Origin of the sequence: Nocardia sp. NPDC057455 (assembly GCF_042802775.1) — a bacterium.
In the GTDB taxonomy this organism is placed as follows: domain Bacteria; phylum Actinomycetota; class Actinomycetes; order Mycobacteriales; family Mycobacteriaceae; genus Nocardia.
This window is the reverse complement of sequence record NZ_JBHVDM010000032.1, coordinates 1-56,504: the sequence shown is the minus strand read 5'-3', so window position 1 is coordinate 56,504 and position 56,504 is coordinate 1. Positions and strand designations below refer to the sequence as shown.

The window sequence follows — 56,504 nt, the reverse complement described above, 5'->3', positions numbered from 1 at the left end:
CTCTTCCCGCAACTGCATCAGCCGCATGCGCTGACGAGCACGCTGGCGGTCACCTCGATCGCGGTCGCCGCGTTCGCCTTCAGCCTCGCCGCGTTCCGCTACCGGCGCTGGCGGGTGCTGCGCGAATTCGGCCTGGTCGTACTGGTGATCGGTGTGGTGGCGACGGTGTGGATGCTGGTGGCCGACAACCTGCCGGGGAACTACGCCCTGGGCATAGCGCAGCGGATTCAGGTGGGTGCGATGTCGCTGTGGTTGATCGCCTTGGCGGCCGCCGTCATCGTGGAGAGCCGGGAGCCGACCGAGCCGAGCCGATTACCGAGTCGCCCGGACGGGTACTGACGACTGCGAGTCAAGGGGTGCGGATGACGCTTCGGCTTGCACGGCGACACCTTGCTCGTACGAGTTTTCCAGGACCGCGAGAATGCCCTTGGCGCAGTTGATCGGCAGCACGACCGGGGTGGCGGGCTCCGCAGAGCCGGCCGCCTGGCAACCGGCGGCACGGAAGGGGATGCGCCGATTACGGCGACCGCATCGCCGTTCGCTGGCACCGTTTCGGATGTGGACCGGCAGGTGCCCGCACTCGGCTGTCCGGAACATGGCCGTGCTCGGCGCCGTGCGATGCTGTCGCCCATGAGTGATCGCGTGAACATCTCCTCGGGTTCGGAGTTCGAAGACATCGTCGGCTACTCGCGAGCGGTCCGGCTCGGTGATGTCGTCGCGGTCAGCGGAACCACCGCTTCGGCCCCCGGCGGCACGGCCGTCGGCGGCGACGACATCGGCGAGCAGACCAGGGAAACCCTGCGGCGCATCGGCTCCGCGCTGGAAGAGGCGGGCGCGAGCCTGGCCGACGTGGTGCGCACCCGCATCTTCGTCACCGACATCAGCCGCTGGCCCGAGGTCGCCGAGGCGCACGCGGAGGTGTTCGGCGAGATCCGTCCGGCGACGGCCATGTACGAGATCAAGGGTCTGATCACCCCGGCCCTGCTGGTCGAGATCGAAGCCGACGCGGTCGTTACCGGGTAGGGCGTCGAGGGCGCGATTCCTTCGCACTCAGGTCCTCGGTCTCCGGTGGCCTCGGATCACCCTGTTCCCCGATCGAACCGGCCCGTCGTTCGCGGCGAGCCGGGTTCTCGCTCGCTAGGGTCGAGACCGTGACCACCGCCTCGCAGACCCTCGTGCAACTCGACACCGTCGCCGAGGCGACCACCCGCCTGCTCGACACCATCCGCGGCCTCGACGAGGACGCCGTCACCGAACCCTCCTCACTGCCCGGCTGGACCCGCGGCCACGTCATGGCCCACCTCGCCCGCAACGCCGACAGCCTGGTCAACCTGCTGCTGTGGGCCCACACCGGAGTCGAAATCCCGCAGTACGCCAACGCTTTGCTGCGCGACAGCGACATCGAAGCGGGCGCGCCCCGCTCACTCCCCGACCACCTCGCCGACAACGAGGCCGCCGCCACCCGGTTCCTCGCCCTCGCCCGCTCACTCACCGACGACGCGTGGCAAGCCCAGGTCCGCACCCGCCAAGGCCGCCCCATCCCCGCCACCGAAGTCCTCTGGATGCGCCTGCAAGAGGTCGAAATCCACCACGTCGACCTGAACGCCGACTACCACCCCTCCGACTGGCCCGCATCCTTCGTCGCCCGCATCCTCCCCCAAGCCACCGCCGACCTGACCCGCCTCACCACCGACACCCCCCTCGCCCCCTTCACCCTGCACGCCACAGACTCCGACTTCACCGCCACCATCGGCCCCTCCCCCGCCACCCACACCATCTCCGGCCCCGCATCCTCCCTCGCTGCCTGGCTCCTCGGCCGCAGCCCCGGCTCCGACCTCACCGGCGACCTGCCGAACCTCCCCGCCTGGAAATGACGCACCGTCGATCCATCGGTTCGATTCACGAGGAACCCGCGAGTGGCACACCGCTGCGGCATCGGCCGAGAAGGCCCCACCGTGGTGTGCCACTCGTGAGGCAAGGGTCGAGTTAAGCCTGGCCTGCCGGATGGTCTGGCTCGCTCTGCTCCCACGCGGCGACCGGCAGCGACAAGTAGACCCCGAAATCGTCCAGTCCTGTCGCCTGCTCGATATCTGCGTGCAGCCGCTCGACCCGCTCCTGCCGATTGTCGGCCCGGCTGGCGAACCACTTCGACCGCACCTCGATCACCACATCCAGCCCACTGCGATCGAACGGACCCAACTCCCGGAATCGAAGCTCGACATCTCCCGGCTGCAGATCCAAGTCGTACGGTTCCTCCGGGCATTCGACTGCCACCGACACCAGATGCGGAAGTCGTTGCGCGAGTTCCCGAAGGATCGCTTCGGGGACACGCGATGCATAGGTCACCTCGATCAATGGCACGCCGAGAGTGTATCGATTTCCCCCTGCACGCAGGGCTCGGCGACGTCACCCCGCCACAGAGCCGACAGCCACTGATCTGTCCGAATCCGACGTCGAGCTTCCGGTGGAGCCGACGCCAACCATCACCTGCGACACTCACACAAGCCAACGCGTGTATCGCTGCGCCATCGACGCCGTGCGGCGTGACGGGTATGGATGCGCTGTTCGAGTGGCATTGTCGTCGATTGTGTCGCCAGAGATGCGAGAAGGCCCCTCCACATATCGCGGAGGGGCCTTCTACCTGTGTGCGCCCGAAGGGATTCGAACCCCTAACCTTCTGATCCGTAGTCAGATGCTCTATCCGTTGAGCTACGGGCGCAGGTGTTATTCAGTTGTACCCGGTTTCCCGGGTGTGGCGGAGGCGAGAGGATTTGAACCTCCGGTCCCCGTGAAGGGACAACTCATTAGCAGTGAGTCCCATTCGGCCGCTCTGGCACGCCTCCTGGAGCCTTCTCTTCGAGGGCACCGGTCCTTTCGAACCGCCGAGCCCAAAGGTTACAGTAGCTACCGTCCAGATCACAAAACAGCTGGTCAGCGCAGGTTACTGTCGAACCAGTCGAAAATTCTGGTCTGAGAATCGACCGCGTCACCGTCGTCCGCCTCGGAGGTGTCGGCACGGTGGTGCAGGCCGGGGTAGGTGACGACCAGGCTGGCGACCGCCGCGCGGGCGGTCGCGTCGCGTAGCTCGTCGACCTGAGCGGGCGGGGTGGACGGATCGTCGACGCCGAACAGACCCAGCCACGGCGCCTGCAGGTGCGGAGCCGCGGTCACCAAGGCGTCGGCCTGGGCGGTGAGCGGCTGGGTGATGCCGTGCGCCGCGACGCTCACCGCGGCACCGATCGGACGATTGGTCGCGACCAGGAACGCGGCGGTGCCCGCGGAGTCGAAGCCGAGCACACCGATGGTGTCGGGGAACACCCCGCGCCGGGTGAGCCAGTCGAAGCAGGCGTCGAAGTCCTCGAACAGCTCGTCGCCGAACACCCCGGTGCCGGGCTCCGCGGCCCCCCGATGGAAGAGTTTCGGTGCGATCACCGTCCAGCCCTCGCCTGCCAGCGCGTTCATCAGGTCGCGTAAAGCGCCGGTGAACTCGCGTGACTCGTGCAGCAGGACGATCCCGCCGCGGGCGTTACCTTCCGGCTCCACCACCGTGATGGGCACCTGCCCACCGCTGGTCGGCCGCTCGTCTTCCTGGTCGCTCGCCCGCAGCGGGGCCATATCGTCGTAGGTGCCCGACATGAAACCAGCGTAGGGCGAGTTGCTGATCTTCGGTAGAAATTGCATGTGAGGGCCGCTGGCCCAGAGATTCTCCGGTACGCCGATCGGGCTTTCCACGGCGCGGATTAGGGTTGGAGTGTGACAGCGCAGATCCGGCCGGACCTCGAATTGATCCCGGCGTACACCCCCGGCCGCAGCAATCCCGGCGCGGTCAAGCTGGCCAGCAACGAGACGACCGTCGGTCCACTGCCCGCCGCCGCCAAAGCCATCGCCGAGGCGGCCGAGCTGGCCAACCGCTATCCGGACAACCAGGTCACCGAGCTGCGCACGGTGCTGGCCGAGTTCCTCGGGGTCGGCTTCGAGAACGTCGCGGTCGGCTGTGGCAGTGTGGCGCTGTGCCAGGAACTGGTGCAGATCACCTGCTCGTCCGCGTCCGACGAGGTGCTGTTCGCGTGGCGTTCCTTCGAGGCGTACCCGATCGTGACCAAGGTAGGCAATGCCACCGCCGTGCAGGTGCCGCTCACGACCGGTCAGGTGCACGATCTGGACGCGCTGGCCGCCGCCGTCACCGAGCGGACCAAGCTGGTCTTCGTCTGCAATCCGAACAACCCGACGGGCACCGCCGTCGGCAGAACCGAGCTGGTCCGGTTCCTGGACGCGGTGCCGACGCACGTGCTGGTGGTGCTGGACGAGGCGTACTACGAATACGTGCGGCTGACCGACCATCCCGACGGTGTCGAGATCGGCCGGACCAGGCCCAATGTGGTTGTGCTGCGTACCTTCTCCAAGGCGTACGGTCTGGCCGGGCTGCGGGTGGGTTACGCGGTGGGCGACCCGGCCGTGATCACGGCCCTGCTGAAGGTGCACATCCCGTTCAGCGTGAACCGACTCGCGCAGGCGGCGGCGATCGCGTCACTGGAGGCGCGCCACGAATTGCTGGACCGCACCGACCTTCTGGTCGCCGAACGCGCACGGGTGCGCGACGCCTTGGTGGCGGCGGGGTACCCGGTGCCACCGAGCGAGGCGAACTTCGTCTGGCTGCCGCTGGGCGCGCGCAGCGCCGAGTTCGGCGAGGCCAGCGCGGCGGCCGGGGTGCTGGTGCGGCCGTACGGGGCGGACGGGGTGCGCGTCACGATCGGCGACCCGCACGAGAACGACCTTTTCCTGAGCTTCGCCCGTGAGCCGGAGGTGCTCGCGCGGTTCCTGGGTTAGCGGACGCCGATCGCGGGCGCGATCGTCGGCCAGGAGAGGGCGAGCTCGTCCTCCCAATACGGCCAGGAGTGCGTGCCGGTGGCCCGGAAGTGCGCGGTGATCGGGATGCCGAGCGACCGCAGCCGGTCGGTGAGCCGCCGGGTGCAGGCGTTGGTCGCTGCCTCCAGCGGGCCGCCGAACGTGATGGCGCTGGGCAGGTCGACGTTCGGTGTGCCGGGCACGTCGTGCACGCCGGGCAGGCCGCTGCCGACCGACAGATAGATCGTCTTACCGCGCAACGCGTCCGCGTGCAGGGTGACGTCGTGCGCCAGCCAGGCCGGGTCGTCCTGCTTACCGAACATGTTGTCCGGCTCGCCCATGTAGGTGGCCACCACGGCGCGCGCCTGCGCCTGGCCGATGTCGGTGCCCATCGAGAAGCAGCCGCTGTGCGCCGCGATCGCCGTGTAGAGCGTCGGCCGGCGGAACGCGAGCATCATCGCGGCCTCCGCGCCCATCGAGACGCCCATGACCGCGTTGGTGCCGTTGCCGTCGAACTCCGCGTCGATCAGCGGGGGCAGCTCCTTGGCGAGGAACGTCTCCCACTTGTTGGTGCCGAGCACCGGGTCGGCCTGCTGCCAGTCGGTGTAGAAGCTGGCCGGACCGCCGACGGTGAGCACGACGTTGACGTCCTTGTCCGCGTAGAAGCGGTCGGCGTGCCCGAGTTCGGTCCAGTTGTTGCTGTCGGGGCTCGCGCTGCGCCCGTCGAGCATGTACACGGTGGGACGCGGGTGCGACTGGTCACGTGGAAGCAGGACCTGCACCTCGACCACACGGCTCATCGCGGGCGAGGCGACGTAGACCCGCAGCCAGCGATCGTTGATCGGTTCGATGCGATCGATCCGCGGCGTCGAGGGTTGTCTACTGGTCGGCTCGGCCGGACCGGGCCCGTCCGCGGACCCGGTGTTGACCGGCGGCGTATTACCGGGTGCCGCCGTGGCTTGGGGAGCACCGAACGACACCGCACCGGAGACGAGTGCGGCGCTGATCAGGGCGCTGGAGAGCCAACGCCGCACCCCGCGGCGACAGAGCATGCGAACCATCCTGCCAGAGACGACGAGGGCGAGCCGAAGGCCGTCACCATGCCGAGGAACACCCCCGCGCTTCCCTGCGGCCGGAACCTCCCGAATGTGAGGCTCCGAAGAGAAATCCGGCACCGCCATAGTCCGCGTGCCGAATGTGTATGCCGACACCTCGAACCCCCGATCACATGGTGACCCGGCGGAAGCGTTCTCAGCCGAAGAAAAGACGACGTCGATCGCCGGCCCCGATGACACCGCGCACGCGCGAACCGCTCATTCTCTGAAAAGCGGACCCCGGCAACGATACTCGGCATGCCGATTCGCGTCCGCGCCTTCGGCCGATCCAGCAAATCCAGCAAATCACGGCACACCATCAGCACACCCGCCGTACGCTGAGCGCCGAGCCTTTTCGGGTTATCGAACTAGGACGGGCATGATCGCGCATCCGCACCGCTCGCGCCGAGGTCACCGCACCACGCTTCGGCACGGCATACGGACCGGCCGCCCGGTTCGCAGTCGCGACAGTCCCTGGGGAGCGCACGTGTTGTTCGGGCAGAGGCTATTTCGTGGCATCCGCCCCGCGCGCTTTCGCGGGCCGACCGCGGCTCCCGCGGTACCGGCTGCGCGCACGCGCGCATTCTTCGCTCGACTCGCCTGTTTACTCGCAGCACCTATGCCCGACCGGAGAAAACCGTGAATCCAGTGTCACCTGTCTTCTCGATCGAGAACGAATCGAACTCGAAAACTTTCCGCACCGATCTGGAACGCCGGCTGCGGGAGTGTGACGAGTTCTTCCGGCTGCCCGAATTGGCGCATCTGAACGCCCAGCGCAGGCGCGGCGCGCTGGAGCAGCTGGAACAGACCGGCTCCTATCTCCAGACCGTCGAGGAGATACTGATCGGAGCCAAACTCGCCTGGCGCAATCACGCCCGCTGCGTGGGCCGGAAACACTGGCGCTCGCTGAAGCTGCTCGACGCGCGGCGGGTTCGCTCGGCACGCGATCTGGCCGAGGTCTGCTGGCAGCACCTGCACATGGCCACCAACAACGGCGCCATCCAATCGATGATCACCGTCGGGCCGCCACGGCAAGCGGACGGGCGGGAGTTCCGCATCGTCAGCCCACAGATCATCCGCTACGCGGGTTATCGCAACGGGGACGGCACGGTCACCGGCGACGCTGCCAACGTCGAACTCACCGAATTCGCCATGAAGCTCGGGTGGCGCGGCGCCCGAACGCCTTTCGACATTCTCCCGCTGCTGATCAGCACGCCGGACGAGCCGATTCGCTGGTTCGACATCCCACCCGAACTCGCCCGCGAGGTGGAACTCGTGCATCCCGAGTTCGAGTGGTTCGCCGGCCTGGGCCTGCGCTGGCACGCGCTGCCCGCGGTGTCCGACATGAATCTCGAGATCGGCGGCATGACGTATCCGTTCGCGCCGTTCAACGGCTGGTACCTGGGCGCGGAGATCGGCGCGCGCAATCTCAGTGACGCCAACCGCTACAACATGCTTCCGCTGATCGCGGAGATGATGTGCCTGGACACGAGAGCCGAGCGCAACCTCTGGCGCGATCAGGCCCTGGTCGAACTCAACCGCGCGGTGCTGCACAGCTTCCGAAAGGCGGGCGTGTACATCGTCGACCATCACACCGTCGCCAAACAGTTCTGCGATCACGTCGAGCGCGAGGAAGCCGCGGGCCGCGCCTGCCCCACCGACTGGTCCTGGATCAACCCGCCGATCTCCTCCGGGCTGACGCCGACCTTCCACCGCTACTACGACCCACCCGACTTGGACATCCGGCCGAACTTTGTCCGCAGAGACTTCGGCGCCGACACGGCGCTGTGACCGCCCCGTCGGCGACGAAGACTCGAGCGGAGTCAACAGGTGCGCGCAAGGGTCATGTGCGCTGCCAGTGCCAGCCTTCTTTGTCGTTGTAGGTGCACACCCAGCCTTGACCGCTGGTGCCCGGGCCGTCGTACGACGTCCAGTTCGCATGCGCTTTATCACACGGGATGTGAGTGGGATATGCGTTGGCGCCCGGTGCCGCGAGTGCCAACGATCCGGTGGCAACCGCCGCGGCGGCAATAACGAACGAAATCTTTTTACGAAGAATGGTCATGATTTCTTCCCCCGAGAACAGACGAGTTATATCAATGCGCATCAAGCACTTGCCGTAGCGACTAACAGGCACGATAGCTTGCGATCATCCCCCTTTCCCCGATCACCATCGTAGGCGTGGATGATCGAGAATGCCAGCCGCACTTACGTTTTCCATTGTCGCGATGACAGGACCGCGGTCACCCGCCGGGACCGTAGCCGACCGACTGACCGCCACTGCTGCGCGCTGGATCCAGCGGCTGCGATCCGGCTCCCACCATCTGCCCCTGCGACGAACCCGCCCACATGACAGCACCCCCTCGGAATCGACCGAATCGCCTGCGGCCGGCATGCGGTCGAGAGATGCCGATATCGGGCATCAACGGCAGAACCCGCTCACAGGCACCGAGTGTTCGAGCCTGCCAGCGGTTCTCAGGCAGCGGAGACGGAGGGATTTGAACCCCCGGTCGCTCTCGCGACGCTCGCTTTCAAGGCGAGTGCATTCGGCCGCTCTGCCACGTCTCCAGGGACTCGATCGTAGCGGACGCCTCAGCCGGAGTGCTTGCCGATTTCCTCGTCGACGCGTCCGAAAACATCGCCGATCACCTCGAGCTGGGCCGGGGCGAGCAGGTCGATGAAGTGGCGGCGGACTGCTTCGACGTGGCCGGGCGCCGCGGCCTGCAGGCGGCGCAGGCCCTCGTCGGTGAGTTCGGCGAGCACGCCGCGGCCGTCCTCCAGGCAGGTGTTGCGACGGACCATCCGCTGCGCCTCCAGCCGCCGGATCTGATGAGTGAGCTTGCTGCGCGAGGACAGCACCCCGTCGGCCAGCTCGCTCATTCGCAGCGAGCGGTCGGGCGCCTCGGAGAGCAGGACCAGAATCCGGTATTCGGCGACGGTCAGATCGCTGTCACGCTGCAGCTGGCGATTCAGCGCCGTCATCAGGCGCTGGTGGCCGTCCATGTAGGCGCGCCAGGCGCGCTGCTGCGCCGGGGTGAGCCAGCGTGGCTCGGCCACGACGCTACTGCTCGATTCGGGATGCACGGTGGCCATTCTATGCGCGGCGAACTGCGGAAACGGGCAACTATCGCAGGTCAGCGCACCGTGGACAGCAGGGCGCGGTTCACCGCGGCCGGGCTTGTGCACCCGGAGAGGCCGAGCGCGGAGTCGAAATCGGCGAGCAGCGTCCGCAGGGCGTGTCGGGCCCCTGCCGCGCCGGCGAGACCGAGGCCGTAGGCCCACGGCCTCCCGTAGAGCACCGCCTTCGCGCCCAAGGCCAGAGCGATGAGCACGTCGGAACCGGTGCGCGGACCGGAGTCGAACAGCACGTCGGCGCGGTCGCCGATGGTGGCGACCACCGCGGGCAGCGCGTCCAGCGCCGCCACCGAGCCGTCCACTTGGCGGCCGCCGTGATTGCTCACCACTACCGCGTCGGCGCCGGCGTCCACCACCTGGCGCGCGTCGTCGGGATGGAGGATGCCCTTCACCGCGATCGGGAGGTCGGTCCACTCGCGCAGACGTGCGAGATCGGCGGGCCGCAGCGTGTGGTTGCCGAACAGGCCGACCCAGGTGAGGATGGCCGTCCGCATCGCCTCCTCGCTGTCCTCCGGCGCGGCGGGCAGCTTGGCCCGGAACACCGGATCGGACAGGTAGTTGGCGATGCCCTTGCCGTGCAGGAACGGCAGGTGCGCCTGCTCCAGGTCGCGCGGCCGCCAGCCCAGCGTCGGGGTGTCCACGGTGACCACGATCGCCGAGGCCCCGGCTCGTTCGGCGCGCCGGACGAACGAGCAGGCCAGTTCGTCGTCGGCGGGCCAGTACAGCTGATACCACCACGCGCCGGCCGCGGCGCCGACGTCCTCGATGGTCGAGGAGGCCGCGGTGGACAGCACCGTGCCGATGCCGAGTTCCTTGGTCACCTCGGCCACGATCACCTCGCCGCCCTCATGCAGCAGTTCGAGGACGCCGATCGGCGCGGTGAGCACGGGGGCGGCCAGCTTGGTGCCGAGCACTTCGACGGACAGATCGCGCACGCCGGGCCCGGTGGAGCCGCGCAGCATTCGCGGCAGGATGCGGTAACGGTCGAAGGCGGACCGGTTGGCCGCGGCGGTGCGCTCCGCGGACGCGCTGCCCGCGACGTAGGCGAAGGCTGCCGGATCCAGCCGCTCCCGCGCGAGCGTCTCCAGACCCGCGGCCGTCATGGGCAATTCGGGTGTCGAGCCACCCAGGCCACCCAGGTAGATCTCGTTCTGGAAATCGATGAAGCCGCCACTCACCACCGGAACGGTAGTCCGTGACGCCGGTCACCGCAGGCCGGTTGCCGGATTGCGTTTCCGCAGCGCGTTCCCCTCCAGGACCGTCGGCGCAGGGGGTAGCGCGCGGCAGCCGGTCCGAGCGGAGCACTATGGCACGGTGCGCGCAATAGTTCTGAAAGGCTCCGGCGGCCCCGAGGTCATGTCCTTGTCGGAGGTACCGGATCCGGAGCCCGGACACGGTGAAGTGCTGATCGAGGTGGACGCGGCGGGCGTCAACCGGGCCGATCTATTGCAGCGTCAGGGCTATTACCCGCCTCCGCCGGGAGCCAGCCCGCTGCTGGGCCTCGAATGCTCCGGTGTGATCGCCGAGATCGGCGACGGAGTGCGGGAGTGGGCGGTCGGCGATCGGGTCTGCGCGCTGCTGTCCGGCGGCGGCTATGCCGAACGGGTCGCGGTGCCCGCCACCCAGGTTCTTCCGGTCCCTGATGCCCTGGACCTGGGCGCGGCGGCCGGGCTGCCCGAAGTGGCGGCGACCGTCTGGTCGAACCTGGTGATGACCGCGCGGCTGCGAGCAGGTCAGCTGGTGTTGGTGCACGGCGGCGGCAGCGGGATCGGCACGCACGCCATCCAGGTCGCCAAAGCCCTCGGTGCGCGCGTCGCGGTGACCGCAGGCTCGGCGGACAAGCTGGCGCGCTGCGCGGAGCTCGGGGCGGACGTGCTGATCAACTACAAGGAAGACGATTTCGTCGCCGTCGTGCGCGCCGAGCGCTCGGGCGCGCGCGGTGCGGGCGCGGACGTCATCCTCGACAACATGGGTGCGGCCTACCTGGGACGCAACGTCGACGCGCTGGCCGAGCACGGCCATCTCGTGGTGATCGGCATGCAGGGTGGCGTGTCCGCCGAGCTGAATCTGGGTGTCCTGTTGCGCAAGTGGGGCACCCTGCACGCCACCAACGTGCGTGCGCGGCCCGCGACCGGTGTCGGCAGCAAGGCCGAGATCGTTGCCGAGGTGCGCCGTCAGCTGTGGCCGCTGATCGCCGACGGTACGGTGGCGCCGGTCATCGCCGCCGAACTGCCGATCGAGGAGGCCGCCGAAGCGCACCGGCTGCTGGACTCCGGTGAGGTGTTCGGCAAGGTGGTGCTGCGGGTGCGGGAGCTGTGAGTGCCGCTCACTCCAGCGCCAGCAGGGCCCTGCCGAGCTGGTCGATCTCGAACTTGGTGGTGTAGGGCGCCAGGCCGATGGTCACCGCGCCGCCTTCGTCGTTGACGCCGAGGGCGTCCAGCAGTCTGCTGCCGCCGTGCACGCCGCTCACCGTGCCGATCCGGTTGTCGGCCAGCTTCGCCGCGACCTTCTCCGCCTGCATGCCGGCGAGCGTGAAGCTGACCGTGGGGATGCGGGTGGACGCGCGGCCGATCACGGTGAGCCCGGGGATCGCGTCGAGCACGCTCATCAAATGCTCGAACAGCTGGTCGTGGTAGTCCTGCAACGAGGTGACCGACATCTCCAGGCGCTCGCGGCGGGTGCCGCGCGCCCGCTCGTCCAGCGCGGCCAGGAAGTCGATCGAGGTGGTGAGGCCCGCCAGCAGCGCGTACTGGTGTCCGCCGACCTCGAGTCGCTCGGCGCCCTTCGCGTAGGGATTCAACGACATCGACGGAATGCGATCCAGGAACGCGGGGTCGCGGAAGACCAGCGCGCCGATCTGCGGACCGCCCCATGCCGGTGCGCTCAGCGCCACGACGTCGGCGTTCAGTTCGTCGATGTCGATCAGCGCATAGGGCGCGGCGCCGAACGCGTCGGCCACCAGCAGGCCGCCCACCTCGTGCACCCGGTCCGCGGCCACCCGCACCGCGGGCGCCGAGCCGACGATCGGCGAGGCGGCGGTGAGCGCGACCAGCCGCGCGGTGGGCCCGATGAGTTCCTCGAACTGCCAGGACGGCATCTCGCAGGTCTCGATCTCCACTTCGGCCCAGCGCACGTGCGCGCCGTAGCGATTGGCGATGCGCAGCCACGGCGCGACGTTGGCCTCGTCGTCCAGCCGGGAGAGCACGATGCCGGTGCCGAGGCCGAGGCGGGAACTCAGCGATTCGGCGAGCCAGGCCAGCAGGACCGCGCGGTCGGGGCCGAGTACGACGCCCGCCGGGTCACCGCCGACCAGGTCCGCTACGGCCTCGCGGGCCGCGTCCAGAATCGCCGCGCTGCGCACCGCGGCGCCGTTGCGGCCGATATGTGAGAAGGAGGAGGTTCGAAAACCCGTTGACACGGCGCGGGATACCGCGTCCGGAACCAGCATGCCCGCTTGCGGGTCGAGGTGGATCCAGCCGTCGCCCAGGGACGGTATCAGGCCCCGAACCCTCGCGACGTCGTAAGTCATGCTGGCCACTCTAAGGGCAGCGGGCGAGCCTGTGTAACCGCGTTCCCCTCCGCATTGTGGCAGGAGCACAGCAACCTGGGACTCAGCATGGCGACCGACTTTCGACAAATCCGAACCACACGACCCGAACAGAATAGAACGCCGACTTCCCACGGCGGCGTGGACCGGCGGCGCGCGCCGAACCATGCCGCGAGCACGCCCCGGGGAGCACCGGCTTAGCGCGATCGGACCGAACACGACATGATAGGGACCATGACGCACTCGGACGAGGCACCGGACCACATCGTCGTTGTCGGACCCGACGGCAGGCCCTTGGCCATCCCGGCGGCAGCCGGATCGGAGGCGCCGTTCACCGCTCAGGTCGTGACCGACGACAGTAATAAGGACAAGTCGGACGACCGGGACGACTCCGGCGAATCGCTCGCCGACATGGTCGAGCAGCCCGCGAAGGTCATGCGGATCGGCACCATGATCAAGCAGTTGCTCGAGGAGGTGCGCGCGGCTCCGCTGGACGAGGCCAGCCGCAATCGACTCAAGCAGATCCACAAGTCGTCGGTGCGGGAGCTCGAGCAGGGGCTCGCCCCCGAACTGCGGGAAGAACTCGAGCGGCTCACCCTGCCGTTCACCGAGGACGCCGTGCCGTCCGACGCCGAGCTGCGGATCGCGCAGGCACAGCTGGTCGGCTGGCTGGAGGGCCTGTTCCACGGCATCCAAACCGCGCTGTTCGCCCAGCAGATGGCCGCCCGCGCTCAGCTCGAACAGATGCGGCAAGGCGCGTTGCCGCCCGGCATCCACGCCGTCGACCCGCGCGGCGGCCAGGCGAGTCACGTCACCGGCGGTTCCGGCCAGTACCTGTGAGCGTGTGCCACTCGGAGGCGCGAAGCCGCAAGGGTAGTCTCGTGCACCGTGCCCGCCGCTGCCGCTCGCTCCGACTCGGTCTCCGACCCGAGTGCGGTGCGTCCTGAAGAGAGCTCAGTTGGTTCCGATGACCAAGCGCGTTCAGATGACAGCTCACCGACCCCCTCGTCCGAGCGCACGGCGCCGTCCGGCGACGACTCGCAGGAGCGTCCGGTGAGCGCGGCCACGCCGGAGACGCAGACCCTGCACGCGGGAGCCACCGAGGCGAAGATCGTGCCGGACTCCCAGACGTTCCGGCGCGCGTTCCAGGACTTCACGGGCGGTTTCGCCCAGCGCGAGCTGTGGCTGTCGCTGGGCTGGCAGGACATCAAGCAGCGCTACCGCCGCTCGGTGCTCGGTCCGTTCTGGATCACCATCGCCACCGGCTTGCAGGCCGTGGCGATGGGTGTGCTGTACGCGGCGCTGCTCGGCCAGCCGCTGCGCGAGTATCTGCCCTACGTGACGGTCGGTCTGATCATCTGGAACGTGATCAGCGCGAGCATCCTGGAGGGCTCGGAGGTCTTCATCGCCAACGAGGGCCTGATCAAACAGCTGCCTTCCGCGCTGAGCGTGCACGTCTACCGGATGGTGTGGCGGCAGCTGCTGTTCTTCGCCCACAACATGGTCATCTACCTGGTGATGCTCGCCGCGTTCGGCGTCTGGCGCCACCTCGGCGTGGCCAGCCTGATGGCGATCCCCGCGATCGTGCTGATCTTCCTGAATTCCATGTGGGTGTCGATCGTGTTCGGCATCTTCAGTACGCGATATCGCGATATCGCGCCGATTCTCGGCAGCACCACGTTGATGTTGTTCGTGCTGACCCCGGTCATGTGGACGACCAAGACCCTGGAATCGCAGATCGGCAACGGCGACCGCGCGAAATTGGCCGAAATCGTGCCGACGTTCCACTATCTCGAAATCGTCCGGGCGCCGCTGCTCGGCGAGCCGCAGGAACTGCGCCACTGGGTGATCGTCGGCGCGATCACCCTGGTCGGCTGGATCGTGGCGATCTTCGCCATGAAGCAGTACCGTTCGCGCGTACCGTACTGGGTATAGGAGCGCCCCCGATGAGTCGTGTGAGTATCGAGACCCAGGAGGCGTGGGTCGAATTTCCGATCTTCGACGCCAAATCGCGGTCGTTGAAAAAGGCGTTCCTCGGCAAAGCGGGCGGCGCGATCGGGCGCAATCAGTCCGACGTCGTCGTGGTCGAGGCCCTGCGGGAGATCAATCTCTCGCTGAAGGAAGGCGACCGGGTCGGCTTGGTCGGGCACAACGGCGCGGGTAAATCGACGCTGCTGCGCCTGCTCTCCGGTATCTACGAGCCCTCGCGCGGCAGTGCTCGCATCCGCGGGCGGGTGGCGCCGGTGTTCGACCTCGGCGTCGGCATGGATCCGGAGATCTCCGGCTACGAGAACATCATCATCCGCGGCCTGTTCCTCGGGCAGACGCGCAAGCAGATGCTGTCGAAAATCGATGAGATCGCCGATTTCACCGAACTCGGCGAATACCTGGCCATGCCGCTGCGCACGTATTCCACCGGTATGCGGGTGCGCCTGGCGATGGGCGTGGTCACCTCGATCGATCCGGAGATCCTGCTGCTCGACGAGGGTATCGGCGCCGTCGACGCGGAATTCATGAAAAAGGCCCGGCTGCGGTTGCAGTCCTTGGTGGCGCGTTCCGGCATCCTGGTTTTCGCCAGCCATTCCAACGAATTCCTCGCGCAGCTGTGCGATACGGCGCTGTGGATCGACCACGGCCAGATCCGCTTACGTGGCGGCATCGAAGAAGTGGTGCGAGCCTATGAGGGGCCCGAGGCGGGGAATCACGTAGCGACGGTTCTGCGCGAGATGGAAGCCGAACGGGCCGTGACGAACGACCGAGAATTGGAGCGGAACAAGGCATGAGCGGTCAGGCCCGGAGGCGGCAGCGAAGCGTGACCACGCAGGGCCCCGCTCATGCCGACAACCGACACAGCATGAGCGGTCAGGCCCGGAGGCGGCAGCGAAGCGTGACCACGCAGGGCCCCGCTCCTGCCGGAAAGGCCGCGGCATGAGTGAGCCGACCGGGCAGGACACCCCGATCGACGAAGGGGCGCAGGCCCGGATCGGCTCCGTGCCGGAGGAGGTTGTCGATCTCGGCGACCCGGCCGCCCCGCTCGCCGCGAAATCCGCTGCGACGGGCTCGGATTCGCCGCAGCGCGTGGTGGCGGTCGTGGTCACGCACAAGCGCCGCGAACTGCTCGCCGAGTCGCTGAAAGTCGTCACCTCCCAGTCCCGGCCGGTGGATCACCTGATCGTGATCGACAACGGCAACGAGGCGGAGGTCGCCGACCTGGTGCGTGACCAGCCGGTGGAAGCCACCTATCTGGGTTCGGCGCACAATCTCGGCGGCGCGGGCGGGTTCGCGCTCGGGATGCTGCACGCGCTGAGCATCGGGGCGGACTGGGTGTGGCTCGCCGACGACGACGGCAGGCCAGAAGGCCCCGACGTGCTGTCCACCCTGCTGGACTGCGCGAATCGGCACGGCCTGGTCGAGGTATCGCCCGTGGTCTGCGACATCGATGAACCCGACCATCTCGCTTTCCCGCTGCGCCGCGGCGTGGTCTGGCGCAGGCTGCGCTCGGAACTCGGCGACGAGGATTTCCTGCCCGGCATCGCCTCGCTGTTCAACGGCGCGCTGATCTCCGCACAGGCGGTCGATGTGATCGGCGTGCCGGACCTGCGCCTGTTCGTGCGCGGTGACGAGGTCGAGGTGCATCGCAGGCTGGTGCGCTCCGGGCTGCCGTTCGGCACCTGCCTGCAGACGGCGTACCTGCATCCCAACGGCGCGGCCGAGTTCAAGCCGATCCTCGGCGGCCGGATGCACACGCAGTACCCGGACGATCCGGTGAAGCGCTACTTCACCTATCGCAACCGCGGCTACCTGATGTCCCAGCCGGGCATGCGGAAACTGCTTCCCCAGGAATGGATTCGCTTCTCCTGGTTCTTCCTGGTCACCCGGCGCGACCCCGCCGGCCTGCGCGAATGGTTCCACCTTCGCTCCCTCGGCCGCCACGAGCAGTTCGGCAAACCCGACTGATCGGCCGCGGGTCGTACGCGCGGTCATGCGACCGGCGTGCCGATCCACGGAGGCGGAAATTCGGTTGTGCGGGGCGAGGGCCGGGTGCGAGAGTAGGTCGACTGCGAGAGCGGAAGGAGGTGTGGACCGTGACGAGGAACGTGCGGATTGTCGTGTCCGAGCGAGCCGACCTCAGTCGCGCCGCCACACGAGACTCCACCTCACTCTCCGCTCGCTGAACCCTGGTCGGGTTCGGCGCCCGACGAAGGATTCCTTCCACCATGGTCGACCACGACCTTCTCGTCCCTTACGGCTGGACCGAAGCCGTTTCCACCCGGTACGCCTCGCTGATCGAAGAAGGCTGTGTGCCCGCGCGAGTGATCCGCATGGATCGCAGTGAGTGCGATGTGGCCACGCCGGACGGGCTCGCCCGCGCCCGCTGCCCGCGCTCGGATTCCGAAGTCAGCGGACTGTGCACCGGTGATTGGGTGACCGTCGACGCCACGTCGGCCGTGCGGCGATTGCTGCCGCGCCGATCGGCGATCGTGCGGTCGTCGGTATCCGGCCGGTCGCAGGGCCAAGTGCTCGCCGCCAATGTCGACACCGTCCTGATCTGCACCGCCGCCGACGGCGATGTGGACCTCGGTCGCATCGAACGCTTGCTCGCGCTGGCCTGGGAGAGCAACGCCCAGCCCATCGTGCTGCTCACCAAGGCAGACGCGGCCGACGACCTCCCGCTCGACGAGGTCCGCGCCGTCGCGCCGGGCGCTGCCGTGCTCGAGGTGAGCGCGAGCACCGGCCTCGGCCTCGATGTGCTCACCGCGATGCTGGACGGCACCGTCGCGCTGCTCGGCCCCTCCGGTGCTGGGAAGTCGACCCTCGCCAACGCGCTGCTCGGCGCGGAGATCTTCGCCACCAACGCGGTCCGCGACGCGGACAAGAAGGGCAGGCACACCACGGTGCACCGGGAACTGCGCCCGCTGCCCGGCGGCGGCACCCTAATCGATACGCCAGGGCTGCGCGGCGTCGGGCTGTGGGACGCCACCGATGGCATCCAGAAAACCTTCAGTGACCTCGAATCCTTCGCCGCCCAGTGCCGTTTCGGCGATTGCGCCCACCGCGGCGAACCGGGGTGCGCGGTGCGGGAGGCGATCGACAACGGCGAACTGACCCAGCGCAGGCTCGACAGCTACAACAAGTTGGCGCGAGAGAACGAGTGGATGCAGGCGCGCACCGACAAACGGCTGCAAGCCGAGCGCGAGCGAGCCTGGCGGGACATCACCAAGCAGCATCGCAAGATGTTCCGGGAGAAGAACTCGCGACGCTGACCGAGCGGGGGCACGGTAGGGTGCCCCTCGCATCGTTCGCTATCTGGGAGGGATAGATGAGTCAACCCGGCGGGTACCCGCCACACGGCCAGCAGCCCGGTTCATGGCCTGGGCAGCCGGCGTTCGGTCAGCAGCCACCCGTCGGTCAGCAGCCGCCGCAGGCGCCCGCGCAGTACGCGCCGCCTCCGGGGCAGCATCCGAGTCAACCGCATCTCGCCCAGCCGCAGGCGGGTCAGCCGTCGTACGGGCAGCCTCAATTCGGCCAGCCCGCACCGCAATACGGGCAGCCGTACGGCCAGCCGCAGCAGTTCGGGCAGCAACCGTACGGGCAGCCGCAGCAGTTCGCTCCGCAGCAGGGCTACGGCCAACCCGCCGATCCGCCGGGCATCACGATCGATGCCTCGTACTCGGTCTGGACGTTCCTGCTCGCGCTGACCAAGCCGAAGATCCTGGTCAACGGCCAGCGGGTGCCCAACACCCGCTGGGGCGCGAACCACATCCCGGTGGGGCCGGGCCAGTACCACGTCCGGGTCGCCACCCCGTGGTTGTTCGACATGGGTCCGGCGAACGTCACCGTGCCGATCGCCGAGGGACAAGCCACGCGGTTCTACTACAAGCCTCCGGTTGTGATCTTCCTCAACGGCGCGATCGGACCGGTTCCGCAGAAGGCGCCGGGCATGCTGTTCCTGTACATCGTCTGGGCACTGGTCGGATTGATGTTCCTGCTGAATATCCTGCTCATCGCCACGATCTGATCCGCGGGTAGAGGGCACCGGCACGCTGGTGCCCTCTCTTCGCACACCCTATGCAACTGGTTGCATATCGGCGGGGTCTACGCTTAGTCTGCAAGCGCGTACAGCCGTGGGCCGGTGCCAGCGGCGGAAACGAAGGAGCAGGTCAGATGACGAATTCGGGATCAAAGCCGCTGGCGGGCCGGACGATGATCATGTCCGGCGGCAGCCGCGGCATCGGGCTGGAGATCGCCAAGCGGGCCGCGGCGGACGGCGCCAACGTCACCCTGATCGCGAAGACCGACCAGCCGCATCCGAAACTGCCCGGCACGATCCACACCGCCGCCGCGGAACTCGAGGCGGCGGGCGGGCAGGTACTGCCGTTCGTGGGCGACGTCCGCATCGACGAGTCCGTGGCCGAGGCGGTGCGCCGGACGGTCGAGCGCTTCGGCGGCATCGACATCGTGGTGAACAACGCCTCGGCGATCGACCTGTCCCCCACAGACGCGCTGCCGATGAAGAAGTACGACCTGATGCAGGACATCAACTGCCGGGGCAGCTTCCTGCTGTCCAAGCTGAGCATCCCGCATCTGCGCGAATCGGCGAAGGCCGGGCGCAACCCGCACATCCTCACCCTGTCTCCGCCGCTGAACCTGGACCCCAAATGGGCGGGCGCGTCGCTGGGCTACACCATTGCCAAGTACGGCATGTCGCTCACCACGCTGGGGCTGGCCGAGGAACTCAAGGGCGACGGCATCGGCGTCAACTCGCTGTGGCCGCGCACCACGATCGCGACCGCCGCGGTGAAGAACCTGCTCGGCGGCGAGGAGATGGTCTCCACCTCGCGCACCCCGGACATCTACGCCGACGCCGCCTACCTGGTGCTCACCTCGCCCGGCAAAGAGACCAGCGGCAACTTCTTCATCGATGACGAAATTCTGGCCGCCCACGGCATCACCGATCTGGACAAGTACCGCGTCACCCCCGGCGACGGCGAACTGACCACCGACCTGTTTCTCTGACTCGTCGGCTGCCGTAGCGAGAACGCTTACGCGGCAACCGGTTCAGTGGAGGCTGCCGGGCACCCCCGAGGCCGATCGCGGCTTCGGGGGCACCCGGGCTCGACCTACGTGCGGGACGAGACGGGCCCTTCGATCCCGTACAGCCGCTCCCAGTTCTCGCGGCTGGTCAGTTCCGGCATGGCGGCGCGGTACTGCGCCTGCAAGGCGGGCAGTTCCCGGCGCAGCCGACGCAGCACACGCACCATCCGGCGCAGCAGCCCGAGCGCGCGGGCCTTGTCGCGCCTGCGCACCCGGACGCCGGACTGCGAGGCATCGGTGACCACCACGTGGTCGAACAGCGAGACATGCCACCAGTAGGCGTCTTCCCTGGTGACGCCGATGATGCCGTGCTGGGTACGGCCGAGCCACTGATTGATCGCGCGCTTGATCAGCACCAGCAGCACGCGACTGGGTTCGCCACTCGCACGGCGCAATTGGATGTCGGCCGAGCGGACCGGCGGCGTCGCGGCCGGGTGCTTGATCGTCTCGGCGTATTCGGCACGGCTCGTGCGCGCGGCGGCCAGCGCTTCGATACCGCCGTCGCGCAACACCTTCGGGCCCTTCAAGAAGTCTTCGATGCCCTGCAAGGTGGTGTGCACCAGGCCGTATTGCATCGCGACCAACTGCTCGGACATCTCCCGGAACAGCTTGCGGCTGATCTCCTTACCGTCCAGCTCCGTATGCATCGAGCCGACGATCAGCGAGTTGCGGGTGCTGAAGTAACGCGCCCAATCGTCGTAGTCCTTCCAGTAGAAGTCCGCGTGCCAGACCGCGGCATTGGGCAACGTGACGGTGACGAAACCGTGCTCGCGCGCCCGGACGCCGTATTCCACGTCGTCCCACTGGAAGAAGATCGGGATCGGCAGCCCGATCTTCGCGACCACCTCGGCCGGGATCAGGCAGGTCCACCAGGCGTTGTAGCCCGCGTCGACGCGGCGCTCCTGGTTCTTCTTCAACATGCTGGTGTTGCGCAGCGCCTTCGACACCTTCTGGCCGTGCCGCAGCCGGTTCAGGTGCACCTCCTCCGCGCCGACGTTGAGATAGTCGGGGTTGAGCAGGAACAGCATCTGCGCGCCGACCAAGGTGGGCTCGACCGTCAGGTTGGCGAACGCGTTCAGCCGCAGCACCGTCTCCGGTTCACACAGGATGTCGTCGTCCATCAGGATGACGTCGGCGTGCTCGTTGACCGCGGACACCTCGTAGAGCCCGCGGGTGAAGCCGCCCGCGCCGCCGAGGTTCGGCTGGCGCAGGTAGCGCAGCTTCTCACCGAGCACCGGCGCGACCTCGTGGTAGCGCGGCCGGTTCTCGACCAGATCGGTGCCCTGGTCGACGACGTACACCGCGTCGATCGCGTCGATCACGGTGGGATCGGAGGCCAGCGCCGCGACCGTCTCCGCGCAGTCCTCGGCACGGTTGAAGGTGCAGATCGCGATGGCGACCGGGCGCACACGCTCCGGCGCGACGGCGGTCCAGCTCAGCTCGGCGATGCCGAGCGCGCCGCCGATGGCGTCGAACTCCAGCCACAGCGCACCGCCGTCGACGTACTGGTCGAGCGGGGCGGTCAGCGTGACCGAACCGCTCGCGTCGACCCGGGCGGTGTCGATGATCCTGCGGTGACCCGCGATGTCGGAGGCCACCAGTCGGATCTTCGCTTTGGCGACCACGTCGAGCACCACGGTGGCCCGCACTTCGGTGACCGTGGTCCAGCGCTGCCAGTAGCTGGCGGCGAACCGGCCGAAGTAGGTGTTCGTGTGCGCGGTCGCGCCCTTGTCCAATCGCAGGGTCTGGCGTTCCCGGTGCGCGCCGCCCTTCACGACGGCATACAGCTCGTCGCTCACCTTCGCCGACGGACCGGTGAAGATGCCGCGCTGGAGCACGAGCCGGTCCGGCGCCCGATGGTCGGCGCGCAGCGCGGCAGGCGCCTCAGCGGCCGTCGAGCGATCGTTTGTTTCGGTAACGGCCTCGATAGCCGACTGATCCATGAAATCCTCGAAATTTCTCATTGTGCCGGACGGGACAGACACGCCCCTCGATGCCTTCACGGCGGGGGTGAGGATATCAACCGCCCTGTGCGCTTGCCCGCCGTACAGCCATGCCGACGTGTACTCGAACCATTGCTAAACGTTCGCCGATTCGTTGTCGGTAGCGCCGCTCGTACCCGCCCGCGCCCCGGTGAAGACCCATTTGTCGTAAGCCCAGAACCGGAACACCACGGCCACGATCTGCCCGATCAACGTACCGGAGATGTTGTCCGACAGCGGACTGGACAGGTCGAGCACGTAGCGGGAGAAGCCGAGACAGCCCAGTTGCAGGCCGATCGCGACCACGTTGAACACGGCGTACAGGAGGTACTCGCGTCCGGGGTTGTCGGTTTGCTTGTGCGCGAAAGTCCACCATTTGTTGCCGAAATAGGTCACCACCGTCGCCACCGCGATCGCGATGATCTTGGCCGGAAGCGGGTAGTGATACAGCACGCCCTCGCCGCCCCAGAAGACCAGGAGGTTGTACGTGCCCGCGTCCACCAGGAAGCCGATCGCGCCGACCACCAGGAAAGCCCCGCCTCTGCGCAGCGCGGTGAGCACCTTGCGAACGACCGTTCCGGTCTCCGGCGTCACTGGCTGGCCCGCGGGTGCGGTGGACTCACTGGATGGCACGGCCCGACGGTACCGCAGGCTCGGCGAACCGCCCGCGACGGGAAAAACAGCTCCCGCGCACGGTGAGGTCGGCCACGCACAAGCTGTGAGTTCCCTGTACCCTCCCCGTGTTCCCACATTCACCACCGATCGCGAGGATTGACCCGGGTGGACTCCACCGAGCTTCGTATTGCCGCCGTGGTTCCGTGTCACAACGAAGAGGCTTCGGTCGCCAAGGTCGTGGCCGATCTGCAGGCCGCCGTGCCGGGGATCGTCGTCTACGTCTACGACAATCTGAGCACGGACTCCACCGCCGAACGCGCCCGCGAGGCCGGAGCGATCGTGCGGCACGAGCACACCAAGGGCAAGGGCAATGTGGTGCGCCGCGCCTTCGCCGACATCGAGGCCGATGTGTACCTGATGGTCGACGGCGACGACACCTACGAGGCGTCGGCCGCGCCGATGATGATCAAGACGCTGCTGGAAGGCCCCTACGACCACGTGCTCGGCGTGCGCAAGCAGGACGAGGGCGCCTCGGCCTACCGCACGGGCCACGAGACCGGCAACAAGGTGCTCAACGGCGTGGTCGGGAAGGTGTTCGGCGAGAACGTCGAGGACATGCTCTCCGGCTTCCGGGTGTTCTCCCGCCGTTTCGTGAAGAGCTTCCCCGCGGTGTCCCGGGAGTTCGAGATCGAGACCGAGCTCACCGTGCATTCCCTGCACCTGCGAGTGCCGCAGACCGCCGTGCCGGTCGGCTTCCGCGATCGTCCGGCGGGTAGCGAGAGCAAGCTGCGCACCTATCACGACGGGTTCAAGATCCTCGCCCTGATCATCGGGCTGGCCCGGCACGAGCGGCCGGTCGCGTTCTACGGCCTGTTCGGCACGCTGGCCTGGCTGGTCTCGATCATCCTCACCATTCCGATCATCGTCGAGTTCTACAACACCCACACGGTGCCGCGGTTCCCGACACTGTTCCTCGGCTTCACCCTGCTGCTGCTCGGCAGCCTCGCCTGGACCGCAGGCGTCATCCTCGACGGCATCCGGCGCTCCCGCCACGAGGCCGCGCGCCTGGTCTACCTGCGTTACACCGCGGTGGGCGCGGACGACCCGCGGATCACCGGCGACGGCGCCGCCACCCGTGCCGGCGGAGCAGGGCGTTGACGACCTCCACGGATCCGACCGCCTCGCCGGACAAGAATCTGGACGAGCCGACCGACACCGCGCCGCTACCCGCGACCGACACCGCGCCGCTCCCGGCGGTGAGCGCCGACGCGGCGACCGCGCCCGGCACGGATCGGTCCGCACAGGGTTTCGCGGGCCGCGTGGTGACCCGGCTCGGCGGGGCGACCATCGCCTTCACCCTGCTGGCGACGATCTTCGGTGCGCTGTTCACCGTCCTCACCCCGCCGTTCTGGGGGCATGACGAGATCACCCAGTTCGGCCGCGCCTACCAGGTCGCGCACGGCGGCTTCCTGCCCCAGAAGATCCACGACGATCGCGGCATCGCCTACGGCGGCGACATCCCGTCCAGCATCACCGTGCTGATGGGCTACGCGCTGCAGGACTACACCACCAACCCGGAGGAGCCGGATCCGATGGTGGGCGATCCGGCCCGCTACGACCGGTTGACGGGCGCCGCGGTGTCGGACGCCACCGAACCGGTCTGGTTCACCAACACCGCCGCTTACTCGCCGGTCCCCTACATTCCCGCCGCCATCGGCATCCGCCTCGGCGAACTCTTCGGGCTCGACGTGGGCGGCCTGCTCCTGCTCACCCGCCTGGCCGGACTGGTGGCCTACCTCACGGTGGTCGGATTCGGCCTGTACGCCTTGCGCGCGCACCGGGTGCAGTGGCTGGCGTTCACCGTCGCCGTGCTGCCGATCGCGGTGTTCCAGGCGGGTACGGTCACCGCCGACACCATGACCAACGCGCTGGCCATCCTGGTCTCCGCGCTCCTGGTGAAAGCCTTGTTCCTCGGCGAGCGACTGGGCCGGGTGGAGATCGGCGCGCTGCTGGCCGCGACGATCTTGCTGCCGGTGAGCAAGCCCACCTATGTGCTGCTCGCGCTGCTGGTCGCCCTGGTGCCCGCCGACCGCTTCGGGTTCAGCGGCCTGCGTCGCTGGATCCCGTGGGTCTTCGCCGCGCTCGGCGCGCTCGCCTTCGCGGTGTGGATGAAGATCGCGGCGCCGACCGGCGACGGCATGGGCCTGATGCGGCCGCCGCACCAGTGGCACTCGGTGCGTCCCGGCGATCAGCTCAGCGCCATCCTGCGCGATCCACCGGAGTTCGTGCACGTGTTCGGCGAGAGCATCGCGCTGCGCGACCAGCGCTGGTTCAGCCAGTTCTTCGGCGAACTCGGCTTCGCCTACGTCGACGTGCCCGCCCTCTCGATGCTGGCCTGTCTGCTGGCCTTCGCGGTGAGCCTCGGCGTCGCCGAACGGATGACCGCCCCGGCCTTCCGGCGCACCCTGATCGTCGCGCTCACCATGGCCGCCAGCGTCGCGATGATCTACGTGACGCTCTACATGTCGTTCACGCCGGTCGGCTACTACATCGTCGACGGCGTGCAAGGCCGCTATTTCGTGCCGCTGGCGATCGTGACGCTCGCGGTACTGCTGCGCTGGATGCCGCTGCGGCTCACCGATTCGGCGGGGAAGACTCCGACGGTGGGCCCGGCCGTCACCGTGCTGGTGGCTTCCAGTGTGGCGCTGATCGCCGCGGCGGCGAAGTACTACACCATCGTCTGGGGCTGAGCGGTAACGGAATTCGATCACGGCGCCCCGGGGCTGGTCCCTTGGGCGCCGTTGCCGTTTCAGTCACCCGTCGAGCTGAGCGTCCGCTCCCCCGCTGCGGCGTAGGCCTGCTCGGTGGCGACCTTGTATGGGCGCCACCAGGATTCGTTGTCCCGGTACCACCGGATGGTCGCCGCCAGGCCGGCGCGGAAGTCCGCGTAACGGGGCGTCCAACCGAGTTCGGAACGCAGCAACGTCGCGTCGATCGCGTAGCGCTGGTCGTGGCCGGGCCGGTCGGTGACGTGGTCGAAATCGCCGGGGTCACGGCCGAACTCCGCGAGGATCATCCGCACCACGGACTTGTTGTCGAGTTGGCCGTCGGCGCCGATCAGGTAGGTCTGCCCGATCCGGCCGCGGCGCAGGATCTCCCACACGGCGCGATTGTGGTCGTCGACGTGAATCCAGTCGCGCACCTGGTGCCCCGCCCCATAGAGCCGGGGGCGCACCCCATCGATCAAGTTGGTGATCTGACGCGGGATGAATTTCTCCACGTGCTGGTAGGGCCCGTAGTTGTTGCTGCAATTGGAGATGGTGGCGCGCACGCCGAACGAGCGGGTCCACGCGCGCACCAGCAGATCACTGGAGGCCTTGGTGGCCGAGTACGGGCTGGACGGGTTGTACGGCGTGGTCTCGGTGAAGGCCGGGTCGTCCGGGGCCAGGTCGCCGTAGACCTCGTCGGTCGACACGTGGTGGTAGCGCACGTCGTGCCTGCGCACGGCCTGCAGCAGGGCATAGGTGCCCACGATGTTGGTCTGCACGAACGGCCACGGCTCGGCGAGGGAGTTGTCGTTGTGCGACTCCGCGGCGAAGTGCACCACCGCGTCGACGCCGCTGACCAGTTCGTCGACCAGGTCGAGGTCGGCGATGTCACCGTGTACGAAGTCGATGCGGTCGGCCACCGGGTCGAGCGAGGCCCGGTTCCCGGCGTAGGTCAAGGCGTCGAGGACGACGACGGTCGCATCCGGATGGTCGGACACGGTCTGGTGGACGAAGTTCGCGCCGATGAACCCGGCGCCGCCGGTGACGAGCAATCGCACCCCATGACTGTACGTGGGACCGCGCGGCACCGGCGACGGACTCGAAATCCGGTGCGGCCGAGGGGCACTCCATGTTTTCAATCTGTGACGTTCGCCACATTGACTTCCCAGCGACTGGAACTTTCAGATTGTTTTATCCCGAAAAAGCCCGGTCAGCGCCCACATTTCCGAGACCCCACCAACCCGCAAGTCTCGACGGTGAACAAAATTTGAATAAACAGTCACAACGGGTTCACCACGCGTTAGCTGGTCTAGATTTTGCTCATCTAGTCCCCTCCGAACGTTTCAATCGAAGGTTCCAAACAAAATGCTGATGAGGAAATTCGCCGCGACGTCGGCACTGCTGATCGCCGCTCTCGGCATCACCGCCGGCACCGTGAACGCGGCTCCGGCCCCCGAGGCCGATGGCGCGGTGAACTTCACCGCCCACGCGACCGACACCCAGTCCATCATCACGACCGACGCCGGCTCCATGGTCGTCGAAGATGGCACATTCAAGGTCAAGGCCGCCAACGGTGATGTGCTCACCGGCATGCCGCTGACCTTCCGGGTGGACGACTTCGAGTTCCCGATCGCTGCCGAGATCGCGGACCGTACCGCCACCCTGACCCCGCAGTTCGACATGGCGCACGCGACCTACAAGCCGGTCGCCCTCCCGTTCGAGGACAAGGCGCCGTGGAAGACCGAGTACGACCGTGAGACGGCCGCCTTCAACCGCATGAAGGACACCATCTCGACCGGCGCCACCATCGGCACCCTGGTCGGTGGCCTCAGCGGCGCCGCAGTCGGCTGCGTGCTCGGCGGCATCGCCGGCGCCACCGTCGCCACGGCGGCCATCGTCGGCCTGTTCGGCGCGTTCATCCCGGCCGCCGCCATCGGCTGCCTCGGCGGCATCATCGCCGTCGGCGCCCTCGGCACCCTCGCGGGCCAGCTGCTGGTCACCGCTCCGGTCGCGATCGGTGCTGCGATCCAGTACTTCACCACCATCAACCAGCCGTTCAACGCGCCGAAGTAATTCGCGTCCGAACGTACAACTGAAAACGAAGCCGAGCCCCGCCCGCGCGATGCGTGGACGGGGCTCGGCTTTTGCAGACACAAGCCAGAAGATGAACAGATGCTGAACAAAAAGAAAAATCGACAGGCAGACCGAACCATCAAGGACCGATAACTTCGATTTCACACCGAAGGCAGTCGGCACGGTTCAGCGCCCGGACAGGACGCGAGCCCCGTCCCGCCTGAACTGCGGGGCGAGGCTCGCCTCGAAAGGCCGGGCGGTCAAGCCGTCCGTGCCTGTTGGTCGTCCTCGATGCGGGCCCGCACGAACCGCGAGACCCGCGCAAGCGCCGCCCTGCTCTCCGGCAGACCCGGCGCGATGCTCATGAAGGCGTGCACCTGGCCGCGCCACAATTCCAGCGCGTTCGGCACGCCCGCCGCGGTGAGCCGCTGTGCCATCAATTCGGAGTCGAAGCGCAGCACCTCGTCCTCGGCGGCGATCAGCAGCACGGGTGGGAGCGCGGACAGCACCGCGTTGACCGGCGACAGACCCGGATCGAGCGACCCGTCGATCTCGGCGCCGATGCGCACCACCGCTTCCAGCGCCGACAGCGGGATATACGGATCCCGCGTGACGTTCACATAGTCGCGCTTCGCCCCGTAGTCCAGGTCGAGCAGTGGGCTCAGGCCGACCAACCCGGCCGGCGCGGGCAGGCCCGACTCCAGGGCCAGCAGTGCGGTCGCGAACGTGAGGTAGCCACCCGCCGAGTCGCCCGCGAAGATGATCCGCGCCGGATCCGCGCCGTGGCGCAGCAGCCAGCGGTAGGCGCCCAGGCAGTCGCGCACCGAGTCGGTGATCCGCGTGCCGGGCAGTTGGCGGTACTCGACGTTGATCACGGGCAGGCCGGTGCGGCGGGCCAGGCTCGCCGCGATCGGGCGGTGGCTACGGGTATTGCAGATCGCGAAGCCGCCGCCGTGCATGTAGAGCACCGCGCCGTGGCGCAGCGCGCGCGACGCACCGGCCGGGCGGATGATCTCCAGGCGGATACCGTGCAGCGACACCTGCTCCCGATCGATACCCTGTGGCCGAGGACGCAACCGCGCGAGCCCGTTCACGGTGGCTGCGCCGAAGGGAATGGTCGTCCTGGTGACCGGGAAGGTTCGCAGCACCGGCCGGACCACGCCCATACAGGTGGCCAGCAGCAGCCGCGATTGCGCGCTGGGGCCCTCCGGATTCATCACCACGCCCGGCTCGCCGTCTCTGGTCGCCATCGCGCACCTACCTCACAACTGGTGCGCCGATTCACGACCGGACCGAGGTCGCCCAGGCGAGCTGTCGGCGCTGACATCTCACGCAGTGTCTTTCCAGAACACCATGCGCATCGTGACCTACGCAACAGAATCGCTCGATCGGCACCGCGGCGAAACGGTCGTGACCGAATCGAGGACTACTCGGAACCTCACCGAATCCCGGCGTCGTGAAACTGGCAGACTCCATGCATGCGCGGAATCATCTTGGCGGGCGGCACCGGCTCCCGGTTGCACCCGATCACGCGCGGGGTGAGCAAGCAGCTGGTCCCGGTCTACGACAAACCCATGGTCTACTACCCCCTTTCCACGCTGATGCTCGCGGGGATCAGGGACATCCTGGTGATCACGACACCCGAGGACGCCGCGGCGTTCCGGCGGCTGCTCGGCGACGGCACACAGTTCGGCCTGTCGCTCAGCTACGTGGTCCAGCCCGAGCCGGACGGCCTGGCCAGGGCCTTCGTCCTCGGCGCCGACCACATCGGTACCGACTGCGCCGCACTGGTGCTCGGCGACAACATCTTTCACGGCCCCGGCCTCGGCACCGGTCTCAATCGCTTCCACCGGATCGACGGCGGCGCGGTGTTCGCCTACTGGGTCTCCGACCCCACCGCCTACGGCGTGGTGGAGTTCACCGAGGGACGCGCGGTGTCGATCGAGGAAAAGCCCAAGACTCCGCGGTCGAACTATGCCATTCCGGGGCTGTACTTCTACGACAACGACGTGGTGGAGATCGCCCGGTCGCTGCGTCCCTCCGCTCGCGGCGAATACGAGATCACCGACATCAATCGCGCCTACCTGGAACAGGATCGCCTCAGCGTGGACGTACTCGCCCGCGGCACCGCATGGCTGGACACCGGCACCTTCGATTCCCTGCTGGACGCGGCCAATTACGTGCGCACCATCGAAGAGCGGCAGGGCCTCAAGATCGGCGTCCCCGAAGAGGTGGCCTGGCGGATGGGCTTCATCGATGACGAACAGCTGTGCAGGCTGGCCGAACCGATGGTCCGCTCCGGTTACGGCCGCTACCTGCTGGATCTGCTCGAACGCGGACGGGACTGGTGAGCGTGGAGTTCCGGGAGCTCACGGTGCCGGGCGCATGGGTGGTCACACCGCGCCAGCACGGCGACGGTCGCGGCATGTTCCTCGAGGGCTTCAAGGCCTCGGAGTTCGAGAAGGCGACCGGACGGCCGTTCGACCTGCGGCAGGTGAACTGCTCGGTGTCGGCGGCCGGGGTGCTGCGCGGCATCCACTACACCGAGGACCCGCCGGGCCAGGCCAAGTACGTGACCTGTGTGCGGGGCGCGTTCCTCGACGTGGTCGTCGACCTGCGCCCAGGCTCGCCGACCTACGGGCGCTGGGACAGCGTGCTGCTCGACGACGTCGACCGGCGCTCGGTGTTCCTGTCCGAAGGGCTCGGCCACGCGATCCTTTCGCTGGAGGACGGATCGACCGTCACCTACCTGTGCTCACTGGAGTACCAGCCCGAGTTCGATCACGACCTCGATGCGTTCGATCCGACGCTCGGCATCGAATGGCCGCGCGTGGGGCGGGACGGTAGCGAACTCACCTTCGTCCGTTCCGCGAAAGACACTGCCGCCCCGCCCTTCTCCTCCTGATCCGTACAAGCGCGTCCCGATATACCCCGTGCACGTGCCGAGCAAAGCGGGCCGTGCAAAGGCGAGAACAGCCGTATAACGCCGAGCGCCGCCACCCCGGGCGGGGTGACGGCGCGATGCGGCCGGTACGGCGGTCAGGCCACGAGTTCCAGTTCCTTCGACTCGTCCACCGCCCGCTCCTGGCCGCGGAACCGCGGCACGAAGGTCAGCAGGGCGACGAGCGCGCCGACGATGGACACCCCCGCGGCGAACTCCAGACCCGGACGGTAGGTGTCGAGCATCCCGGCGGCCGAGATGTCGGCATGCGCGCCGGAGGCGATGATCGCCGTGGTCACCGCGAGCACGATTGCCGCGCCGACCTGCATGGAGGTTTGCAGCACGCCGGCCGCCAGACCCTGCTCCTCGTCATCGATGCCGTTGGTGGCCTGGATGTTGATGGCCGGGAAGCCGACCCACCCGATGCCGATGAGCAGCACTGCGGGCAGCAGCATCGTCAGGTAGGAGGGGGCGGTGTCCAGCCGCAGGAACAGCAGGTAACCGACGGCCATCACGACCATGGTCACCGCGATCACCGGCCCGGTGCCGAAACGATCCACGAGCTTGTCGGAGAAGAAGGCCGACAGCACGACCAGCAGACCGACCGGCAGCAGCGCCATGGACAGCTTCAGCGGGGACCAGTCGAGGGTGTCCTGCATGTACAAGGTCACGATGAACTGCCAGCTGAAGTAGGAACCCGCCACCGCGACGATCGCGAGACTGGCGCGGACCAGCGAGGACTTGCGCAGAATCCCGAGGCGGACCAGCGGGTAGCGCACCCGCTTCTCCACCGCGACGAACCCGGCGAACAGTGCGACGACCGCGACGAACGAGCCGATGGTGCGCGCCGAAGCCCAGCCGGCTTCCGGCGCGGCCACCACGGTGTAGACCAGCAGCAGCATGGCGGCGGTGGACAGCAGCGCCCCCAGCAGGTCGTGTCCGCCTTCCTCGGCGGGCTTGTCCTTGGGCACCAGCAGGTACGCCGAGACCAGCGCGGCGAGCGCGATCGGCACCGGGAGCAAGAAGGTCCAGCGCCATCCGACGCCGGTCATCAAGCCGCCGAAGAGCAGACCCATCGAGTAGCCGCCCGCGCCGAACACCGTGTAGATGGACAACGCCTTGTTCCGGGCGGGGCCCTCGGCGAAGTTGGTGGTGATGATGGACAAGCCGGTCGGCGCGGTGAACGCGGCGGCCAGGCCCTTGACGAACCGGGTGAGGATCAGCAGCGGACCGGAGCTCACCAGACCGCCGGCCAGCGACGCGACCGCGAAGACCGCGAGCGCGATCAGGAAGATCTTGCGGCGTCCGAGCAGGTCCGCGGTGCGGCCGCCGAGCAGCAGCAGCCCGCCGTAGCCGAGCACATAGCCGCTGACCAGCCATTGCAAGGTCGAGGTGGACAGATCGAGCTCCGCACCGATGGACGGCAGGGCGACACCGATCATCGAAACGTCGAGGCCGTCGAGGAACAACACGATGCACAGCGTGATCAGCATGCCCCAGAGCCGGGCTGACCATCTGGCCGGATCAGCCGCCTGAGCGGCCGAGAGCGTCGCTGGTGAAGTCATGCGGGGAACATTACATGCGCGTGCATTAAATGCCAACACATTTAATGCCATTGCATACACTTGCCGCTCCCACTAAGATGGGGCCATGTCGAAGCCGACCACCGTGAGCACAGTCCGGCGCGCCCTCGCGCCGGCCGGTCTGGTTGGAGAGTGGCGCGAACTGCTCGACCGGCACGCGGCGGTGAGTTGCGCACTCGAGAAGGCGCTGCAGAACGGGCATCAGATCGGGCTCAGCGAATTCGAGACGCTGGACCGGCTGGTGGATGCGAACTGCGGCGACTACCGCATGAGCGACCTGGCCAACGACATCTACCTCAGTCAGAGCGCGCTGTCGCGGGCCGTGGCCCGGCTGGAGCGCGACGGCCTCGTCCAGCGCACCATGTGCGCGCAAGACCGCCGCGCCGTGTTCGTCTGCCTCACCGAGAAGGGACGCGAGGTCTACCAGCAGGCCCTGCCCACCCATCGGGCGGTCTTGAACGACACCTGGGACTTGCCGGGACCGCCGAAGTGCTGATCAGCGCCGGATAGAGCTGGGGTCAGAGCGATTTCCGGGCGTCTTCGATGCGTGCGCGCGCGTCGACCGCCGCAGCCTCGATGCTCGCGAATGCCGCTCGGAACCGCGTGATCTCGTGATCCTTGTCCACGTAGACCGGTCCGGTGAACGCCTCCAGGTAGACCACCGGCGGTTCGGGCGGCTCGCCGGAGCGCACCTCGGGGAACTCCAGCAGCACGAACCGGCCCGACGTCATGCCGTCGTGATAGCCGCAATCCGTGGGCACCAGCCGGATCCGGACGTTCGGCAACTCGGCCATGCGCAGCAGGTGGTCGAGCTGCCCGGCAGCCACCTCCGGGTCGCCGATGCGCCGTCGCAGGACCGTCTCGTCGAGCACCGCGTCCAGCCGCAGCGGCGCGTCGGTGCGGGTGACCAGTGCCTGCCTGGCCTGGCGTAACCGCAACCTGCGGTCGATCTCGTCGGCGGACAACTCCGGGTGCGCCGCAGTGAACAGCGCGCGGGTGTAGCCCTCGGTCTGCAGCAGTCCGGGGACGAGTTCGTTCTCGTAGGTACACAGCCGGGCGGCCGCCTCTTCCAGCCCGATGTAGACGTCGAAGCCCTCCGGGATCACGTCACCGTAGGCGGTCCACCAGCCCTTGGCCTTCGTGTCACGCGCCAGCGCGCGCAGCGGTTCGAGCAGGTCGGGCGATGCGCCGTAGACCTTGCACATCGCCTCGACATCGAGACCGCGCAGCGAGGTCTGGCCGGTCTCGATCCGCCAGATCTTCGCCTCCGACCACTCCAGCTGCTGCGCGGCCACCCGCGTGGTCATCCCGGCGCGGGTGCGCAGGTCGCGCAAGTGCCTGCCGAGCTGCCGTCGCGGCATGGTCGATCCGGTCGTTTGTTGTGGTAAAGCCATGCTTCCCCCCTGTATCGCGGTACACCGCCCGCACCGTGCACCCTGCGCGGTCTGCGGTGCGGCGCGCCCTCTCCGGAGACCCGTGGTGGATATGCCGGGTATCCGAACAGCATTGTTCACAGTGAAACTCGCAGCGGTCACGCCGCGCGTCTCAGCCAGGCCGATGGCTTCAGCGAGTCAAACCACTTCCGCATGCCGTGCTTTCGTCCTCACCTGCGCGGGTTGCGCTTGCGAAAGCGCCAGAACTGCACCGCCCGAACGTCTTCGGACAACTGATTGACCGGCTCGGCCACGTCCGACAACGCCTGGAACAGGTCGTCGGCCAGCTCGCTGATGTGCTCCACCCGTGTCGCCAGGCGTTCGGCGTTCACCAGGAACTCGAGCATCAGGCGGACGGCGGCCGCGATGGTCAGGCCGAGCGGGACGCCGAGCAGCGCGGCGAGCACGCCGAGCACCGCCGACACCCGCCACGCCGAAACCGTCAGCGTGATGGGCACGGCGAAGGCGAACACCAGCCCCAGGATGTAGGCCAGCGGCAAGAGCGTGCGGGTGGCCGCGCGGTGGAACTGCACGTCGAGCAGGGCGCGAGCGGCGGCGGCGCTCCATTGCGCGAACGCACGGGGGCTGCGGAACGGTTCGGCGGGCTGCTCTTCGTCGGAGGCGGCCCCGGACAATCGCTGGGCCGCCGATTCCTTCCACGTGATCCAGCGCGACTCGGCCTCGTACTCCTCGGCGTCCGCGGTTTCGCGGTCCGCGGGCGCGCCGGTGCCGTGCGGTTCGTCACTCATGCCGAGAATCCTTCCTGCCCGGGGCGGGCGGATCCAGCCGGAAACGCACACCACCGGTATGTTTTCGCACCCGCAACACCCAGCGGGGCCATCCACAGCGACCTCACAGCTCCGGCGCAGTGAGTGGCCAGGTCCGGGGTCGAAAGTAGCTGCGTGGCAACCATGGCGAGCCAACTCGGGATGCCCGGGCGGGACACGGACGAACCTCTCGGAAATGAGACGTAGGCGACACTCCGGAAATTTTCTCGGAGAACCCGTAACGCCCGTGGCGGCCCCCGCCGATACGACCCATGAATGCAGGACCCAGAGATCTACCGGGGAATGGAGAAGACAGTGCGCACCACGTTTCCGACTTCCGTCACGGCGGCCGAGCTGACCGCCGCTGCGCAGGACTACAACCAGCGCGGGTGGACGGTCGCCGAAACGGCCAACGGTCTGAGCCTGATCACCGACGACGATCTGTCCGGTATCGAGGTCACCGGCGAACTGGCCGGCGAGGTCCGCCGCTTCCTGCGCGCGAACAACCTGTCCGGCGCCGTGATCGAGATCCCCGGCCCGGAGCGTCGCGAGATCCACCTGGTCACCGGCGTACGCAAGGCCGCGATGGCGCTGGAGGCGCTGCGCGAGGCCGGAGCCACCGTGTACACCGACGGCGCGGGCATCCCGCTGCCGCCCACCCAGCTCTCGGCCGGTTCGGCCTGCTGGGGCGTCGCACCCGCCGAGGCCCGCTGGGTGCCGCCGGTCGTCGCGATCGCCGCGGCCGTGCGCGCTGCCACCGCTTCGCGCCGCGCCAAGCTGACCGTCGCCTGCTGAGCAACGTCTCCCTGATCGAGTTCACCCGCTGATCGCGGGCCGGGGCCGCGCTACCCGGCCTGTTTGCGACCGGTATCCGTCCTGACGCTCCGGTTCCCCACCCCGGAGCGCCGCCGGGTACCGGTCGTTTGGCGTTGCCGATATCGAGCGTTCTCTTTTCAGTTCCACCGCTGGACGACAAGATGGGGTATGGCCCCGATCACGCAATCGCGCAATCTGCTGCGGACCTGCCCACTCTGTGAGGCGGTCTGCGGCCTGGACATCACCCTGGATCCCGACGACCACGTGATCTCGGTCCGCGGCGACCGCAACGATCCCTTCAGCAAGGGCTTCATCTGCCCCAAGGGAGCCAGCTTCGGTCATCTCGACGAGGACCCGGACCGGGTGACCGAGCCGCTGATCCGTGATCGCGCGACCGACACCTGGCGCACCGCGACCTGGGACGAAGCTTTCGATTACATCGCCGAGCGGTTCCCCGCCGTCGTGGCCGAGCACGGGAACCAGTCGGCCGCGGCCTACTTGGGCAACCCGAACGCGCACACCGTGGCGGGCACGTTGTACGTTCCGATGCTGCTGCGCGCGCTGGGCACCAAGAACATCTTCTCGGCCAGCACCGCCGACCAGATGCCCAAGCAGGTGGCCAGTGGGCTGATGTTCGGCGACCCGCTGACCGTTCCGGTTCCCGACCTGGACCGCACCGATTATCTGCTGATGCTGGGTGCCAATCCGCTGGAATCGAACGGGTCGCTGTGCACCGCACCGGATTTCCCGGGCAGGCTGAAGGCGCTGCGCGGCAGGGGTGGCCGCTTCGTCGTGGTCGACCCGCGGGTTACCCGCACCGCGAAACTCGCCGACGAGCACCTGTTCATCCGGCCGGGCAGCGATGCCTACCTGCTGTTCGGCATCGTGCACACGCTGTTCGCCGAGCAATTGACCGATCTGCGCGTCGAAGTCACCGGGCTGGACGAATTGCGCACGACCGCCGCCGAGTTCGACCCGGAGACGGTCGCGGCCCGCACCGGCGTACCCGCGTCCACGATCGTGCGGCTCGCCCGCGAGCTCGCGGCGGCGCCGACCGCCGCGGTGTACGCCCGCATCGGCACCTGCACCGCGGAATTCGGCACCATCACGCAATGGCTGGTCGAGGCGATCAACGCGCTTACCGGCAACCTCGACTCCCCCGGCGGCGCGATGTTCGCCACCGCTGCCGCCGGCGGCATCCCCCGGACCAGGCCGTTTCGCGCCGGGCGCTGGACCAGCCGGGTCCGCGAGCTACCCGAGGCGATGGGCGAGCTACCCGTCGCGACGCTCGCCGACGAGATCACCACGCCGGGCGATGGGCAGATTCGCGCCGTGGTGACGGTCGCGGGCAACCCCGTGCTGTCCGCGCCGAGCGGCGCGCGCCTGGACGAGGCGTTCGCCCAGCTCGACTTCATGGTGAGCGTGGACCGCTACGTGAACGAGACCACCAGGCACGCCGACGTGATCCTGCCTCCCCCGCGTCCCACCCAGTCCCCACACTACGATTTCGCGCTGCTGCAATTCGCCGTGCGCAACTACACCCGGTACTCGCGGCCGCTGGTGCCGCTGGGTGACCGGCCCTCCGAGCCCGCCGTCCTGGCACGTCTGGCCGCCGCGCTCACCGGCAGGCCGCACAACGGCTCCGACGGGGTCGATCCGCTCACCGCCATGGACGAGCTCGTCATCGCGGGCCTGCTACACAAGGCCGGGCTCGCGGAGCGGCGCGGCGACCTGATCGGCGAGAACAGCACCGAGCAGCGCATCGACCTGATGCTGCGCCTCGGGCCGTACGGCGAATGGAACGGCGGCACGCTCAATCTGCGAGTGCTGCTGGACAACCCGCACGGCATCGACCTCGGCCCGTTGCAGCCGCGTCTGCCGGGCGTCCTGCGGACGGCGAGCGGCCGCGTGGATCTGGCCCCGCAGCCCTTGCTCGACGACGTGGCGCGGATGCGGGCTCGCCTGGCCGACGAGGCGCCGGAGATCGTGCTGATCGGGCGGCGGCAGCTGCGGTCCAACAACAGCTGGATGCACAACATCGCGCCGCTGGTGAGCGGGTCGAATCGCTGCACACTGCACATCAATCCGGCCGACGTGGCACGGCTGGGGCTCGGCGATCAAGCGGTGGTCAAGTCGGCCGCCGGGACACTGACCGTTCCGCTGGAGCCGACCGAGGCCATCATGCCCGGCGTGGTGAGCCTGCCGCACGGCTGGGGCCACGCCGACAGCGGGCAGACCGTTGCCCGCGCGCACGCGGGTGTCAACGCCAATGTGCTCACCGATGATTCGGTGGTCGACGCGCCCTCCGGCAACGCCGTGTTCAACGGGGTTCCGGTCACGCTGACCCCGGCCTGACACACCGCGAACCACTCCCGCAAATGCCGACCGGCCGGAAACAGTTCCGGCCGGTCGGCTTTTGGCTAATCGCCCGAAATGCTTGGTAAGTACGAAAATCGGCAGGATTTTCGATACCGATTTCCACGTTTTACCTAGCGATCCTCATCTAAAATCGACACGATCTCGGTACGACCGCGGTTCAATGTCGAGCCTGGTGGACCCCGGATTCCGGCGACCAGAGGGGCGGCGATGCCCGGCATGCACAGTGGTAGCAGCGGCGAGCGTGAGCTGCAGGAACGACACGGAACACAAGATCGAGCACAGCGCTTCTACGACGATCAGGTGCTCGACCGGCTCAACCCGGCGATGATCGATTTCATCGGCCGGATGGATATGGCGTTCATCGCGACGTCCGATAAAACCGGCGAATGCGACTCGAGTTTCCGTGCCGGACCGCCCGGTTTTCTGCACGTCATCGATGAACATACAATCGCCTATCCGGAATACCGTGGCAACGGCGTCATGGCCAGCCTCGGCAATATCCTGGAGAACCCGCACGTCGGGATACTGCTCCTCGATTTCGTGCGCGACCTGATCGGGCTGCACATCAACGGTTCGGCACACATCGTCGCCGACCTCGCCCTGCGCAACGTCGTGACCGACCTGCCGGTCAGCCACAAGGGCCGCGTAGCCGAACACTGGGTCGTGGTCCGCGTGGAAGAGGCCTATATCCATTGCCGCAAGCACATCCCGCATCTGGTCCCCGCCCCACGCGAACAGCGTGATTGGGGCACCGACAACGTGCGGGCCAAGGGCGGGGACTACTTCGGAGCGAAGGCGGAGAAGAACGAACTGGCCGAGTCGCTCGTCAGCGGGTCCTGAGGATCGGTATGCGGCCCAGCGCGCCCAGCATCAGTCGTTGCTCGACTGATCGCGGACGCAGCGCGGGCCCATAAGGCCACCAGTCGCCGAGCTCGACCAGACCGGGCCCGACAAGTTCCAGCCCGTCGAAGTAGGCGGCGATCTGTTCCCGGGTGCGAAACCAGCCTGAACCCAGCCCATCGACGAAACGGTGCTCGAGTTCGCGGGCGAGCCGGTGGGCGGCGGAATCGTCGGTGGGGTCGAGATAGTGACTGATCGCGAAGTAGGAACCCGGCGGCAGCATCTCGGCATACGCGCGGACGATTCCCGCCGGGCCGAGTTCATCGGGCACGTGGTGCAGGACGCCGGACAGGATGACTGTCATCGGGTGACCTGGCTCCAGGTGGCCGGTGATTTCCGGCAGCAGGCTACGCGGTCGCGTCAGATCGCCTTGCACGTAACGGACGCCCGCATGCCGCTCGAGCAGGGCGCGGCCGTGAGTGCAGCAGAGCGGATCGTTGTCCACGTAGACCACCCGCGCTTCCCTGTTGTACTGGTGCGCGATCTCGTGAATGTTCGTGACGGCGGGCAGTCCGGCCCCGAGGTCGACTATCTGGTCGATACCCACATCGCCGACGAGGTGGCGCACGACGCGATCCAGCCAAAGTCGTGTCATCGACGAAACTTCGCGCATGCGAGGTGCGACCTGAAGGATGTCGTGGAAGAAACGCCGGTCGACTTCATAGTTGTCTTTGCCGCCGAGGCTGTAGTCGTGGACCCGGGCGATGCTGGGGCGCGTGGGGTCCGGCCCGACCGGCGCGCACGCACCGGGGACGGGCGGAAGGTCCCCTGGCATACGGCGGCTCACGCCGACGCCCGGTGCGCGGAGACCAACGGGCAGGTGGTCGGCAGTGTCTGCGCCTGCATCCATGCCACGGTGCCCGTGACCGTCGCCGGACGAGGTTCGCAACACGGGACTTCCCGGCCGATGCGGCCTTCCAGAACCGCCATGGCGACCAGGAAGTTCGCCATGAACCACAGCACGGCTCCAGCGATGATGACGCTCGCGACCATCACCCGTCCACCTCGGTGATACCGGATGGCCGGTCACCATCGCGCGTCCGACGACGGGACATTTGATCGGCCCAGGCGCGAATCGCCTTCACCACGGCGACGCCCGACGGTCGAAAAGCACTGGCGGGCGGCTCGATCCACTGACGGATCGCCCCCGCCGACGCGGTGGGTGACGGCAACGCGATCGCCGCCCCGGCACGAGCGACGGACACATCCAGCCGAAACAGCTCTGCGAACAGCCGCATGTCATCGACCTCCCCGAGATCGGGCCGAATCAAGAACGTCCACCTGCCGGAGCGTGGATGACCGATGATCGGCCCGACCGAATTCCCCTGTCCGTGCAGGTGCGCCCGCACCGCCTGACCCAGCCGCGCGGGCATCGTGATGCCCCACACGCTGCCCGCGTGCACGACGATCCGTCCCAGTCCGGGCGGGTCGATGACAGCGGGTAGACCGCATGCGCGCCGGTAGAACTGGCACCGCGAGACCGGTGTGTCCTCGAACGGCTCATGGTCCATCTCGAAAGCCCCCTACTCGGATCGAAAGTTGTGTGAAGTGCAGCGGCTCCGGACGTTTAGACGTCAGGGACGCCCGTGGCCTGGAAGAGCGCAAACGTGTGATGGCAGAGCGACTCTCGTTGCCCGTTGCGCTCTCAGTACACATCAAGTTTGGGGATATGGACCGTCCATCGCGGACATCTCATCAACTACACTGGACGTCCAACGCGGGCCGTTCCACCACGATCCGACCCATCGTTCCTCGGCCCACCAGAACTCGGTCCAGTACGGGCCATACCGGATAGCGAGGCTAAGGAATGGCAGGTTCTACGCTCCCACGACGCGCACTTGGGAGGTTGCTCCGCGAACTACGTAACAGCGCCGGAAAGAGCCAACTGGCCGCAGGACTGGCTATCGAGGTCTCCAAGCAGACGATCGGCAGGGTTGAAGACGGTCGGCCAGCCAGAATCAGCACGGCACAGTTTCGCGATCTGCTGGACTTCTATGAGGCCGACGAAGCCGCTCGAACCGAACTTCTCGGTCTCCTCAAGGAAGTCAAGGCCAGCAAGGGCGACCCGACGAGCGGCTGGTGGCGCGCATACGCCGACGTTGTGAATCCGCACTTCGATCACTTCATGAGCCTCGAGCAGGCATGCCGTCGAATGACGAGCTTCCATCTCACACTGCTGCCCGGCTTGCTCCAGACTCCGGCGTATCGCAGATGGCTTGTAGAGACAGTCGACCCGGCGATGTCAGCTGTCGATGTGGAGCGAAGGCTCGAGTTGGCCGCGCGGAGACAGCGCAGGCTGAGAGAAGATCCCGACTTCTCACTTGAAGTGCTGCTTTCGGAATCAGCGCTGCGGCATCAAGTCGGCGGACCGAACGTAATGGGCGAGCAGTCACGGCATCTCGCTGAGATCGGGAACCTACCCAACGTCTCCCTTCGGGTGATCCCCTTCGACGCCGGAGGCCACCTCGGGCTAGTAGTCCAATCGTTCACCCTTTTCGACTTCCCACCACTGCAGGCCAGTCGAATGAACGAACCACCTGTCGTCTTCGTAGAAGGCTTCACGGGGGCGTTGTTCCTGGAAGACGATAACGTGATCGAGCGCCACAGGACGACAGTGGCGAACCTCCGCCAGGTAGCGTTGAGCGAGAATGACACCAGAGTCCTGGTGCAGGAGATTGCAGAGGAGTATGCCGCGTGACTAGGGACTTGTCCGGGGCGAATTGGTTCAAGAGCAGTCGCAGCCAACCGAGCGGCGACTGCGTGGAGGTCGCTCATCTCGGCGGCGGCATGGTGGGGGTACGCGACTCGAAGAACCCGACCGGTCCCGCACTGGTGTTCACCCCCGGCGAATGGGACGCCTTCACCGCAGGCATCACGGATGGCGAATTCCACCGGCGCTGACCACATCGGCCGGCATGGCCCGGCCCCCTGATTCGAAATGTCAGGAGCCGGGCCGATTCCGTGTCGGGTGCCCGGTCGGAAGAACAAGCGATGGGTAGGCCTCGACGCCGAACCACGCGATTACCTCGATCTCGCCGCCGCGCTCCTCGACGTACTGGCGAATCGTCTCGATCTCGGAGTACTCGATGCCGCCGTGCTCGATCGTCGCGACCGTCCGCTGACCTACTCCGCTCTACTTGCCGAGTGCGGTCTGGTTCAGACGACGAGCCTCTCGCGGCTCGACCAACCGATACGCGCGCGCTCCACAGCACGCATTCTCCCGCAGGCTGCAATGGCATGGCTCGCCGCCCGCACCCTCAGTCGATGGCGAAGACGAACGAATACCAGTGCCCGGACAGCTTTTCGAACCGACGAGCCCCGCTCCCCACCGGCTCGGCGCTCGGCGAGTAGACCCAGCCGTGGACAGTCGAGCCCACGAACCCATCGGCGTCGTAGAAGTACACGGAACCATCGGACTGGCGCTGCGCCGAACTGATCTCGAGCCCACCGAAGTTCAGATCTCGGCGGGTACTCGGCCCGGTCTCGCGCAGCATCTCGACCGCGACTTCTTCCATCTCCGGACGTGCGGCGTCGAAGCCATCGGGCCGAAAGATCAACCCCGCGACCAGCCCTGCGAGCACAACCACCGGCACCGCGGCGACCTTCCAGGACCACCGATGCTCTCTGCCGACCAGATACAGCGTCTTGATCGCCCACACCAGCAGGGAAAGACCCAGCAGAATCCCGCCGGCCACAAAACCGACGAGCCGATCCGGTCCGGTCGGGTCACCGACGAACGGCGCCCAGTCGAGATGGACGCACAAGAGAACCGCGACACCGAAGACTGTTCCCGCCAAGACCGCGCCCCCCGGCGCGGTGGCAATGCCCTGTCCACCCTCGGTATGCCCATCAAGCGCACGGGATGTCTCGATCGGAGCCTCCTCGTCTCGACGACCGTCCCAACGCCCGATCCGCGCTCGACGATGCCCTCGGCCGAACTCTACCGGCGGTCGGCCCTCGGTACCGAGGGCCGGACGTGAGAGGCAATAACTCGGCGGCGACCACTGTGGTCATCGGGTTGGAGATACGCGTTCAGTCGGCCGCATGACGTCCGCTCAGCGCGGTCGTACTTCCTGGGGAGTCACCCCGAACCGCGTTTTGAACGCGGCTCCGAAGGTGCTGAGCGAGCGGAAACCGCTGGCGTACGCGATGTCGGCGACGGTGCGGTCGCGTGGGGCTTCGCGGAGGCGGCGGTGCGCGCGGTCGAGGCGTTCGGCGCGGATCAGGTCGCTCGGTGTCGTACCGGTGTGGTGCAAGGCCAGTTGGATCTGGCGCAGTGACCAGCCGAGGCTTCGCGCGATCGCGGTGGGCGTCAGGCTCGGGTCGTCGGCGTGGCGGCGGACGTGATCGCGGACCGCGGCGTCCACCGTGGCCAGCACGGTGGGTGCCGCGTCGCGGCGGCGCAGGCAGAGGCCGAGTAGATCGACGATCGTGGCACAGGCGGAAGCGAACTCGGGACCGTCGACGGCCGCGCGCTGCTTGCCGAGTTCGGTGATCATGCCTGTGACAACCGATCCCAAGCCCTCCCGCAGGTCGATGAGTGCGGGTCCCGCGCCGAGCTCGAGGGGCAACGCGCCCGCCGGGACGTTCAACACCCAGCCGCGCGCGGCCATGGGCTGGCGGAATTCCACGGGACGGGTCTTGGTGACCACCGCCCCGTGCCCCGGGACCACCTGGGCGGCGATGTCGTCCTGCCGAAGATGCAATGCGCCCGCGACCGGGATCATCATCCGCAGGCTCTCATCGCCGTCGTGCCGGATGTCCGCACGGGTTCTGGCGTAGACGATGCTGTCGGACCAGAAATCGATCAGCTGATAGCCCGCGTATCGCTGCACGGCCGTAGCGCCACGGAACGACGCCGGACTGGCGAAGCGGCACTGCAACGTGCCCTGGTTACGACAGACGTGCTCGGCCCAGAAGTCGGCCGACTCGCGGGGCAGGACTGCGCCCGTATCGACTCGTTCCACGCGATAAGGCTCGGCGATCGACACGAGCATCCTCCAGACCGGCGTGCGCGCTTCCGTCAGACCCGTGCACGGATCAGGTCGAGCGCGCATGGGTCCACGCCTAGCGTGAGAGTCCGATAGTACAGATCACAGCCCAGAACATCGGAGCGTCGCAACCGGCGGCGGGACCCGTTCGACGTGGCGGGAAGACGACCCGGCCGGGCACCGGCCCGCCGCTCACCGCGAGGAATGAGCACTGTCATGGACCGCAGGCATATCCACATACAGACTCGGCTCGGGTTGCTGCACGTCGTGCTGACCGGCAGCGGCCATCCGATCGTGATGTGGCCGAGCCTTCTGATGGACGCCGCCCTCTGGGACGCGCAGGTCGCTCACTTCGCACGGAATTTCCTGACCATCGCGGTGGACCCGCCCGGCCACGGCGGGTCCAGTCGTCTCGAGCGGCCCTTCACCTTCGACGAGTGCGCGGGCTGTGTGGTCGACATCCTCGATCAGCTCGGCTTGCCTCGGACGCATTTCATCGGGAACTCCTGGGGCGCGATGATCGGCGGCACCCTCGCCGCCGAATTCCCTGATCGCGTCGAGTCCGCCGTTCTGATGAACGGCACGGCGTCATCGGCACCGCTCGGTCAGCGGCTGCAGTACCGGACGTTGCTGATGGTGATCCGGATCCTCGGCGGGATTCGCCCACCACTCACCAGATCGGTGGTTCGCGCGTTTCTCGGCCCGACAACCGAACGCACCCGCCCGCAGGTGGTCCGGCAGGTCGTCGACGTGGCGCGTCGCAATGATCCGGCATCGGTCGCTCACGCCGTGCGATCGGTGGTGATCGACCGCCCGGACCAACGAGGCCGATTCGCCTCGATCACCTGTCCCACACTGATCGTCGGAGGCCGCGAGGATCGCACGTTCCCCGTGCCCGAACTCGAGGTCATGGCGAAGTCCATCCCCGGCGCGGAACTCGTGGTCGCGGACGGTGCCGCACACCTCGCGGCAGCGGAGATCCCCGACGAAGTCAATCGATTGGTGGAGACCTTTCTGACTTACCGCGGCGCAACGAGCGAGTAGTCAGCGGATCCTGAAGATCACCAAGCGCTGGACGAGGAAGTTGATGACGGTCGCGGTGCCCTGGGCGATGACGAAGGCCAGCGGCTGGCGCCACCACTCGCCGGGGAGGGTGAAGTAGAACAGGTTGTTGATGCCGACCTGGACCGCGAAGGTCACCGCGTAGAGCGCGACGACCGCGAGGAAGCGGACGCGGCTGGGCGGGGCCTGGAAAGTCCAGCGTCGATTGATCAGGTAGGCGGTTGTGGTGCCCGCCACGAAACCGATCGACTTGGCGACGATGACCGGCAGGCCCACCAGGTTGAGCAGCAGGCTGTAGAGCCCGTAGTCGACGACGGCCGAGAACCCGCCGGTGAGGGTGAAGCGGATGATCTGCGTCTTGAGGTCGACCTCGGTGCCACCGGGCTCGTCGACCAGCGGCAACTCTGCCGGGAGCGGCAGGTGGGGTTCGGCTTGCACGCCGACGAGCGTAGCGCCGAACCGGTGATGACCGGGATTCGGTGCCGACCCGACGTGTACGTCACTACCCATGGGTAGAGCGACCCCGTCCCGATCTGGCGTCATACCTGTAGCCTCTATGCCGATGTCCACGAAAGCTCCGACCGCCACCAAGACAACCGGGAACGACAAGGGTGCCGGCGTCACGAACGACGGCCCGGCCGCGGGGAACGCGTTCGAACTTCCGACGCGCACCCGTACGTTGACCGGGTGGGGTCGCACCGCACCCACCTCTTCCGAAGTGCTCTCGACCAGCGATCCCGAACTGATCGCCAAGGCAGTCGCCATGGTCGCCGAGGACAACGACGGCAAGCCCGCCCACCTGCGGCGCGGCGTGATCGCCCGCGGCCTCGGCCGCTCCTACGGCGACCACGCGCAAAACGCGGGCGGCCTGGTCGTCGACATGACCGCGCTGAACAACATCCACCGGATCGACCGCGACACCCGCATCGTGGACGTGGACGGCGGCGTCAGCCTGGACCAGCTCATGAAGGCCGCGCTACCGTTCGGGCTGTGGGTGCCGGTGCTACCGGGCACCCGCCAGGTGACCATCGGGGGCGCGATCGCCTCCGACATCCACGGCAAGAACCACCACAGCGAGGGCAGCTTCGGCAACCACGTGCGCTCGATCGATCTGCTCACCGCCGATGGCCAGGTGCAGCACATCACACCGAAGCGCAACGCCAAGTTGTTCTGGGCCACCGTCGGCGGCAACGGGCTCACCGGCATCATCCTGCGGGCGACCATCGAGATGGTGCCCACGGAGTCGGCCTACTTCCTCAACGACGGCGTGAAGACCACGACCCTCGACGAGACCATCGCCGCGCACAGCGACGGCAGCGAGTCGAACTACACCTACTCGAGCGCCTGGTTCGACGTGATCAGCCCGCTGCCCAAACTGGGCCGCGCCACGATCACCCGTGGCAGGTTGGCGAAGGTCGACGAGCTGCCCAAGCGGCTGCGCAGCAAGCCGCTGAAGTTCGACGCGCCGCAGCTGATGACCGTCCCGGACATCTTCCCGAACTGGACGATGAACAAGCTCACGCTGATGTCCATCGGCGAGGCGTACTACCGGATGGGCGGCAACTACACCGGCAAGGTGCAGAACCTGACGCAGTTCTATCACCCGCTGGACATGATCGCGGAGTGGAACCGCGGCTACGGCTCCAACGGCTTCCTCCAGTACCAGTTCGTGGTGCCGACCGAGGCGGTCGAGGAGTTCAAGCGGATCATCATCGACATCCAGGCGTCCGGGCACTACTCGGCGCTGAACGTGTTCAAGCTGTTCGGCCCGGGCAACCAGGCCCCGCTGAGCTTCCCGATGCCGGGCTGGAACATCTGCGTCGACTTCCCGATCAAGCCGGGCCTCAACGAGCTGGTCGGCGAGCTGGACCGGCGAGTGCTCGAGTTCGGCGGGCGGCTGTACACCGCGAAGGACTCGCGGACCACCGCCGAGACCTTCCACAAGATGTATCCCCGGATCGACGAGTGGATCAAGGTCCGCCGCAGCGTCGACCCCACAGGCGTGTTCATGTCCGATATGGCGAGAAGGCTGGAGCTGCAGTGATCAATGCCGTTGGCAACCCGCAGTCGATTCTGCTGCTGGGTGGCACCTCGGAGATCGGCTTGGCAATCTGCGCGGAGTACCTGAAGAAGGGGCCCGCGCGCATCACCCTCGCGGCACTGCCCGGCGATCCGCTGCGGGAGGGCGCGGTCGCCCAACTGAAGGCCGCGGGCGCGAGCCAGGTCGACGTCATCGACTTCGACGCGCTCGACACCGACAGCCACCCCAAAGTGATCGACGCCGCGTGGGACGCCGGTGACGTGGACGTCGCGATCGTCGCCTTCGCCCTCGACGGCGATCCCGAAGAGCTGTGGCAGAACCAAGCCAAGGCCGTGCGGGTCGCCCAGATCAACTACACCGCCTCCGTTTCCGTCGGCGTGCTGGTAGGCGAGAAGATGAAAGCGCAGGGCTTCGGACGAATCATCGCGATGTCGTCGGTCGCCGGTGAGCGGGTGCGACGCTCGAACTTCGTCTACGGGTCGACCAAAGCCGGCCTGGACGGGTTCTACCTCGGGCTCGGCGAAGCACTGCGGCCGCACGGCCCGCGCGTGCTGGTGATCCGGCCCGGCATGGTGCGGACCAACTTCTCGGCGCATGTCAAAGAGGCGCCGCTCACCGTCGACAAGGAAGATGTCGCGGCACTGGCGGTGGCCGCCTCACAGCGGGGGAAGGAACTGGTCTGGGCGCCGGGTGCCTTCCGCTACGTGATGATGGTGCTGCGACACGTCCCGCGCGCGATCTTCCGCAGACTGCCGATCTGATTCTCGGCGAACGATTCGGTGCCCGCGTGATCGGTGATCGCGCGGGCACCTATCGTCTGACGGAGTGGACCCTGTGAAACCGGGAGGCGCCATGCGAGTAACCCAGTGCGACGAGCGCGGAGCGGTCCGTTGAGCACAGTGACCGCGACGGACGAAGCGCCGCCGCGCCCCGCCGATCCGGCCCCCGCGCCCGGGCGGAGGTCGCTCGCGGTGCGGCAGATCGCCTCCGGCGTCGGCGAGGCCGCGCTCGCGGCGGTCGTCGCAGCGGCGGTGGCCGCCGTCGGGCTCGTCGCGTTCTCGCTGGTGCAGTGGCCCGCCTTCAATGCCTCGAACGTGACGCGGGCGCTGACCACGGTCGGGCAGGTCGGCGCCGCGGTCATGCTCGCGATCGCGATCGCGCTGCTGCGGCTGCGCAAGTGGCCCTTGGTCGCGAAACTGCTGTCCTGGGCTGGTCTTTCGACGTTCGTCACGTTCACGCTCGGCATGCCGCTGGCGGCGACGAAACTGTATCTGTTCGGCGTCTCGGTGGATCAGGAGTTCCGCACCGAGTTCCTCACCCGGCTCACCGATTCCGCCGCGCTGCGCGACATGACGTACGCGGATCTGCCGTCCTTCTATCCCGCCGGCTGGTTCTGGATCGGCGGCCGGGTCGCGAATCTGCTCGGGATGGACGGCTGGGAGGTGTTCAAGCCGTACTCGATCGGCTTCCTCGCGGTGGCCGCGGTCGTCGCGCTGGTGCTGTGGTCGAAGCTGATCCGCGCGGATTGGGCGGTGGGCGTCGCGGCGGCGAGCACGGCGGTCACCCTGGCCTACGCCGCGCCCGAGGCGTACAGCGCCGTCATCGTGCTGCTGCTCGCGCCCGCGCTCGTGCTCGCTTGGGGAGCGCTCTATCGACCCCTGGAAGACGTGAAGGCCGACGACATCGAGCATCGGACTGCCGGTGGGTGGGGCGCGGTCGTCGGCACCGGGCTGTTCCTGGGCTGGGCGGCCACGTTCTACACCCTCTACTTCCTCGTGGCTGCCTTCGCGGTCGCCCTGATGGGTCTGCTGGCGGCGTTGGCCGCGGTGCGCGCGCAGCGTGCCGCCGACCATCCACGTCGCGCTCGCGCCTCGACAGGCTCGACCCGCCCCGCTTGGCGCGCGGCGGTGCCGTCGCTTCTCCGGCTGGTGGTGATCGCGGTGATCGCCGGACTTGTCGCGCTCGTCGTGTGGGGGCCGTACCTGGCGAAGGCGCTGCGCACCGCGACGGCGAACTCGGGGACCGCCCAGCACTACCTGCCGGAAGCGGGAGCCGAGCTGCCCCTGCCGATGTTCCAGTTCTCCCTGCTCGGCGCGCTGTGCTTGATCGGCACCATATGGCTGGTGCTGCGTGGAGCGTCGTCGCGGAGGGCGCAGGCGCTGGGTATCGGGGTGGCGGCGATCTACCTGTGGACGCTGCTGTCCATGGTGGCGACCGCCGCGGGCACCACGCTGCTGTCGTTCCGCCTGGAGCCGGTGCTGCTGGTGTTGCTCTCCGTCGCGGGCGCGTTCGGGTTCGTGGAGGGCGCGCGGGCGATCTACCAGGCGTTGAACGAGCCCGCCCGGTTCCGCCTCGTGGCGATCGCCGTCGCGACGATCGGCGCGCTGGCCTTCGCCCAGGACATCCCGCACGTCCTGACTCCGGAGATCACCACCGCCTACACCGACACCGACGGCGACGGCAATCGAGCCGATCAACGAGGTGTTTCGGCGGTCTCGCACTATGACGAGATAGACGCGGCGCTCACCGCGCAGACCGGGCGGCCCCGCTCGGACACGGTGGTCCTCACCGCCGACACCAGCTTCCTTTCCTTCTACCCCTACTTCGGCTTCCAAGCGCTCACCTCGCACTACGCCAACCCGCTCGCCGACTTCGCAGGCCGGGCGGCGACCATCGAGCGCTGGAGCGAACTGAAGACGTCGCAGGAATTGCTCGACGCAATGGCGGCGACCCCGTGGCGCGCACCGGACGCGTTCCTGTTCCGGCGCAGTGGAGGCACTTACACCTTGCGGCTGGCGAAGGACGTTTATCCGAACGATCCGAACGTGGCGCGCTACTCGGTGAGCTTCCCCAAGGAACTGTTCGCCGACTCGCGTTTCACCACCACCGATATCGGGCCGTTCACGCTGGTCACGGTCCACCGCTGACCCATGCGGCGGAATCGCCGCGGTGGAACACGCACGGATCGCAGCCGCACGCTCGCCACTGGCCACCACGGACCAGTGCCCCCGATTCGCTGCGGTGGAACACGCACGGACCGCAGTCGCACGCTCGCCACTGTCCAGTGCCCCGATCCTGCGGTGGAACAGGCGCGGATCCGGGGCCGTCCGCGCTTGTCACCGTCCCTCGCGGACCGGCTTCCCGGATTGCTGCGGTTGAACTCGCGCAGAGTGGATACCCCTTTCGTTTGTCGGTCCACGCACAGCGTGGTTGGTACGGGAGGGGCTGTCGAGGAGTGATGCGCGGGTGACACGGGCACAGGACGTCGAGACCGACCTATCAGCGGAATCGACGCCGGTCGCGGTCGCGCCGAAAGAAGCGACGGCGGCAGGAGTGCTCACCGGCCCCGCGCGCGCCCGGTGGTTTCCCCGCGTTCGAGCCGGTGGCACCGACCTGCTCGTCGGCCTCGGCTACCTGGCGCTCGCCGCAGCCGTGCTGTCGGGTCAGTGGCGCAACACCGACAGCGGGTACCTGATCAAGAGCGGTCAGGACCAGACGATGTGGGAGTGGTTCTTCGCCGTTACCGCGCACTCGGTGGCGAACCTGCGGAACCCGCTCGGCACCGACCTGCAGAACTTTCCGGCCGGGGTGAACATGATGGCCAACACGGCCATGTTCGGCGTCGGCGTGCCGCTGACGCCGGTCACCTTGCTCTTCGGGCCCACCGTCACATTCGTGCTCGTGCTCACCTTCGGCTTGGCCGGGACGGCGTTCGCCTGGTTCCGCCTGTTCTCCCGCGAGCTCGTCCGATCGCGAGTCGCGGCGGTGATCGGCGGCCTGTTCTGCGGTTTCGCGCCAGGGATGATCTCGCATGCCAATGCGCACCCGAATTTCGTCGTGTTGCTGTTGCTTCCGATCATCGCGGGCCGGCTGATCCGGATGACGCGGCGAGCAGCGGAACCGCGACGGCCGCGCGGGCGGGTGCGCGATGCGGTCATCCTGGGCCTTTTGGTCGCCATGCAGATCGCGCTCGGCGAGGAACCGCTGTTGATCTTCGCCCTCGCGTTCGGGCTGTTCGCGCTCGTCTACTACCTGCATGCTCCGCGCGCGGGGCTGCGGGTGGCACGGGCGATCGCGCCCACCCTCGTGCTGGGCGCGGTGATCACGCTGGCACTCGCCGAGATTCCGCTGTGGTGGCAGTTCTTCGGCCCGCAGAGCTATCGCTCGATCGACCACGGCCCGATGGGCAACGACCTCGAAGCGCTGGTGCAGTTCCCCTCCGAGTCGCTGGGTGGCGTGTTCGCTCCGGGCCGGAACGTAGCGATCAACCCGACCGAGCAGAACGCGTACTTCGGCTGGCCGCTGCTGCTCTTGGTGATGTTCACCGTGGGCCTGCTGTGGCGCGACCGGGTGGTGCGGGCCGCGGCGGTGGTGATCGCGGTCTTCGGCGTGCTGTCGCTGGGCGCGGTCGCGACGATCGGCAAGCGGCCGACCGGCATCGCGCTGCCGTGGCGCGGGGCCGAACACGTCCCGCTGCTGAACACCGTGCTGGAGAGCAGGCTCAGCATGGCCGCGATCCCGGCCATCGCGGTCGTGCTCACGCTGGCCTGCGAGCGGGCGGTGCGGACCTGGACGCAATCGGCGGTGGACTGGAAGCCGCTCGCGTGGTTCGGCGCGGTCGCCTGTGTACTGCTGCCGCTGGTCCCGACCATCCTGCCGGTGGTCGAACGGGCGCCGACGCCGGACTTCTTCGCCGACGGCACCGTGCGCCGCTACGTCGGCGACGGATCGGTGGTCCTGGTGCCGCCGCCCCGGCCGCCCGACGCGCGGGCGCTGCGTTGGCAGGCCGATGCCGATTTCAGCTTCCCGCTGGCGGGGGGATACTTCGTCGGCCCGACCGGTACGACGAAGAAAGGGATCTACGGCCCCGAGGCCCGTCCGACCACCGCGCTGCTGGTGCAGGCGCAGGACAGCGGGGTGGTGCCGCGAATCGACGCCGACGTGCGCGCCCGCGCGATGGATGATCTGCGATTCTGGCGCGCCGACGTCCTGGTACTGCCCGCGACGAGGAACGGCGAAGTGCTGCGAGAAACGGTCACCCAGCTGCTCGGGTTCACGCCGACGCGGGTCGATGACGTCTGGCTGTGGGACGTTCATACGCTGCGTGCGTCGGGGGCAGTCGGAATCACACCGGGCGGTAGCTAGCATCAACCACCGTGCGACCGGACCGATCTTCTCGAGCGTTCACCCGTATCCGCTGGATCGCCCTGCTCTCCGGGCTTCTCGGATTCCTGCTGGCGTTGCTGACCCCGATCCTGCCGGTGCGGCAGGATCGGGCGAGCGTGGACTGGCCCCAGCCGGGCGCCGCGAGCGTGGCGGCGCCGCTGGTGTCCTACGAACCGCTGCGGTTACACGCGACGCTGCCCTGCTCGCTGACCCGCGAGCTCGGAGCGGCGGGCACTGTGCTGTCCACCGTCCCGGTGGCCTCCGGTCAGGCGGCGACCAAAGGTCTGGTGGTCTCGGTCGCCGACGGCGTCCTCTCGGTCGTGCTGCGCGACATCCCGCTACTGTCGGCGCCGCTGGCGGAGGTCGGGACCTGCGCGACGATCGGCATCGAGTCGAACGCCGCCGCGACGACCGTCGAACTCACCGGCGTGACTCGCCAGGACGGCACGCCGTTCCGGACAACGATCGGCCGCGACGTCCGGCCGCAACTGGTCGGCTTGTTCACCGATCTGGATGCAGGCCGGCTCGCCGGAGCGCAGGTGCACGCGGACATCGACTCGCGTTTCTCCTCCACACCGACGCCGCTGAAGCTGGCCGCCATGCTCGCCGCCGCTGTGTTCACGCTGATCGCACTCGTCGCACTGCATCTGCTGGACACGACCGACGGGCGCAAGGCGCGGCGGTTCCTGCCCGCGCACTGGTGGCGCGTCACCCCGGCGGACGGCGTCGTGCTGGGCACCCTGGCGCTGTGGCACGTCATCGGGGCGAATACCTCCGACGACGGCTACATCCTCAACATGGCGCGTGCCTCCGAGCACGCGGGCTATATGGCGAACTACTACCGCTGGTTCGCGGTCCCCGAGGCCCCGTTCGGCTGGTCCTACGAGGTGCTGGCCTGGATGGCCCGGATCTCCGACGCGAGCCTGTGGATGCGACTGCCCACGCTGCTGGCGGGGATCATCTGCTGGCTGGTGATCAGCCGTGAGGTGCTGCCACGCCTCGGCGCCCGAGTGCGCCGCGACAAGGTGGCGCTGTGGACGGCGGGGCTGGTATTCCTCGCGTTCTGGCTCCCCTACGACAACGGGCTGCGCCCCGAACCGCTGATCGCGGCGGGCGCGCTGCTCACCTGGTGCTCGATCGAACGCGCCATCGCGACCGGACGGTTGCTGCCCGCCGCGGTGGCCGTGCTGATCGCCGCGTTCTCCCTTGCGGCGGGTCCCACCGGCCTGATCTGCATCGCGGCGCTCATCGCCGGATCGCGGCCGGTGTTGCTGATCATCATCAAGCGCGCCCGCGGAGTGATCCCCGCCCGCACCGGGCCCGCCGCGGACGCGGCCGCCGCGGGTTCCGCCGAAGCCGCGGCAGCGGTGAACGCTCCTGCCACCGCGCGCGAGACCTCCCGTGCCGGCGCGGCCTTCCGGTTCGCCGCGCTGCTCGCCCCGGGCCTGGCCGCGGGAACGCTGGTGCTCGCGGTGATCTTCGCCGACCAGACTCTGGCGACGGTGCTGGAAGCCACCAGGGTCCGCACGATCGTCGGCCCGAACGTCGCGTGGTTCGACGAGCGCACCCGCTGGGATTCGCTGCTCATGCTCTCGCCGGACGGTTCACTGGCGCGGCGGTTCGGCGTGCTGGTGATGCTGCTGTGCCTGCTGGTCTGTGTCCTGCAAGTACTGCGTAAGGGCCGCATTCCGGGCACCTCGCGCGGTCCTTCGGTGCGCATTCTCGGCATCGTGTTCGCGTCGCTGTTCTTGATGATGTTCACCCCCACCAAGTGGACGCACCACTTCGGCGTGTACGCCGGACTGGCCGGATCGCTGGCCGCGCTCGCGGCGGTCGCGGTGGGCAGCAACGGTATTCGCTCGCCGCGCAACCGCGCGTTGTTCGCCGCCGCCGTGCTGTTCCTGCTCGCCGTGACCTTCACCGGCTCCAACGGGTGGTGGTACGTATCCAGCTACGGTGTCCCGTGGTGGGACAAGGCGCCGCTGATCGCGGGCAAGGGACTGTCAACATTGTTCCTCGGATTGAGCGGCCTCGCGTTGCTGGTCGCCGTCTGGCAGCACTACCGGGAGCCGTACCGGCGCGAGCGGCCCGCAGCGCCACGGCGTTTCGACCGGTGGGCCTCCGCGCCGCTCACCGTGGCCGCCGCGCTGCTCGTGGTATTCGAGGTCGCCTCGCTCGCCAAGGCGGCGGCCACGCAGTACCCCGCGTACTCGATCACCAAGTCGAACGTGGAATCGGTCGGCGGGGATTCGTGCGCGCTGGCGAACGAGGTGCTGGTGGAGTCCGACACCGCCGATGCACTGCTGCAACCTTTCACCGGATCGCCCGCGGACGGATTGGCCGCGCAAAACAAGGGATTCACCCCGAACGGGGTGGCGGGCGACCTCACGGCCGACGCCGAGGAAACGGTCTCCGGCGGCGCGAACTCGGTGGACAAGGATTCCGAGAACAAGACCAGCAAGACCACCGGGGCGGGCACCGGAGGTGGCACCACCGAACAGGCGGGCATCAACGGCAGCACCGTCGCGCTACCGTTCGGCCTGGACCCGGCGAAGACCCCGGTGCTGGGCAGCTACCAGGAGGGCGAGCAGCAGCAGGCGAAGCTGACCACCGAGTGGTACCGGCTCGACCTGACCGACAGCATGCGCCACGACCCGGCCTACCAGGTGCTCGCGATCACCGCGGCGGGCCGGATCCGGTCGGTGGACGCCGACGGCGTGCTCACCTACGGGCAGGAACTGCACTTGGAGTACGGCGTCCGCGGCGCGGACGGCGAGGTGCGCACGCTCGGCTCGATCGATCCGCTGGATATCGGCCCCGCGCCGTCCTGGCGCAACCTGCGGGTCCCGCTGGATCGGCTGCCAGGAGAAGTGAACGCGGTGCGGATGGTCGCGATCGACAACGACATCACACCCAAGCAGTGGCTGGCCCTCACCCCGCCCCGGCTGCCCAAGCTCGCCACCCTGAATTCCGTGGTCGGCTCGCAGGATCCGGTGCTGCTCGACTGGCACGTCGGCCTGGCCTTCCCGTGCCAGCGGCCGTTCGACCACAAGGACGGCGTCGGCGAGATCCCGCGCTGGCGCATCCTGCCCGACCGCGTCGGCTCCGACGCCTCCAACGCCTGGCAGGACGACATCGGCGGCGGCCCCCTCGGCTGGACCGGCCTACTGCTGAAGTCCCAAACGGTCCCCGCCTACCTCCACCACGACTGGACCCGCGACTGGGGCTCCCTCGAGCGCTTCACCCCTTACGCCCCCGACGCCACCCCCGCCACCATCCACATCACTCCCCAGACCCGCACCGGCCTCGACACCGACGACCCGATCCGCATCCGCTGAACCCGGTGGGGCGCGTTTTGACGTGCGCCCCACCGGGGTGTCGATCACGGGGTCGGCATCGAAGCGATCGTCAGGGCGATCACCGCCCCGAACTCGTTTCGAGCGATACGTCTACCGACCCCCGGTGGGTTGCGGCAGAACGGCCCGCCCGAACGTAAAAACACGGTGCGGTCATTCAGCCGTCCGCCGTCGGCCTTCGATCAAGGGATGAGGACCAGCCGCCCGCGCAGGCCACCTGCGGCTAGGCGCTTGTGGGCCGTATCGACGGCGACCAAGGGGAGGGTCTCGGCTACGCGGAGGGTGAGTTCGCCCGCGTCGACATGGGCGACGAGTTGGTCGAGTTGCCTGCGATCGGCGCGGACCAGCACCGTGCGGACGGCGGTGCCGCGCAATGGGATCGGCGTGTTCGGGACGCTGATCGACACGAACCGTCCGCCGCCGCGCACCGCCGCGAGCGTCTCGGGACCGAGCGCGGCCGCGTCCAGGGCAGCGTCGACCCCGCCGGAGATCAGGGTGCGGACGGCATCGGGCAGGGACGCTCGACGCGGAACGAAATCGGTGGCGCCCAGTGCGCGGATCACATCCTCGTCGGCGGGCGAGGCCGACGCGATCACTCGGATGCCGCGCGCGGCCGCGAGTTCGACGGCGAATCCGCCGACCGCGCCCGCGGCGCCGGTCACCAGCAGCGTGTCGGTGGACGCGAGATCCAGCGCGTCGAGGGCCTGGACCGCGGTGAGGCCGTTGAGCGGGATGGTGGCCGCCTGCACCGGGGACACGGAAACCGGAGCAGGCGCGACGTTTCCGGCTTCCAGGACCACATAATCGGCCTGCGCGCCGAGCGAGACGTCGAGCCGGTCGCTGATGCCGATCACCGCCTGCCCCACCGTGAACCCCGTGACGCCCGCGCCGAGCGCGTCCACCGTGCCCGCGACGTCCCAGCCGACGCCCCATTGGTCGCGCGGCGCGGCGAACGGCGTGCCGCCCACGCCCGCGCGCACCATCAGGTCCACCGGATTCACCGTCGCCGCCGCGACCGCGATCCGGATCGCGCCCGGACCCGGTTGCGGCGTCGGCACTTCCGCGATCTCCACCTCGGCTTCCGGTCCCGGCCGGCGGACCACAACTGCACGCATGACGTTCCTTCCTCTCGGCTGCCGACCAACTTACGAGGGTCTACTATCTGCTGGGTAGTAGTTACCCGAGAGTGCGTTAGAGGTGGCGAGGTACCCCCGATGGCGACGAAGACCGCGGCGCAGCGCCGTGAACTGGCGAAACTGCATTACGACGCGTACATCGCCGAGTGCCCCACCCGGCAACTGCTGGACCGGATCAGCGACAAATGGGTTAGCCTCGTGCTCGCTGCGCTCGCCGACGGCCCGCTGCGCTACGCCGAACTCAATCGGATCATCGCGGGCGTGAGCCCCAAAATGCTCACTCAGACGCTCCGCGGACTGGAGCGCGACGGCTTGGTGGAGCGGCGGATCACCGCGGCGGTACCGGTCCGGGTCGACTACGAACTCACTCCGCTCGGCCACAGCCTCCAGCCGGTCATGAGCGCCGTCAAAGCGTGGGCGGAGTCGCGCATGGACGACGTCATCGCCGCACGGGCGCGCTACGACGGCATCGCGCAATAAACCGGTTGTCCGGTCTGAAAATGTGCTCCCACCTGTGGCTAAACATCGCAAGACGAATCCAGTCGATGGCCTTAATCTGATTGCCATGACTACGGCATTCGATGAAATGGATCTGCGCGATCTTGTCGGACTGCTCAGCGAAGAGGAACAACGGGAGCTGCGGCCTGCGGTGCTGCGCGTGCTCGGCCGCCTCCCTTCGCAAGAGGTGCTCCGGCGCGAGCTCGGTCTTCGATTGAAGGTCTGAGCGCCCGGTTCGCACCGGCGAAACGGCAGGGCCGCCGCGCAGGGTTCACCTGCGC

53 protein-coding genes and 3 tRNA genes (1 of these 56 running past the window's edge) are annotated in these 56,504 nt (G+C 68.0%); 32 read left to right on the top strand and 24 right to left on the bottom strand.

Annotation, left to right across the window (positions count from 1 at the left end; genetic code table 11):
* From ACFU5M_RS15695 to ACFU5M_RS15685, 3 genes are all read left to right on the top strand, one after another.
* Positions 1–339, top strand: the end of a protein-coding gene (locus ACFU5M_RS15695) for a DUF998 domain-containing protein (RefSeq protein ID WP_379049199.1). It extends 387 nt beyond the left edge of the window; the window shows 339 of its 726 coding nt (coding positions 388–726); the start codon falls outside the window, past its left edge; its stop codon occupies positions 337–339.
* 291 nt (positions 340–630) lie between these two features.
* Positions 631–1,023 (top strand): RidA family protein, encoded by a 393-nt coding sequence (locus tag ACFU5M_RS15690; RefSeq protein WP_379049197.1) that lies wholly within the window; start codon positions 631–633, stop codon positions 1,021–1,023.
* Positions 1,024–1,151: 128 nt separating this feature from the next.
* Positions 1,152–1,874: a maleylpyruvate isomerase family mycothiol-dependent enzyme gene (locus ACFU5M_RS15685; RefSeq protein WP_379049195.1), complete on the top strand. Its 723-nt coding sequence runs from the start codon at positions 1,152–1,154 to the stop codon at positions 1,872–1,874.
* Positions 1,875–1,986: 112 nt separating this feature from the next.
* Here ACFU5M_RS15685 and ACFU5M_RS15680 read toward each other — a convergent pair whose 3' ends face one another.
* From ACFU5M_RS15680 to ACFU5M_RS15665, 4 genes are all read right to left on the bottom strand, one after another.
* Positions 1,987–2,361, bottom strand: a complete 375-nt coding sequence (locus ACFU5M_RS15680) for a hypothetical protein (RefSeq protein WP_379049193.1) — start codon at positions 2,359–2,361, stop codon at positions 1,987–1,989.
* A 285-nt stretch (positions 2,362–2,646) separates the two neighbouring features.
* Positions 2,647–2,719: transfer RNA gene (locus ACFU5M_RS15675), tRNA-Arg, on the bottom strand.
* A 34-nt stretch (positions 2,720–2,753) separates the two neighbouring features.
* Positions 2,754–2,843: transfer RNA gene (locus tag ACFU5M_RS15670), tRNA-Ser, on the bottom strand.
* Between the two features lie 88 nt (positions 2,844–2,931).
* On the bottom strand, positions 2,932–3,636 hold the full coding sequence (locus tag ACFU5M_RS15665; protein ID WP_379049191.1) for a dienelactone hydrolase family protein: 705 nt from the start codon (positions 3,634–3,636) through the stop codon (positions 2,932–2,934).
* Positions 3,637–3,753: 117 nt separating this feature from the next.
* On the opposite strand from ACFU5M_RS15665, the gene hisC reads away from it, so the two are divergent.
* Positions 3,754–4,827: a histidinol-phosphate transaminase gene (gene hisC, locus ACFU5M_RS15660; RefSeq protein ID WP_379049189.1), complete on the top strand. Its 1,074-nt coding sequence runs from the start codon at positions 3,754–3,756 to the stop codon at positions 4,825–4,827.
* Here hisC and ACFU5M_RS15655 read toward each other — a convergent pair.
* A complete protein-coding gene (locus tag ACFU5M_RS15655; RefSeq protein ID WP_379049187.1) occupies positions 4,824–5,897 on the bottom strand; it encodes an alpha/beta hydrolase in 1,074 nt (357 codons plus the stop codon). The genes hisC and ACFU5M_RS15655 overlap by 4 nt on opposite strands.
* Positions 5,898–6,605: 708 nt before the next feature.
* Between ACFU5M_RS15655 and ACFU5M_RS15650 the strand changes: the two genes are divergently transcribed.
* Positions 6,606–7,730 (top strand): nitric oxide synthase oxygenase, encoded by a 1,125-nt coding sequence (locus ACFU5M_RS15650; protein WP_379049238.1) that lies wholly within the window; start codon positions 6,606–6,608, stop codon positions 7,728–7,730.
* Between the two features lie 52 nt (positions 7,731–7,782).
* Here ACFU5M_RS15650 and ACFU5M_RS15645 read toward each other — a convergent pair whose 3' ends face one another.
* The 4 genes from ACFU5M_RS15645 to ACFU5M_RS15630 all read right to left on the bottom strand — a co-directional run bounded on the left by ACFU5M_RS15645 (position 7,783) and on the right by ACFU5M_RS15630 (position 10,252).
* Positions 7,783–8,004 carry a hypothetical protein gene (locus ACFU5M_RS15645; protein WP_379049185.1) on the bottom strand — a complete coding sequence of 74 codons (222 nt, stop codon included), beginning with the start codon at positions 8,002–8,004 and terminating at the stop codon, positions 7,783–7,785.
* Positions 8,005–8,422: 418 nt separating this feature from the next.
* Positions 8,423–8,507: transfer RNA gene (locus ACFU5M_RS15640), tRNA-Ser, on the bottom strand.
* Between the two features lie 24 nt (positions 8,508–8,531).
* A complete protein-coding gene (locus ACFU5M_RS15635; RefSeq protein WP_379049183.1) occupies positions 8,532–9,032 on the bottom strand; it encodes a MarR family winged helix-turn-helix transcriptional regulator in 501 nt (166 codons plus the stop codon).
* 41 nt (positions 9,033–9,073) lie between these two features.
* Entirely contained in the window at positions 9,074–10,252 is a 1,179-nt protein-coding gene (locus ACFU5M_RS15630) for an alpha-hydroxy-acid oxidizing protein (RefSeq protein WP_379049181.1), read from the bottom strand.
* Between the two features lie 136 nt (positions 10,253–10,388).
* On the opposite strand from ACFU5M_RS15630, the gene ACFU5M_RS15625 reads away from it, so the two are divergent.
* Positions 10,389–11,393 carry an NAD(P)H-quinone oxidoreductase gene (locus tag ACFU5M_RS15625; RefSeq protein WP_379049179.1) on the top strand — a complete coding sequence of 335 codons (1,005 nt, stop codon included), beginning with the start codon at positions 10,389–10,391 and terminating at the stop codon, positions 11,391–11,393.
* A 7-nt stretch (positions 11,394–11,400) separates the two neighbouring features.
* Here ACFU5M_RS15625 and ACFU5M_RS15620 read toward each other — a convergent pair whose 3' ends face one another.
* The gene (locus tag ACFU5M_RS15620; protein WP_379049177.1) at positions 11,401–12,603 is read right to left on the bottom strand and encodes a cysteine desulfurase-like protein; all 1,203 of its coding nucleotides are present in this window, start codon (positions 12,601–12,603) and stop codon (positions 11,401–11,403) included.
* A gap of 252 nt (positions 12,604–12,855) precedes the next feature.
* Between ACFU5M_RS15620 and ACFU5M_RS15615 the strand changes: the two genes are divergently transcribed.
* The 7 genes from ACFU5M_RS15615 to ACFU5M_RS15585 all read left to right on the top strand — a co-directional run bounded on the left by ACFU5M_RS15615 (position 12,856) and on the right by ACFU5M_RS15585 (position 19,638).
* The gene (locus ACFU5M_RS15615) at positions 12,856–13,461 is read left to right on the top strand and encodes a bacterial proteasome activator family protein (RefSeq protein ID WP_379049175.1); all 606 of its coding nucleotides are present in this window, start codon (positions 12,856–12,858) and stop codon (positions 13,459–13,461) included.
* Between the two features lie 213 nt (positions 13,462–13,674).
* Positions 13,675–14,556, top strand: a complete 882-nt coding sequence (locus ACFU5M_RS15610; RefSeq protein WP_379049173.1) for an ABC transporter permease — start codon at positions 13,675–13,677, stop codon at positions 14,554–14,556.
* Between the two features lie 11 nt (positions 14,557–14,567).
* Positions 14,568–15,404, top strand: coding sequence for an ABC transporter ATP-binding protein (locus ACFU5M_RS15605; RefSeq protein WP_379049171.1), 837 nt, complete (start codon positions 14,568–14,570; stop codon positions 15,402–15,404).
* Between the two features lie 145 nt (positions 15,405–15,549).
* Complete coding sequence (locus ACFU5M_RS15600) at positions 15,550–16,578, top strand: glycosyltransferase (RefSeq protein ID WP_379049169.1); 1,029 nt, start codon at positions 15,550–15,552, stop codon at positions 16,576–16,578.
* A gap of 260 nt (positions 16,579–16,838) precedes the next feature.
* Positions 16,839–17,885, top strand: coding sequence for a ribosome small subunit-dependent GTPase A (gene rsgA / locus ACFU5M_RS15595; RefSeq protein WP_379049167.1), 1,047 nt, complete (start codon positions 16,839–16,841; stop codon positions 17,883–17,885).
* A gap of 56 nt (positions 17,886–17,941) precedes the next feature.
* Complete coding sequence (locus ACFU5M_RS15590; protein ID WP_379049166.1) at positions 17,942–18,640, top strand: hypothetical protein; 699 nt, start codon at positions 17,942–17,944, stop codon at positions 18,638–18,640.
* A 146-nt stretch (positions 18,641–18,786) separates the two neighbouring features.
* On the top strand, positions 18,787–19,638 hold the full coding sequence (locus ACFU5M_RS15585; RefSeq protein WP_379049164.1) for an SDR family oxidoreductase: 852 nt from the start codon (positions 18,787–18,789) through the stop codon (positions 19,636–19,638).
* Between the two features lie 104 nt (positions 19,639–19,742).
* Here the strand turns inward: ACFU5M_RS15585 and ACFU5M_RS15580 are convergent, their stop codons facing one another.
* Both ACFU5M_RS15580 and ACFU5M_RS15575 read right to left on the bottom strand, forming a co-directional pair.
* The gene (locus ACFU5M_RS15580) at positions 19,743–21,659 is read right to left on the bottom strand and encodes a glycosyltransferase (protein ID WP_379049236.1); all 1,917 of its coding nucleotides are present in this window, start codon (positions 21,657–21,659) and stop codon (positions 19,743–19,745) included.
* 135 nt (positions 21,660–21,794) lie between these two features.
* The gene (locus ACFU5M_RS15575) at positions 21,795–22,331 is read right to left on the bottom strand and encodes a GtrA family protein (protein ID WP_379049162.1); all 537 of its coding nucleotides are present in this window, start codon (positions 22,329–22,331) and stop codon (positions 21,795–21,797) included.
* A 147-nt stretch (positions 22,332–22,478) separates the two neighbouring features.
* Between ACFU5M_RS15575 and ACFU5M_RS15570 the strand changes: the two genes are divergently transcribed.
* Both ACFU5M_RS15570 and ACFU5M_RS15565 read left to right on the top strand, forming a co-directional pair.
* Positions 22,479–23,471: a glycosyltransferase gene (locus ACFU5M_RS15570; RefSeq protein WP_379049159.1), complete on the top strand. Its 993-nt coding sequence runs from the start codon at positions 22,479–22,481 to the stop codon at positions 23,469–23,471.
* Complete coding sequence (locus ACFU5M_RS15565) at positions 23,468–25,063, top strand: DUF2142 domain-containing protein (RefSeq protein ID WP_379049157.1); 1,596 nt, start codon at positions 23,468–23,470, stop codon at positions 25,061–25,063. The genes ACFU5M_RS15570 and ACFU5M_RS15565 overlap by 4 nt, the downstream gene beginning before the upstream one ends.
* Before the next feature lie 59 nt (positions 25,064–25,122).
* Here ACFU5M_RS15565 and rfbB read toward each other — a convergent pair whose 3' ends face one another.
* Positions 25,123–26,139: a dTDP-glucose 4,6-dehydratase gene (rfbB, locus tag ACFU5M_RS15560; RefSeq protein WP_379049155.1), complete on the bottom strand. Its 1,017-nt coding sequence runs from the start codon at positions 26,137–26,139 to the stop codon at positions 25,123–25,125.
* A gap of 307 nt (positions 26,140–26,446) precedes the next feature.
* Between rfbB and ACFU5M_RS15555 the strand changes: the two genes are divergently transcribed.
* On the top strand, positions 26,447–27,154 hold the full coding sequence (locus ACFU5M_RS15555) for a hypothetical protein (RefSeq protein ID WP_379049153.1): 708 nt from the start codon (positions 26,447–26,449) through the stop codon (positions 27,152–27,154).
* A 260-nt stretch (positions 27,155–27,414) separates the two neighbouring features.
* On the opposite strand, the gene ACFU5M_RS15550 is transcribed toward ACFU5M_RS15555, so the two are convergent.
* On the bottom strand, positions 27,415–28,404 hold the full coding sequence (locus ACFU5M_RS15550; protein ID WP_379049151.1) for an alpha/beta hydrolase: 990 nt from the start codon (positions 28,402–28,404) through the stop codon (positions 27,415–27,417).
* A 228-nt stretch (positions 28,405–28,632) separates the two neighbouring features.
* Here ACFU5M_RS15550 and rfbA point away from each other — a divergent pair, with 228 nt between their 5' ends.
* Positions 28,633–29,505: a glucose-1-phosphate thymidylyltransferase RfbA gene (rfbA, locus tag ACFU5M_RS15545; RefSeq protein WP_379049149.1), complete on the top strand. Its 873-nt coding sequence runs from the start codon at positions 28,633–28,635 to the stop codon at positions 29,503–29,505.
* 2 nt (positions 29,506–29,507) lie between these two features.
* Complete coding sequence (locus tag ACFU5M_RS15540) at positions 29,508–30,059, top strand: dTDP-4-dehydrorhamnose 3,5-epimerase family protein (RefSeq protein ID WP_379049234.1); 552 nt, start codon at positions 29,508–29,510, stop codon at positions 30,057–30,059.
* Positions 30,060–30,193: 134 nt separating this feature from the next.
* Here the strand turns inward: ACFU5M_RS15540 and ACFU5M_RS15535 are convergent, their stop codons facing one another.
* Positions 30,194–31,660 (bottom strand): MFS transporter, encoded by a 1,467-nt coding sequence (locus ACFU5M_RS15535; RefSeq protein ID WP_379049147.1) that lies wholly within the window; start codon positions 31,658–31,660, stop codon positions 30,194–30,196.
* An 85-nt stretch (positions 31,661–31,745) separates the two neighbouring features.
* Here ACFU5M_RS15535 and ACFU5M_RS15530 point away from each other — a divergent pair, with 85 nt between their 5' ends.
* Positions 31,746–32,174 carry a MarR family winged helix-turn-helix transcriptional regulator gene (locus tag ACFU5M_RS15530; RefSeq protein ID WP_379049145.1) on the top strand — a complete coding sequence of 143 codons (429 nt, stop codon included), beginning with the start codon at positions 31,746–31,748 and terminating at the stop codon, positions 32,172–32,174.
* 22 nt (positions 32,175–32,196) lie between these two features.
* Here ACFU5M_RS15530 and ACFU5M_RS15525 read toward each other — a convergent pair whose 3' ends face one another.
* Positions 32,197–33,039 (bottom strand): helix-turn-helix domain-containing protein, encoded by an 843-nt coding sequence (locus ACFU5M_RS15525; protein ID WP_379049143.1) that lies wholly within the window; start codon positions 33,037–33,039, stop codon positions 32,197–32,199.
* Between the two features lie 242 nt (positions 33,040–33,281).
* Positions 33,282–33,860: a DUF4282 domain-containing protein gene (locus tag ACFU5M_RS15520; protein WP_379049142.1), complete on the bottom strand. Its 579-nt coding sequence runs from the start codon at positions 33,858–33,860 to the stop codon at positions 33,282–33,284.
* Between the two features lie 294 nt (positions 33,861–34,154).
* Between ACFU5M_RS15520 and ACFU5M_RS15515 the strand changes: the two genes are divergently transcribed.
* From ACFU5M_RS15515 to ACFU5M_RS15505, 3 genes are all read left to right on the top strand, one after another.
* Entirely contained in the window at positions 34,155–34,673 is a 519-nt protein-coding gene (locus ACFU5M_RS15515; protein WP_379049140.1) for a hypothetical protein, read from the top strand.
* 189 nt (positions 34,674–34,862) lie between these two features.
* The gene (locus ACFU5M_RS15510) at positions 34,863–37,049 is read left to right on the top strand and encodes a molybdopterin-dependent oxidoreductase (RefSeq protein WP_379049138.1); all 2,187 of its coding nucleotides are present in this window, start codon (positions 34,863–34,865) and stop codon (positions 37,047–37,049) included.
* Positions 37,050–37,280: 231 nt separating this feature from the next.
* On the top strand, positions 37,281–37,913 hold the full coding sequence (locus ACFU5M_RS15505; RefSeq protein ID WP_379049136.1) for a pyridoxamine 5'-phosphate oxidase family protein: 633 nt from the start codon (positions 37,281–37,283) through the stop codon (positions 37,911–37,913).
* Here the strand turns inward: ACFU5M_RS15505 and ACFU5M_RS15500 are convergent.
* The 3 genes from ACFU5M_RS15500 to ACFU5M_RS15490 are packed head-to-tail and all read right to left on the bottom strand — an operon-like array spanning position 37,900 to position 39,484.
* The gene (locus tag ACFU5M_RS15500; protein ID WP_379049134.1) at positions 37,900–38,748 is read right to left on the bottom strand and encodes an SAM-dependent methyltransferase; all 849 of its coding nucleotides are present in this window, start codon (positions 38,746–38,748) and stop codon (positions 37,900–37,902) included. The genes ACFU5M_RS15505 and ACFU5M_RS15500 overlap by 14 nt on opposite strands.
* Positions 38,749–38,756: 8 nt before the next feature.
* Positions 38,757–38,966 carry a hypothetical protein gene (locus tag ACFU5M_RS15495; RefSeq protein WP_379049132.1) on the bottom strand — a complete coding sequence of 70 codons (210 nt, stop codon included), beginning with the start codon at positions 38,964–38,966 and terminating at the stop codon, positions 38,757–38,759.
* Positions 38,966–39,484, bottom strand: a complete 519-nt coding sequence (locus tag ACFU5M_RS15490) for a DNA-directed RNA polymerase subunit beta (protein WP_379049130.1) — start codon at positions 39,482–39,484, stop codon at positions 38,966–38,968. Before ACFU5M_RS15490 ends, ACFU5M_RS15495 begins: the two co-directional genes overlap by 1 nt.
* Positions 39,485–39,780: 296 nt before the next feature.
* Here ACFU5M_RS15490 and ACFU5M_RS15485 point away from each other — a divergent pair, with 296 nt between their 5' ends.
* A complete protein-coding gene (locus ACFU5M_RS15485) occupies positions 39,781–40,671 on the top strand; it encodes a helix-turn-helix domain-containing protein (RefSeq protein ID WP_379049128.1) in 891 nt (296 codons plus the stop codon).
* Positions 40,668–40,874, top strand: a complete 207-nt coding sequence (locus ACFU5M_RS15480; RefSeq protein ID WP_379049126.1) for a DUF397 domain-containing protein — start codon at positions 40,668–40,670, stop codon at positions 40,872–40,874. The genes ACFU5M_RS15485 and ACFU5M_RS15480 overlap by 4 nt, the downstream gene beginning before the upstream one ends.
* 356 nt (positions 40,875–41,230) lie before the next feature.
* Here the strand turns inward: ACFU5M_RS15480 and ACFU5M_RS15475 are convergent, their stop codons facing one another.
* Both ACFU5M_RS15475 and ACFU5M_RS15470 read right to left on the bottom strand, forming a co-directional pair.
* On the bottom strand, positions 41,231–41,770 hold the full coding sequence (locus ACFU5M_RS15475) for a DUF1109 domain-containing protein (RefSeq protein ID WP_379049124.1): 540 nt from the start codon (positions 41,768–41,770) through the stop codon (positions 41,231–41,233).
* A 258-nt stretch (positions 41,771–42,028) separates the two neighbouring features.
* Positions 42,029–42,940 carry an AraC family transcriptional regulator gene (locus ACFU5M_RS15470; protein WP_379049123.1) on the bottom strand — a complete coding sequence of 304 codons (912 nt, stop codon included), beginning with the start codon at positions 42,938–42,940 and terminating at the stop codon, positions 42,029–42,031.
* A 240-nt stretch (positions 42,941–43,180) separates the two neighbouring features.
* Here ACFU5M_RS15470 and ACFU5M_RS15465 point away from each other — a divergent pair, with 240 nt between their 5' ends.
* The gene (locus ACFU5M_RS15465) at positions 43,181–44,008 is read left to right on the top strand and encodes an alpha/beta fold hydrolase (protein WP_379049121.1); all 828 of its coding nucleotides are present in this window, start codon (positions 43,181–43,183) and stop codon (positions 44,006–44,008) included.
* Here the strand turns inward: ACFU5M_RS15465 and ACFU5M_RS15460 are convergent, their stop codons facing one another.
* Positions 44,009–44,464, bottom strand: a complete 456-nt coding sequence (locus ACFU5M_RS15460) for a GtrA family protein (protein ID WP_379049119.1) — start codon at positions 44,462–44,464, stop codon at positions 44,009–44,011. It lies immediately after the preceding gene.
* A gap of 118 nt (positions 44,465–44,582) precedes the next feature.
* Between ACFU5M_RS15460 and ACFU5M_RS15455 the strand changes: the two genes are divergently transcribed.
* From ACFU5M_RS15455 to ACFU5M_RS15435, 5 genes are all read left to right on the top strand, one after another.
* Positions 44,583–46,070, top strand: coding sequence for an FAD-binding protein (locus tag ACFU5M_RS15455; RefSeq protein ID WP_379049117.1), 1,488 nt, complete (start codon positions 44,583–44,585; stop codon positions 46,068–46,070).
* Positions 46,067–46,828, top strand: coding sequence for a decaprenylphospho-beta-D-erythro-pentofuranosid-2-ulose 2-reductase (locus ACFU5M_RS15450; RefSeq protein WP_379049115.1), 762 nt, complete (start codon positions 46,067–46,069; stop codon positions 46,826–46,828). The genes ACFU5M_RS15455 and ACFU5M_RS15450 overlap by 4 nt, the downstream gene beginning before the upstream one ends.
* A 210-nt stretch (positions 46,829–47,038) precedes the next feature.
* The gene (locus tag ACFU5M_RS15445; RefSeq protein ID WP_379049232.1) at positions 47,039–48,994 is read left to right on the top strand and encodes a galactan 5-O-arabinofuranosyltransferase; all 1,956 of its coding nucleotides are present in this window, start codon (positions 47,039–47,041) and stop codon (positions 48,992–48,994) included.
* Positions 48,995–49,400: 406 nt separating this feature from the next.
* Positions 49,401–51,212, top strand: a complete 1,812-nt coding sequence (locus ACFU5M_RS15440) for a glycosyl transferase (protein WP_379049230.1) — start codon at positions 49,401–49,403, stop codon at positions 51,210–51,212.
* 11 nt (positions 51,213–51,223) lie between these two features.
* Positions 51,224–54,571, top strand: coding sequence for an arabinosyltransferase domain-containing protein (locus tag ACFU5M_RS15435; RefSeq protein WP_379049114.1), 3,348 nt, complete (start codon positions 51,224–51,226; stop codon positions 54,569–54,571).
* 200 nt (positions 54,572–54,771) lie between these two features.
* On the opposite strand, the gene ACFU5M_RS15430 is transcribed toward ACFU5M_RS15435, so the two are convergent.
* Positions 54,772–55,704, bottom strand: coding sequence for an NADP-dependent oxidoreductase (locus tag ACFU5M_RS15430; protein WP_379049112.1), 933 nt, complete (start codon positions 55,702–55,704; stop codon positions 54,772–54,774).
* Between the two features lie 99 nt (positions 55,705–55,803).
* Between ACFU5M_RS15430 and ACFU5M_RS15425 the strand changes: the two genes are divergently transcribed.
* Together ACFU5M_RS15425 and ACFU5M_RS15420 are read left to right on the top strand one after the other, a co-directional pair.
* Positions 55,804–56,205 (top strand): winged helix-turn-helix transcriptional regulator, encoded by a 402-nt coding sequence (locus ACFU5M_RS15425; protein WP_379049110.1) that lies wholly within the window; start codon positions 55,804–55,806, stop codon positions 56,203–56,205.
* Positions 56,206–56,290: 85 nt separating this feature from the next.
* Positions 56,291–56,449 (top strand): hypothetical protein, encoded by a 159-nt coding sequence (locus ACFU5M_RS15420; protein ID WP_168434190.1) that lies wholly within the window; start codon positions 56,291–56,293, stop codon positions 56,447–56,449.
* Positions 56,450–56,504 lie beyond the last annotated feature (55 nt).

What these genes read in the sequence shown, in the direction of transcription:
- ACFU5M_RS15550 (WP_379049151.1), bottom strand. Translation starts at nt 28,404, where the DNA reads ATGGCGACCAGAGACGGCGAGCCGGGCGTGGTGATGAATCCGGAGGGC.
- ACFU5M_RS15655 (WP_379049187.1), bottom strand. Translation starts at nt 5,897, where the DNA reads ATGCTCTGTCGCCGCGGGGTGCGGCGTTGGCTCTCCAGCGCCCTGATC.
- ACFU5M_RS15495 (WP_379049132.1), bottom strand. Translation starts at nt 38,966, where the DNA reads ATGGTCGCGAGCGTCATCATCGCTGGAGCCGTGCTGTGGTTCATGGCG.
- ACFU5M_RS15485 (WP_379049128.1), top strand. Translation starts at nt 39,781, where the DNA reads ATGGCAGGTTCTACGCTCCCACGACGCGCACTTGGGAGGTTGCTCCGC.
- ACFU5M_RS15420 (WP_168434190.1), top strand. Translation starts at nt 56,291, where the DNA reads ATGACTACGGCATTCGATGAAATGGATCTGCGCGATCTTGTCGGACTG.
- ACFU5M_RS15555 (WP_379049153.1), top strand. Translation starts at nt 26,447, where the DNA reads ATGCTGATGAGGAAATTCGCCGCGACGTCGGCACTGCTGATCGCCGCT.
- ACFU5M_RS15425 (WP_379049110.1), top strand. Translation starts at nt 55,804, where the DNA reads ATGGCGACGAAGACCGCGGCGCAGCGCCGTGAACTGGCGAAACTGCAT.
- ACFU5M_RS15535 (WP_379049147.1), bottom strand. Translation starts at nt 31,660, where the DNA reads ATGACTTCACCAGCGACGCTCTCGGCCGCTCAGGCGGCTGATCCGGCC.
- ACFU5M_RS15430 (WP_379049112.1), bottom strand. Translation starts at nt 55,704, where the DNA reads ATGCGTGCAGTTGTGGTCCGCCGGCCGGGACCGGAAGCCGAGGTGGAG.
- ACFU5M_RS15465 (WP_379049121.1), top strand. Translation starts at nt 43,181, where the DNA reads ATGGACCGCAGGCATATCCACATACAGACTCGGCTCGGGTTGCTGCAC.
- ACFU5M_RS15520 (WP_379049142.1), bottom strand. Translation starts at nt 33,860, where the DNA reads ATGAGTGACGAACCGCACGGCACCGGCGCGCCCGCGGACCGCGAAACC.
- ACFU5M_RS15615 (WP_379049175.1), top strand. Translation starts at nt 12,856, where the DNA reads ATGACGCACTCGGACGAGGCACCGGACCACATCGTCGTTGTCGGACCC.
- ACFU5M_RS15490 (WP_379049130.1), bottom strand. Translation starts at nt 39,484, where the DNA reads ATGGACCATGAGCCGTTCGAGGACACACCGGTCTCGCGGTGCCAGTTC.
- ACFU5M_RS15525 (WP_379049143.1), bottom strand. Translation starts at nt 33,039, where the DNA reads ATGCCGCGACGGCAGCTCGGCAGGCACTTGCGCGACCTGCGCACCCGC.
- ACFU5M_RS15600 (WP_379049169.1), top strand. Translation starts at nt 15,550, where the DNA reads ATGAGTGAGCCGACCGGGCAGGACACCCCGATCGACGAAGGGGCGCAG.
- rfbA (WP_379049149.1), top strand. Translation starts at nt 28,633, where the DNA reads ATGCGCGGAATCATCTTGGCGGGCGGCACCGGCTCCCGGTTGCACCCG.
- ACFU5M_RS15580 (WP_379049236.1), bottom strand. Translation starts at nt 21,659, where the DNA reads ATGGATCAGTCGGCTATCGAGGCCGTTACCGAAACAAACGATCGCTCG.
- ACFU5M_RS15585 (WP_379049164.1), top strand. Translation starts at nt 18,787, where the DNA reads ATGACGAATTCGGGATCAAAGCCGCTGGCGGGCCGGACGATGATCATG.
- ACFU5M_RS15505 (WP_379049136.1), top strand. Translation starts at nt 37,281, where the DNA reads ATGCCCGGCATGCACAGTGGTAGCAGCGGCGAGCGTGAGCTGCAGGAA.
- ACFU5M_RS15500 (WP_379049134.1), bottom strand. Translation starts at nt 38,748, where the DNA reads ATGCCAGGGGACCTTCCGCCCGTCCCCGGTGCGTGCGCGCCGGTCGGG.
- ACFU5M_RS15455 (WP_379049117.1), top strand. Translation starts at nt 44,583, where the DNA reads ATGCCGATGTCCACGAAAGCTCCGACCGCCACCAAGACAACCGGGAAC.
- ACFU5M_RS15510 (WP_379049138.1), top strand. Translation starts at nt 34,863, where the DNA reads ATGGCCCCGATCACGCAATCGCGCAATCTGCTGCGGACCTGCCCACTC.
- ACFU5M_RS15620 (WP_379049177.1), bottom strand. Translation starts at nt 12,603, where the DNA reads ATGACTTACGACGTCGCGAGGGTTCGGGGCCTGATACCGTCCCTGGGC.
- rsgA (WP_379049167.1), top strand. Translation starts at nt 16,839, where the DNA reads ATGGTCGACCACGACCTTCTCGTCCCTTACGGCTGGACCGAAGCCGTT.
- ACFU5M_RS15515 (WP_379049140.1), top strand. Translation starts at nt 34,155, where the DNA reads ATGCAGGACCCAGAGATCTACCGGGGAATGGAGAAGACAGTGCGCACC.
- ACFU5M_RS15690 (WP_379049197.1), top strand. Translation starts at nt 631, where the DNA reads ATGAGTGATCGCGTGAACATCTCCTCGGGTTCGGAGTTCGAAGACATC.
- ACFU5M_RS15590 (WP_379049166.1), top strand. Translation starts at nt 17,942, where the DNA reads ATGAGTCAACCCGGCGGGTACCCGCCACACGGCCAGCAGCCCGGTTCA.
- ACFU5M_RS15665 (WP_379049191.1), bottom strand. Translation starts at nt 3,636, where the DNA reads ATGTCGGGCACCTACGACGATATGGCCCCGCTGCGGGCGAGCGACCAG.
- ACFU5M_RS15645 (WP_379049185.1), bottom strand. Translation starts at nt 8,004, where the DNA reads ATGACCATTCTTCGTAAAAAGATTTCGTTCGTTATTGCCGCCGCGGCG.
- ACFU5M_RS15530 (WP_379049145.1), top strand. Translation starts at nt 31,746, where the DNA reads ATGTCGAAGCCGACCACCGTGAGCACAGTCCGGCGCGCCCTCGCGCCG.
- ACFU5M_RS15605 (WP_379049171.1), top strand. Translation starts at nt 14,568, where the DNA reads ATGAGTCGTGTGAGTATCGAGACCCAGGAGGCGTGGGTCGAATTTCCG.
- ACFU5M_RS15635 (WP_379049183.1), bottom strand. Translation starts at nt 9,032, where the DNA reads ATGGCCACCGTGCATCCCGAATCGAGCAGTAGCGTCGTGGCCGAGCCA.